53 protein-coding genes and 4 pseudogenes (2 of these 57 running past the window's edge) are annotated in these 57,671 nt (G+C 56.2%); 32 read left to right on the top strand and 25 right to left on the bottom strand.

What is annotated here, in order from left to right:
• From BLM14_RS17780 to BLM14_RS17735, 10 genes are all read left to right on the top strand, one after another.
• Positions 1-305: the 3' portion of an NAD-dependent epimerase/dehydratase family protein gene (locus BLM14_RS17780; protein WP_100000606.1), read on the top strand. It extends 592 nt beyond the left edge of the window; 305 of the gene's 897 nt are visible here — the last part of the coding sequence; the start codon falls outside the window, past its left edge; its stop codon occupies positions 303-305.
• A 213-nt stretch (positions 306-518) separates the two neighbouring features.
• The gene (locus BLM14_RS17775) at positions 519-1,400 is read left to right on the top strand and encodes a glycine betaine ABC transporter substrate-binding protein (protein ID WP_100000605.1); all 882 of its coding nucleotides are present in this window, start codon (positions 519-521) and stop codon (positions 1,398-1,400) included.
• Between the two features lie 115 nt (positions 1,401-1,515).
• Positions 1,516-2,133, top strand: a complete 618-nt coding sequence (locus BLM14_RS17770) for an ABC transporter permease (protein ID WP_100000604.1) — start codon at positions 1,516-1,518, stop codon at positions 2,131-2,133.
• Positions 2,134-2,137: 4 nt separating this feature from the next.
• Positions 2,138-2,779: an ABC transporter permease gene (locus BLM14_RS17765; RefSeq protein WP_100000603.1), complete on the top strand. Its 642-nt coding sequence runs from the start codon at positions 2,138-2,140 to the stop codon at positions 2,777-2,779.
• Entirely contained in the window at positions 2,776-3,708 is a 933-nt protein-coding gene (locus BLM14_RS17760; RefSeq protein WP_100000602.1) for an ABC transporter ATP-binding protein, read from the top strand. Before BLM14_RS17765 ends, BLM14_RS17760 begins: the two co-directional genes overlap by 4 nt.
• 25 nt (positions 3,709-3,733) lie before the next feature.
• On the top strand, positions 3,734-4,486 hold the full coding sequence (locus BLM14_RS17755) for a DUF427 domain-containing protein (protein WP_162293170.1): 753 nt from the start codon (positions 3,734-3,736) through the stop codon (positions 4,484-4,486).
• A gap of 17 nt (positions 4,487-4,503) precedes the next feature.
• Positions 4,504-5,568 (top strand): LLM class flavin-dependent oxidoreductase, encoded by a 1,065-nt coding sequence (locus BLM14_RS17750; protein WP_237143399.1) that lies wholly within the window; start codon positions 4,504-4,506, stop codon positions 5,566-5,568.
• Complete coding sequence (locus BLM14_RS17745) at positions 5,565-6,890, top strand: LLM class flavin-dependent oxidoreductase (RefSeq protein WP_100000599.1); 1,326 nt, start codon at positions 5,565-5,567, stop codon at positions 6,888-6,890. The genes BLM14_RS17750 and BLM14_RS17745 overlap by 4 nt, the downstream gene beginning before the upstream one ends.
• 14 nt (positions 6,891-6,904) lie before the next feature.
• Positions 6,905-7,906 carry an ornithine cyclodeaminase family protein gene (locus BLM14_RS17740; protein WP_100000598.1) on the top strand — a complete coding sequence of 334 codons (1,002 nt, stop codon included), beginning with the start codon at positions 6,905-6,907 and terminating at the stop codon, positions 7,904-7,906.
• Positions 7,903-9,375, top strand: coding sequence for an HAL/PAL/TAL family ammonia-lyase (locus BLM14_RS17735; protein WP_100000597.1), 1,473 nt, complete (start codon positions 7,903-7,905; stop codon positions 9,373-9,375). Before BLM14_RS17740 ends, BLM14_RS17735 begins: the two co-directional genes overlap by 4 nt.
• A gap of 89 nt (positions 9,376-9,464) precedes the next feature.
• Here the strand turns inward: BLM14_RS17735 and BLM14_RS17730 are convergent, their stop codons facing one another.
• The 7 genes from BLM14_RS17730 to BLM14_RS17700 form a co-directional block, all read right to left on the bottom strand.
• A complete protein-coding gene (locus tag BLM14_RS17730) occupies positions 9,465-10,559 on the bottom strand; it encodes a sensor domain-containing diguanylate cyclase (protein ID WP_100000596.1) in 1,095 nt (364 codons plus the stop codon).
• Positions 10,560-10,846: 287 nt separating this feature from the next.
• Positions 10,847-12,112, bottom strand: a complete 1,266-nt coding sequence (locus BLM14_RS17725; RefSeq protein ID WP_100000595.1) for an ABC transporter substrate-binding protein — start codon at positions 12,110-12,112, stop codon at positions 10,847-10,849.
• Between the two features lie 48 nt (positions 12,113-12,160).
• A complete protein-coding gene (locus BLM14_RS17720) occupies positions 12,161-12,997 on the bottom strand; it encodes a carbohydrate ABC transporter permease (protein ID WP_100000594.1) in 837 nt (278 codons plus the stop codon).
• A complete protein-coding gene (locus BLM14_RS17715) occupies positions 12,994-13,905 on the bottom strand; it encodes a carbohydrate ABC transporter permease (RefSeq protein ID WP_237143565.1) in 912 nt (303 codons plus the stop codon). Before BLM14_RS17715 ends, BLM14_RS17720 begins: the two co-directional genes overlap by 4 nt.
• Before the next feature lie 25 nt (positions 13,906-13,930).
• Positions 13,931-15,085, bottom strand: a complete 1,155-nt coding sequence (locus BLM14_RS17710) for an ABC transporter ATP-binding protein (RefSeq protein WP_100000593.1) — start codon at positions 15,083-15,085, stop codon at positions 13,931-13,933.
• Entirely contained in the window at positions 15,082-15,915 is an 834-nt protein-coding gene (locus BLM14_RS17705) for a metallophosphoesterase family protein (RefSeq protein WP_100000592.1), read from the bottom strand. Before BLM14_RS17705 ends, BLM14_RS17710 begins: the two co-directional genes overlap by 4 nt.
• Positions 15,916-16,164: 249 nt before the next feature.
• The gene (locus BLM14_RS17700; RefSeq protein ID WP_100000591.1) at positions 16,165-16,845 is read right to left on the bottom strand and encodes an alpha/beta hydrolase family protein; all 681 of its coding nucleotides are present in this window, start codon (positions 16,843-16,845) and stop codon (positions 16,165-16,167) included.
• Between the two features lie 227 nt (positions 16,846-17,072).
• On the opposite strand from BLM14_RS17700, the pseudogene BLM14_RS17695 reads away from it, so the two are divergent.
• A pseudogene (locus tag BLM14_RS17695) lies at positions 17,073-18,005 on the top strand (GGDEF domain-containing protein); the annotation flags it as partial.
• A gap of 83 nt (positions 18,006-18,088) precedes the next feature.
• Here BLM14_RS17695 and BLM14_RS17690 read toward each other — a convergent pair.
• The 6 genes from BLM14_RS17690 to BLM14_RS17665 all read right to left on the bottom strand — a co-directional run bounded on the left by BLM14_RS17690 (position 18,089) and on the right by BLM14_RS17665 (position 22,821).
• Complete coding sequence (locus BLM14_RS17690; protein WP_100000590.1) at positions 18,089-18,850, bottom strand: GGDEF domain-containing protein; 762 nt, start codon at positions 18,848-18,850, stop codon at positions 18,089-18,091.
• Between the two features lie 313 nt (positions 18,851-19,163).
• Positions 19,164-19,889, bottom strand: coding sequence for an amino acid ABC transporter ATP-binding protein (locus BLM14_RS17685; protein ID WP_100000589.1), 726 nt, complete (start codon positions 19,887-19,889; stop codon positions 19,164-19,166).
• On the bottom strand, positions 19,867-20,526 hold the full coding sequence (locus BLM14_RS17680; RefSeq protein WP_100000588.1) for an amino acid ABC transporter permease: 660 nt from the start codon (positions 20,524-20,526) through the stop codon (positions 19,867-19,869). Before BLM14_RS17680 ends, BLM14_RS17685 begins: the two co-directional genes overlap by 23 nt.
• Positions 20,523-21,194, bottom strand: a complete 672-nt coding sequence (locus BLM14_RS17675) for an amino acid ABC transporter permease (RefSeq protein ID WP_100000587.1) — start codon at positions 21,192-21,194, stop codon at positions 20,523-20,525. The genes BLM14_RS17680 and BLM14_RS17675 overlap by 4 nt, the downstream gene beginning before the upstream one ends.
• A gap of 84 nt (positions 21,195-21,278) precedes the next feature.
• Positions 21,279-22,064, bottom strand: coding sequence for a transporter substrate-binding domain-containing protein (locus BLM14_RS17670; RefSeq protein WP_100000586.1), 786 nt, complete (start codon positions 22,062-22,064; stop codon positions 21,279-21,281).
• 1 nt (position 22,065) lies between these two features.
• Entirely contained in the window at positions 22,066-22,821 is a 756-nt protein-coding gene (locus tag BLM14_RS17665; RefSeq protein WP_100000585.1) for a GntR family transcriptional regulator, read from the bottom strand.
• Between the two features lie 339 nt (positions 22,822-23,160).
• Here BLM14_RS17665 and BLM14_RS17660 point away from each other — a divergent pair, with 339 nt between their 5' ends.
• The 9 genes and pseudogenes from BLM14_RS17660 (at position 23,161) to BLM14_RS17620 (ending at position 34,580) form a co-directional block, all read left to right on the top strand.
• Positions 23,161-24,189, top strand: coding sequence for a substrate-binding domain-containing protein (locus BLM14_RS17660; protein WP_100000584.1), 1,029 nt, complete (start codon positions 23,161-23,163; stop codon positions 24,187-24,189).
• A gap of 69 nt (positions 24,190-24,258) precedes the next feature.
• Complete coding sequence (locus tag BLM14_RS17655; RefSeq protein ID WP_100000583.1) at positions 24,259-25,806, top strand: sugar ABC transporter ATP-binding protein; 1,548 nt, start codon at positions 24,259-24,261, stop codon at positions 25,804-25,806.
• Positions 25,807-25,828: 22 nt separating this feature from the next.
• Positions 25,829-26,818 (top strand): ABC transporter permease, encoded by a 990-nt coding sequence (locus BLM14_RS17650; RefSeq protein ID WP_100001461.1) that lies wholly within the window; start codon positions 25,829-25,831, stop codon positions 26,816-26,818.
• A 1-nt stretch (position 26,819) separates the two neighbouring features.
• Complete coding sequence (locus BLM14_RS17645; RefSeq protein ID WP_100000582.1) at positions 26,820-27,830, top strand: sugar-binding transcriptional regulator; 1,011 nt, start codon at positions 26,820-26,822, stop codon at positions 27,828-27,830.
• Positions 27,827-28,822 carry an aldo/keto reductase gene (locus BLM14_RS17640; RefSeq protein ID WP_100000581.1) on the top strand — a complete coding sequence of 332 codons (996 nt, stop codon included), beginning with the start codon at positions 27,827-27,829 and terminating at the stop codon, positions 28,820-28,822. Before BLM14_RS17645 ends, BLM14_RS17640 begins: the two co-directional genes overlap by 4 nt.
• Before the next feature lie 11 nt (positions 28,823-28,833).
• Positions 28,834-30,581 (top strand): annotated as a pseudogene (locus BLM14_RS17635) (glycerol-3-phosphate dehydrogenase/oxidase).
• Positions 30,554-31,396: a class I fructose-bisphosphate aldolase gene (locus BLM14_RS17630; protein WP_100000579.1), complete on the top strand. Its 843-nt coding sequence runs from the start codon at positions 30,554-30,556 to the stop codon at positions 31,394-31,396. Before BLM14_RS17635 ends, BLM14_RS17630 begins: the two are co-directional and overlap by 28 nt.
• A gap of 32 nt (positions 31,397-31,428) precedes the next feature.
• Positions 31,429-32,958 (top strand): FGGY-family carbohydrate kinase, encoded by a 1,530-nt coding sequence (locus tag BLM14_RS17625; protein ID WP_100000578.1) that lies wholly within the window; start codon positions 31,429-31,431, stop codon positions 32,956-32,958.
• A complete protein-coding gene (locus tag BLM14_RS17620) occupies positions 32,955-34,580 on the top strand; it encodes a GMC family oxidoreductase (protein WP_100000577.1) in 1,626 nt (541 codons plus the stop codon). Before BLM14_RS17625 ends, BLM14_RS17620 begins: the two co-directional genes overlap by 4 nt.
• An 83-nt stretch (positions 34,581-34,663) precedes the next feature.
• On the opposite strand, the gene BLM14_RS17615 is transcribed toward BLM14_RS17620, so the two are convergent.
• Positions 34,664-35,158: an acyl-CoA thioesterase gene (locus BLM14_RS17615; RefSeq protein WP_100001459.1), complete on the bottom strand. Its 495-nt coding sequence runs from the start codon at positions 35,156-35,158 to the stop codon at positions 34,664-34,666.
• Positions 35,159-35,587: 429 nt separating this feature from the next.
• Entirely contained in the window at positions 35,588-36,025 is a 438-nt protein-coding gene (locus tag BLM14_RS17610) for a MarR family winged helix-turn-helix transcriptional regulator (RefSeq protein WP_100000576.1), read from the bottom strand.
• Positions 36,026-36,178: 153 nt separating this feature from the next.
• Between BLM14_RS17610 and BLM14_RS17605 the strand changes: the two genes are divergently transcribed.
• The gene (locus tag BLM14_RS17605) at positions 36,179-36,940 is read left to right on the top strand and encodes an alpha/beta hydrolase (RefSeq protein WP_100000575.1); all 762 of its coding nucleotides are present in this window, start codon (positions 36,179-36,181) and stop codon (positions 36,938-36,940) included.
• Between the two features lie 280 nt (positions 36,941-37,220).
• On the opposite strand, the gene BLM14_RS17600 is transcribed toward BLM14_RS17605, so the two are convergent.
• The 5 genes and pseudogenes from BLM14_RS17600 to BLM14_RS17580 form a co-directional block, all read right to left on the bottom strand.
• On the bottom strand, positions 37,221-37,847 hold the full coding sequence (locus BLM14_RS17600) for an ATP-dependent Clp protease proteolytic subunit (protein ID WP_100000574.1): 627 nt from the start codon (positions 37,845-37,847) through the stop codon (positions 37,221-37,223).
• A gap of 37 nt (positions 37,848-37,884) precedes the next feature.
• A complete protein-coding gene (locus tag BLM14_RS17595) occupies positions 37,885-38,241 on the bottom strand; it encodes an SRPBCC family protein (protein ID WP_100000573.1) in 357 nt (118 codons plus the stop codon).
• Positions 38,238-38,552: an ArsR/SmtB family transcription factor gene (locus tag BLM14_RS17590; RefSeq protein WP_100000572.1), complete on the bottom strand. Its 315-nt coding sequence runs from the start codon at positions 38,550-38,552 to the stop codon at positions 38,238-38,240. Before BLM14_RS17590 ends, BLM14_RS17595 begins: the two co-directional genes overlap by 4 nt.
• 133 nt (positions 38,553-38,685) lie before the next feature.
• A pseudogene (locus tag BLM14_RS17585) lies at positions 38,686-38,973 on the bottom strand (Zn-dependent hydrolase); the annotation flags it as partial.
• A gap of 8 nt (positions 38,974-38,981) precedes the next feature.
• A pseudogene (locus BLM14_RS17580) lies at positions 38,982-39,613 on the bottom strand (diaminopropionate ammonia-lyase); the annotation flags it as partial.
• A 248-nt stretch (positions 39,614-39,861) separates the two neighbouring features.
• On the opposite strand from BLM14_RS17580, the gene BLM14_RS17575 reads away from it, so the two are divergent.
• Both BLM14_RS17575 and BLM14_RS17570 read left to right on the top strand, forming a co-directional pair.
• Positions 39,862-40,302 carry an SRPBCC family protein gene (locus tag BLM14_RS17575; RefSeq protein WP_100000571.1) on the top strand — a complete coding sequence of 147 codons (441 nt, stop codon included), beginning with the start codon at positions 39,862-39,864 and terminating at the stop codon, positions 40,300-40,302.
• A 756-nt stretch (positions 40,303-41,058) separates the two neighbouring features.
• Positions 41,059-41,532: a hypothetical protein gene (locus BLM14_RS17570; RefSeq protein ID WP_100000570.1), complete on the top strand. Its 474-nt coding sequence runs from the start codon at positions 41,059-41,061 to the stop codon at positions 41,530-41,532.
• Between the two features lie 141 nt (positions 41,533-41,673).
• Here the strand turns inward: BLM14_RS17570 and BLM14_RS17565 are convergent, their stop codons facing one another.
• On the bottom strand, positions 41,674-41,799 hold the full coding sequence (locus BLM14_RS17565; protein ID WP_157929552.1) for a helix-turn-helix domain-containing protein: 126 nt from the start codon (positions 41,797-41,799) through the stop codon (positions 41,674-41,676).
• Positions 41,800-42,592: 793 nt separating this feature from the next.
• Between BLM14_RS17565 and BLM14_RS17560 the strand changes: the two genes are divergently transcribed.
• Entirely contained in the window at positions 42,593-42,940 is a 348-nt protein-coding gene (locus tag BLM14_RS17560; RefSeq protein ID WP_335672068.1) for a DUF982 domain-containing protein, read from the top strand.
• Positions 42,941-43,379: 439 nt separating this feature from the next.
• The gene (locus BLM14_RS17555) at positions 43,380-44,429 is read left to right on the top strand and encodes a LacI family DNA-binding transcriptional regulator (protein WP_100000567.1); all 1,050 of its coding nucleotides are present in this window, start codon (positions 43,380-43,382) and stop codon (positions 44,427-44,429) included.
• Here the strand turns inward: BLM14_RS17555 and otsB are convergent.
• Positions 44,414-45,172, bottom strand: a complete 759-nt coding sequence (otsB, locus tag BLM14_RS17550) for a trehalose-phosphatase (protein ID WP_100000566.1) — start codon at positions 45,170-45,172, stop codon at positions 44,414-44,416. The two genes, BLM14_RS17555 and otsB, sit on opposite strands and share 16 nt — an antisense overlap.
• A gap of 122 nt (positions 45,173-45,294) precedes the next feature.
• Here otsB and BLM14_RS17545 point away from each other — a divergent pair, with 122 nt between their 5' ends.
• Both BLM14_RS17545 and treY read left to right on the top strand, forming a co-directional pair.
• The gene (locus tag BLM14_RS17545) at positions 45,295-46,773 is read left to right on the top strand and encodes an alpha,alpha-trehalose-phosphate synthase (UDP-forming) (RefSeq protein ID WP_237143398.1); all 1,479 of its coding nucleotides are present in this window, start codon (positions 45,295-45,297) and stop codon (positions 46,771-46,773) included.
• A gap of 38 nt (positions 46,774-46,811) precedes the next feature.
• Positions 46,812-49,499 carry a malto-oligosyltrehalose synthase gene (treY, locus tag BLM14_RS17540; protein ID WP_157929551.1) on the top strand — a complete coding sequence of 896 codons (2,688 nt, stop codon included), beginning with the start codon at positions 46,812-46,814 and terminating at the stop codon, positions 49,497-49,499.
• Positions 49,500-50,358: 859 nt separating this feature from the next.
• Here treY and BLM14_RS17525 read toward each other — a convergent pair.
• The gene (locus BLM14_RS17525; RefSeq protein ID WP_100000563.1) at positions 50,359-51,456 is read right to left on the bottom strand and encodes an extracellular catalytic domain type 1 short-chain-length polyhydroxyalkanoate depolymerase; all 1,098 of its coding nucleotides are present in this window, start codon (positions 51,454-51,456) and stop codon (positions 50,359-50,361) included.
• Positions 51,457-51,669: 213 nt separating this feature from the next.
• Between BLM14_RS17525 and BLM14_RS17520 the strand changes: the two genes are divergently transcribed.
• Both BLM14_RS17520 and BLM14_RS17515 read left to right on the top strand, forming a co-directional pair.
• Positions 51,670-52,116, top strand: coding sequence for an MgtC/SapB family protein (locus BLM14_RS17520; protein ID WP_100000562.1), 447 nt, complete (start codon positions 51,670-51,672; stop codon positions 52,114-52,116).
• 35 nt (positions 52,117-52,151) lie between these two features.
• Positions 52,152-52,496: a DUF982 domain-containing protein gene (locus BLM14_RS17515; RefSeq protein ID WP_100000561.1), complete on the top strand. Its 345-nt coding sequence runs from the start codon at positions 52,152-52,154 to the stop codon at positions 52,494-52,496.
• A 764-nt stretch (positions 52,497-53,260) separates the two neighbouring features.
• Here the strand turns inward: BLM14_RS17515 and BLM14_RS17505 are convergent.
• Positions 53,261-54,421, bottom strand: coding sequence for a DUF2971 domain-containing protein (locus BLM14_RS17505; RefSeq protein WP_162293169.1), 1,161 nt, complete (start codon positions 54,419-54,421; stop codon positions 53,261-53,263).
• A 281-nt stretch (positions 54,422-54,702) separates the two neighbouring features.
• On the opposite strand from BLM14_RS17505, the gene BLM14_RS17500 reads away from it, so the two are divergent.
• Entirely contained in the window at positions 54,703-55,383 is a 681-nt protein-coding gene (locus BLM14_RS17500; RefSeq protein ID WP_100000559.1) for a redoxin family protein, read from the top strand.
• Positions 55,384-55,566: 183 nt separating this feature from the next.
• On the top strand, positions 55,567-56,241 hold the full coding sequence (locus tag BLM14_RS17495; RefSeq protein WP_100000558.1) for a methyltransferase family protein: 675 nt from the start codon (positions 55,567-55,569) through the stop codon (positions 56,239-56,241).
• A 166-nt stretch (positions 56,242-56,407) separates the two neighbouring features.
• On the opposite strand, the gene BLM14_RS17490 is transcribed toward BLM14_RS17495, so the two are convergent.
• Positions 56,408-57,301: an NmrA/HSCARG family protein gene (locus tag BLM14_RS17490; RefSeq protein WP_100000557.1), complete on the bottom strand. Its 894-nt coding sequence runs from the start codon at positions 57,299-57,301 to the stop codon at positions 56,408-56,410.
• A 99-nt stretch (positions 57,302-57,400) separates the two neighbouring features.
• On the opposite strand from BLM14_RS17490, the gene BLM14_RS17485 reads away from it, so the two are divergent.
• On the top strand, positions 57,401-57,671 hold the beginning of the coding sequence (locus BLM14_RS17485; protein ID WP_100001455.1) for a LysR family transcriptional regulator. 659 nt of this gene lie beyond the right edge of the window; 271 of the gene's 930 nt are visible here — the first part of the coding sequence; its start codon is at positions 57,401-57,403; its stop codon lies off the right edge, out of view.

Genomic DNA, 57,671 nt, shown 5'->3' with positions numbered 1-57,671 from the left:
CGTTCCTTGCCGACCCGATGTCACGCAAGCGCAACGCCTGGAGCTATATCGACGCGCGCGATCTCGGCCAGATCGTGGATTTGGCAATCCGCAAGGACGGCCTTGGCTTTCAGGTCTTCAACGCAGTCAACGACACGATCACCGCGACGCTCCCCACGCGGGAGTTCCTGGCGAAGTATTGCCCCGGCGTGCCGATCCGGCGCGAGCTTGGAGAATATGAAGCACCGCTGTCTAACCGCAAGACGCGCGAGATTCTCGGTTTCCGGGAAGAGCACAATTGGCGGAAATACGTGCGATTGAACTGAGTGCGAGGGTTGCCGTAGCTGACTAGCTGTGGAGTGTGGTGTCAGCAGGAACGCTGATCGCCCGTTGCAATCGTGTAGTAAATAATTTCTACTTCTACGGGAAACATTGGCAAATTGTTCTGCGACTTGCCGCCCACGATTGCTAGCATGCGAATTGGACAACGAAACCAGTAGGATACGCACGCGCTCCTACATCAGCTTGCAGGGAAAATCATGATCTTGAAAAGTGTCGCCTCGATTGGGCTGGGCGTATTAGTGGCTTTGACGGCGGCGACGTCCGGCTTCGCGCAGACGGTGAAAATTGGCAGCAAGAATTTCACCGAACAGTTTGTGGTCGCCGAGATCTACGCGCAGGCGCTGGAAAAGGCTGGAATCACCGTCGAACGTAGGCTTAACCTCGGTGCAACGCTGATCGCCCATTCGGCTCTGACCAATGGCGAAATCGATCTTTATCCGGAATATACGGGCACTGCATTGGCCGCGGTGGTCAAGGGCGATCTGTCCGGTTCCGCCGACAAGATCTACAAGGACGTCAAGGATTATTACGAGAAGAACCTGCAGCTGACACTGCTGGAGCCAACGCAGATCAACAATGGCTATGCCATCATCACGCTTCCGGAAACAGCCGAGAAATACAAACTGAAGACGCTGACGGATCTTGGTCCGGCGTCGAAGGAACTTTCCTTCGGTGCGGAAGGCGGGTTCGGCGAGCGTAAGGACGGCCTGCCGGGCCTGAAGCAAGTCTATGGTATCGAGTTCAAGGATTTCCGCATTTTCGCCAAGCTCGGCATCCGTTACAGCGCGTTGACCAGCAAGAACATCGATGTGTCCTACGGGTTCAGCACGGATTGGCAGATCGCCGACAGCAATCTCGTCGTGCTCGACGACGACAAGCACCTGTTCCCGCCCTATTACCTCGTTCCGGTCGTTCGTCAGGATACGCTGGCCAAAAATCCCAAGATCGCGGAAGTGCTCAACAAGGTCAGCCCGCTTCTTACCAATGAGATCATGCGCGGCCTCAACGCTGCGGTTGAACGGGACAAGAAGGAGCCCAAGGAAGTTGCCGAAGAGTTCCTGAAAGAAAAGGGCATTTGATCATGATTGGCGGAACCGCAAGGTTTCGCCTTTATTTGAATGTGATGCGGCGGAGATGATCTCATCTCCGCTGTTTCATTGCTGAGTTGACGACGCACCACGCAGGACGGCACTCTTGAACTGGGCTCCCAAAAACATTCCGGAAATTCTAACCGCGACCTGGCAGCACCTGGTCCTGTCGGTCTCGTCGGTGCTGATCGGACTGGTGATTGCGTTAATCCTCGGGATCATCTGCGCGCGTCGGCCGAAACTCTATGCGGTCGTTCTGACGATTACCGGCATCATCTTTGTCATTCCGAGCCTTGCGCTGTTCGCGCTTCTCATTCCGTGGCTTGGCCTTGGGACAAAACCGGCGCTGGTTGGCCTATCCTCCTATTGCCTGCTCATTCTGCTGCGCAATGTTGTGACCGGTCTGCGCGGTGTTCCGGCGGATGTGCTCGATGCAGCCGATGGCATGGGCTACAATGGCTGGCAGCGTCTTGTCCGCATTGAACTGCCGCTCGCGCTGCCGCTCATCGTCTCGGGCATCCGGATCGCACTCGTCACAGTCATCGGTATCGCCACGGTGGCGGCCTTCATCGATGGCGGTGGGCTTGGGACAATCATTCTGATGGGGATCGATCAGAGCTATACGGAGAAGATACTTGTCGGGGGCATCCTGACGGCGCTGATGGCAACGTTCTTCGATGTCTTGCTGAGTCAGACCGAAAAACTCCTGGTTCGAGGGCGGTGACGAGATGCTGAGTACTGCCTTCTATTGGATCATCAACCATCAGGCGGAATTTTATCAGGCACTCGCGCGGCACTTGGTCATGTCGGGGGTCTCGCTGGCCTTTGCGCTGGCAATCGGCTTGCCATTGGCAGTCCTGATTATCAATCGCGGTGGTCTTGCCTTCGCTGTCATCAACACGATCAATGCCTTGCGCACCATACCGAGCCTCGCGATCCTCGCCATCATGATGCCGCTGCTGGGCATTGGGCTGTGGCCATCCATCGTTGCTTTGACCGTTCTCGCCCTGCCGCCAATCCTGCTCAATGCCTTCATCGGCCTGCGCGATGTCGATCCAGACGCGGTGGAAGCTGCGACCGGCATGGGCATGAGCCGGGGGCAGGTCCTGCGCAAAATCCGCATCCCGCTCGCGGCTCCGGCCATGTTTGCAGGCGCGCGCACCGCCGCCGTCCAGGTGCTGGCCGGAGCGACACTGGCGCCGTTCATCGGCGGTGGCGGGCTTGGTGATTTCATCGCCGTTGGTATCAGCATGATGGACATGTCACGCCTGCTCGTTGGCGCCATTCCGATCGCGCTGCTGGCGCTTGGAACGGAATTCATTCTCGGGCTTGCCGAAAAATTCTTCTTTGCAGAAAGACCTACCGCATGATCAACATGGAACATGTCACCAAACGTTACGCGGAAGGCGGCGTTGCCTCGGTTGACGATCTCTCGCTCGTTGTGCCGGAGGGCACGACAACGGCGCTGATCGGTCCGTCCGGCTGCGGCAAGACCACGACCATGCGGATGATCAACCGGCTGATCGACCCGACGGAAGGCAAGATCGTCGTCAATGGTGAAGATGTCACGAAGGTTGATCCCGTGAACCTGCGTCGCCATATCGGCTATGTGATCCAGCAGGTAGGGTTGTTTCCGCACATGACGATCGCTCAAAACATTGCGGCCGTGCCGAAGCTGTTGGGCTGGGCGGAGGCGAAAATCAAAAGCCGTACTGAAGAGCTGCTGCATCTCGTCGGGCTCGACCCGAGGGAAATGCTCAAGCGCTATCCACGCCAGCTCTCGGGCGGCCAGCGCCAGCGTATCGGCGTGGCGCGCGCGCTGGCAGCCGATCCGCCGGTACTGCTGATGGATGAGCCTTTCGGCGCGATCGATCCGATTGCGCGGACACGGCTGCAGGACGAGTTTCGCCAGATATTGCAGCGTGTGCGCAAGACCGTTGTGCTCGTCACCCACGACCTCGACGAAGCCATTCGGCTTGGTGATCGCATTGCCATCATGAAAAGTGGCAAGATTGTCCAGTATGATACGCCTGACACGGTGTTGTCGCATCCTGCCGACGCGTTTGTCGAGAATTTCGTCGGTATCGACCGGGCCATCAAACGGCTCAGCCTGTTCACTGTGAATGACGCGATGAACACCGGAGCACCGCGCGAAGGTGCCAGCAAGGTCGCTCCGACCAGCAATTTGCGCGATGCGCTGGCCTTGATGGTTGCCGCCAACAGTGACGCTCTCGCCGTGGTGGATGGGAGCGGCGCCATAATGGGTCAACTGACGCGGGATGCCATCTTCTCAGTTTGATTTGTGCTCACTTGGGACAGTCAAAATGTCCATTGCCTATCGTTCCTCGGAAGTCCCCGCCGTCCTGATCGAACCGACCAGCCGGCGTATTCGCCTGAAGCTCGGTGATCAATTCATAGCCGACTCCACTGAGGCTGTAGTCATCTACGAAAATGGTGTGCGCCCAACCTATTACTTGCCGAAGAGTGATTTTGTTGGCGGCACACTGGCCGCCACCGCAAAAAGTGAACCTGCGCCACTGTTTGGTGCGAAGACATTCTGGTCGCTGCAGTCGGAGGGCGTATCGTTGCCCGACAAGGTGTGGAGCTATGATGGAGCAAAGCTCGGCATTCCGGAACTCGGCGATTATGTGACAGTCGATTGGCGCTCTGTGCGCTGGTTCGAGGAGGATCAGGAAATCTTCGGTCACCCGCGCAATGTCTATCACCGCGTCGATACTTTACCGAGTTCACGCCTTGTCGAGGTCATCGTTGACGGAAAGCCGGTAGCGCGTACCAGACGGGCGATCTTCCTGTTCGAAACCGGAATGATTGCCCGTTATTATTTTCCGGTCGATGATCTGGTTGCGGGGACGCTCGTTCCAAGCGATTACACGACATACTGTCCCTATAAGGGTGCGGCGTCCTATTATCATTTCGATCTTGGTGGAAAGCGCCACGAGAACATCGTCTGGTACTATTCCGAGCCCTTTCCGGAAAGCAGCAAGATCAAGGGCCTGATCTCGTTTTATAACGAGAAGATCGATGAAATCCGCGTCAGCAATGGCGGTGCAGCATAATGCATTTGGGACTGTCGATGACGCCATTCGGTCATCATCCCGCCGCATGGCGTGAGAAGGGCTCGTCGGATGCGATTGATTTCATTCATCTGGCAGCACAGGTGAAGAAAGCGCAGGACGGCGGCCTCGATTTCGTTTTCTTCGATGATCGGCTGGGAAAGCGTCCTGTCAACGACTTGTCGCCGCAGGCAGTACCTTTCGAACCGACGACCCTGGTTGCCGCGCTCGCAACTGTCGCGCGCAGGATTGGCCTCATCGCAACCGCGGCAACGAGCCAGCACGAACCGTACAATCTCGCACGGCGCTTTGCCTCGCTTGATACGATCAGCAAAGGCAGGGCGGGCTGGAACCTGGTGATCTCGCCCGTCGATGCGGCTCGGGACCAGGAATATGTAGAACTCGTCAACGGCTTGTGGGACAGCTGGGAAGACGACGCCTTTCTCTACGATAAGCCAGCTGGGCGCTTCTTCGCGCCGGAAAAGATGCATGTGCTCAATCATCAGGGCGTGCATTTCACGGTGCGCGGCCCGCTCAATGTCAATCGTTCGCCGCAGGGCAAGCCGGTTATTTCACATGTGTTGACGGCGAGCACACTGGATATCGCCGCACGGTCGGCAGACCTGATTTTCCTCGCGTCCGCATCGCCGGACGAGGCGAGGGTGCTGGTGTCAGATCTGCAGGAGCGACTTGAAAGCCATGGCCGAACACGATCCGACATCAGGCTGCTCGCGAACGTGGTTCCCTATATCGCAGCGTCCACGGGCGAGGCACGGGGAATCCGTGACAGGCTCGATGCATTGCCTCCCGATGGGGAAAAGCCCGGCGGGCTCGAAGTCCTCGGCACGCCCATTGGAACTGCGGATCAACTGCAGCACTGGTCTGAGACGATCGGTATTGACGGGTTCACGGTCCTGCCACCGCTTGTGCCCGAAAGTACCGATGCGTTTATTGACGGCGTCATTCCAGAGCTCAGGAAACGTGGTTTGTTTCGCAATGCTTATGAGGGAAGCACTTTGCGCGAGCATCTTGGTCTTCGGAGGCTGCCGCATCCGGTGAGCCACACAGCGGGAACCTCACGATGAGCAAAGCGAAATCTCCGCAGATGAAACTCGGTGCGTTTCTCATGGCCGGCGGGCACCATATCGGAGCCTGGCGTCATCCGGAGGCCATTGCCGAAGCGGGCGTCGATATCGATCATTTTATCGCCCTTGCGCAGATGGCGGAGGCAGCAAAATTCGACATGATTTTCGTCGAGGACGCCGCAGCAATCCGCGAGCGAAATGTCAATATTGCCAGCCAGGCCGCGCGATCGACCGGTTTCGAACCACTCAGCCTTCTGGCGGCACTGGCCGTCAATACCTCGCATATCGGGCTGGTCGCCACGGCCTCGACAACCTACAACGAGCCCTATGGGCTGGCGCGGGCATTTGCGTCCATTGATCAGCTCAGCGGCGGACGGGTGGGGTGGAACCTAGTCACTTCCGCCAGCGAACTCGAGGCGGAGAATTTTGTATCGAGTGGCTTGAGACCGCATGCGCAACGCTACGAACGTGCGGAGGAATTCGCGCAGGTCGCAACCGCTGTTTGGGACAGCGTCGACGCGGGCGCTTATGTGGTGGATGGTCAAGTCTATGCTGATCCAGCTAGGCTCCATCCGGTCGATCATCACGGCACCCGTTTCACAGTCACGGGCCTGCTCGATAGTCCGCGCTCGCCGCAAGGACGCCCTGTGATGGTGCAGGCCGGGGCCTCGGACGCTGGCAAGAATCTCGCCGCGCGCACTGCCGATGTGGTGTTCACCGCAGCACAGACGCTGCAGGAGGCGCAGTCCTATTACGCCGACCTCAAGTCGCGCATGCCCGCATTCGGCCGCCAACCCGGCGATCTCAAGATCCTGCCCGGTATATCGCCGATTGTCGGACGCACCGAAAGCGAGGCGCGGCAGAAATATGATGCCTTGCAGGAACTCATTCCTGATGAGGTCGGCGTTGCATTGCTCGCCAGTTATCTCAGTATCAAGGACCTTTCACAATATCCGCTGGAAGGACCGTTGCCGGAGATGCCTCAGACCGATGGTATCCAGAGCCGCCAACAATTGATCATCGATCTTGGTCGCCGCGAGAACCTGTCGATCCGGCAGTTGGCCCGCCACTTTGCCGGCGCGCGCGGTCACTGGCAGTTGATCGGCACGCCGGCGCAGATTGTGGATGAACTGGAAGAGCGCTTTCACGCCAAGGCGGCCGATGGCTTCAATGTCATGGGTGCGTATTTCCCAGGTGGGCTCGAGGACTTCATCACGCTGGTTATTCCTGAACTGCGCCGCCGTGGTCTCTTTCGCGAAGAATATGAAGGGCGCACACTGCGCGAGAACCTCGGAATCAGAATACCCGCGCGCAGCGCATAGCCAAAGAGAACAGTATGCAACCCATTTACATTGATTATCTGAATGCTCTTGATATCGAAGCGCTTGCGCTGACCGATGCAGAAATCCTGGCTGCGATCGAAACCTCGCTTGCGGCGCAGGGCAATGGCGAGACCGTGATCGAGCCGCGGGTTCATCTTGAGCCTGATGCGTCGTTTCATGGCCATTTCAATGTGCTGCGTGGATATGTTGCGCCTTTGAATCTGGCTGGCGTGAAGATCGTTGGTGACTTCGTCGACAACTACAAGCTGAATTATCCGTCGGAATTCGGCGTGCTCAATCTGTTCGACCCGCGCACCGGTGCACCCCGTGCCATTCTGGATGCGACCGTGATCACCGACATGCGCACCGGCGCGATTACGGCACTGGGGGCTAAGTATCTGGCGCGCAAGAGTTCGAAAGTTCTCGGCCATATTGGGGCTCGCGGCACGGCTTACTGGAACGTGCGGCTGCTTGATCATCTTTATGACTTCGATGAGATTCGCGTGCATTCGCGCCGTCCTGAAAGCCGCGACGCCTTCGCCGACAAACTCTCGAAGGACCTGGGCAAGGAGATCGTGGTCACCGACAATTGGCGCTCCTGTGTCGAAGATGCTGATATCGTCGTCGAGGCCTCGCGCCTGCCAGAACCGCAGCCGATGCTGAAGACAGAATGGGTCAAGCCCGGAGCGTTCGTTGTGCCTTACGGAACGATGAGCGCGGTGGAATTGTCGCTGACCGACATCATGGACAAGCTGGTGGTCGATGATTGGGGACAGTGCAAGGGCGGCAAGTTTGGCTCGCTGCGCGCGCATGTCGAGGCGGGAAAGCTTTCCGAACAGACGCTGCATGCCGAACTCGGCCAGATCGTTGCTGGTCACAAGACCGGGCGCGAGAATGATGGCGAAACCATCCTGTTCTGGCATCGCGGCTTGTCGCTAAGCGATATCGCGCTTGGCTATGCCATGCTGGAAAAAGCCAAGGCTGCGAATATTGGCCAAAGGTTGCGTTTTGCATGAGCACGGTTGTTCTCAATGGGGCGGGCACGACTGTCGCTGATATAACGGCGATCGCCCGCAAAGATGCAGCAGTTGAGATCGGGCCAGATGTCTATGATCGATTGGCACGAGCGCGTGCAATCCTTGATCAGGCTGCCGCCTCCGGCCAACAGATTTACGGGTTGAATACCGGCCTTGGCGCCAATCTGAAAACCCCGGTATCCGAGCATATCACTGCATTCCAGCAACAACTGGTGCGCGGGCGCGGTATGGGCGTCGGGCCAACATTACCGCGCGCTGAAACGCGTGCTGTCATGGCTGCGCGCCTTGCTATGCTTTCTGTGGGTGGCTCCGGAATTTCTCCACCTGTTTTTGATGATTTGCTGGCTCTTCTAAACAAGCAGATTCATCCAATTTTGCCTTCGATTGGCTCGATCGGTGCTGGCGATCTCGTACTTCTGTCGGCGATCGCGAGAAGCCTGATCGGAGAGGGTGAGGCGGAGTATCAAGGAGAAGTCCAGCCGTCGGGGCAAGCGCTGAAAAAGGCCGGTCTCGCACCCGCCCAGCTTGGTCCGAAAGACGGATTGTCATTGCTGAATGCATCGGCGGTCTCCGTTGGCCAGGGGGCGCTGGTTGTCGTGGATGGCGCAACGCTGCTTGACTTCCAGCGTCAGGCAGCGGCTTTGAGCTTCGAAGCCCTTGGTGGCAACCCGCTCATTTTAACGCCGGCTATCCAACTCGCGCGACCGGGTGCCGGTCAGGTCGAAGAAGCGGAAAAGCTGTTGGGTTTGCTTGAGGATTCATCGCTGTTCGAGATGAAGGCGGCTATCCAGGATCCGCTTAGCCTACGCTGCGTTGCACCCATTCATGGCGCGCTGGCCCATGCATTGAAAGTCGCAACAGAGGCAATTGAAATCGAGCTCAATGCCGCGGCGGACAATCCGTTAGTCATACTTGACGAAGGGCGGGTGTTGTCGACAGGTAACTTCCATACGCCGTCTTTGGCGCTGGCTTTCGAAATGCTCGGCCTTGCGATTGCGCAGGTGGCGCTGGCGAGTGCGGCACGTTTCATCCAGCTTACGGGCTCCGGGAGGAATGGTTTGCCGCGATATCTCACGCCCGTTGGCGGAGCCTCTGCCGGCTTTGTTCCCCTGCAGAAAACCATAACTGCGCTCGTCGGCGCGATCCGTCACAAGGCTAATCCAGTCCTTCTGGACTTCCTGCCTGTATCGGAAGGGGTTGAAGATCACGCCACGCAGACGCCTCTTGCTGTTGCTAAGTGCGCCGGGATAATCGATCTTTGGCGCCACGTCGTGGCCTGCGAGATGTTGGCTGCAGCACAGGCAATCGATCTCAAGCCCGGTCATCGTTGCGGCAAGGGAACCCTACAGATCTATGGTTTCGTCCGTGAGACTGCGACGAAGCTGGAGGAGGACAGGCCGCTTGGTGATAATGTGTCAGCCTTGACCGCCCGTCTCAGCGATGAATGACTTCGGATGCCGAACCTTTGGCGGCAACTGCTGCCCGCCCCAATCTTCGCAATGTCGATTGACAGCAGCACCCACTGAATGATGCCGCTCTATATGAGCGGCGACAGCGCGTTCTTTCCTGCTGCGCCGGCATGGCTGGACTCGAATATCTGAAACGTGTTTCGCCCGGCGGCCTTGGCGGCATAGAGCGCGATGTCGGCTTTCTTGAAAAGCTCGGACGGGGTGCAGGCGTCAACGAGCGCGACCCCAACTGAGGCACCAAGCTTGAGTGATTGGCCGCAATGATCGATGGGCTTGCTTAGTGCTTCGACGATCTCCCGGGCAAAGTTAGCAGTCGCGCCCCGATCAAAATGCGATCCCAGGAAAACAGCAAATTCGTCGCCACCAATCCGTGCAACGACTTCGGCATCTCGACACACCTCCTTAAGGCGGTTGGCGATCTCCTTCAGGCACTCGTCGCCTACCGCGTGCCCCAAGGTGTCGTTGACCTTCTTAAACCCGTCGAGATCGACCAGCAACAGCGCTCCGGACCGGTTTCGTTCTGCGTGGGACTCGCACAGCATTGAAAGCTTGGACTGGAACTGGCTTCGATTGGCCAGCCCAGTCATGAGATCGAAATCCGCCATATACCGCGTCCGGTCTAGCAGGATTTTTTGCTCGGTGATGTCTTGCTTCATCCCAAAGATACGGACAGGGACATCCTCTTCACACTCGACTGTGGCGGTCAATCGCATCCATCGGCGAATACCCTTCGCCGTAATAATCTCGGCATCCATGCTGAACCCACTGCGCTCTTCAATAGCCTTGCTTCGCCGCATGTGAAGTTCTTTGACAGAATCCTCCGAATAATATCTCACGATTTGGGATCGATCGAGAGGCGACCCGCGTGGAAGATCGAAGATATCGTAGACCACGTCGGTCCACTGCAGTGTCTCGTCGGGCAGGCTGCATTCCCATACACCGATCCTGGCTGCCGCCGAGGAGCGATCGAAAATCTTCCGGCTGTGCGCGAGTGCAGCAGTCTGCTCGCGGATCACTGACTCCTTCGCTTCCAGTTCCGCCCGCATGCGCGCGACGGTAGCACCATCGCGCCGCCGCTTGATTAATGACATCACATCGGCTGCCAGATCGGAGAGGCGACGCGTCTTCGCGGCAGGCAGACTGTGCGGACGAATGTCGGACATATTGGAGTTCTGCAGCCTTTCCCTGGTGCGGTACCTCTACACTCGCGCAGAAGCCATTAACACTTTCTGTACACGGACTTTCTGAACAGCGAAAGGTTAGCGCGTTGAGTGATTAATTCCTCTCCCATCCCGGCTCCTTTGCCTCAGTCTGTGATGGCATTTGGGTTGAAAAAAGCGGCCTTGAGTTCCTTTGATATGGAAACGTTCGCAAATGGCCCCTGACACAGCCAGATCAGCCACTTTGCCTTGAATGGTGGCTGATCTCTATTCAGGCGATTATTGGCCAATCAGTGGCGCGGAAGCAGCTTCTGCACTTCATCGGCTGCGTCGTTCAGGGCCTCTTCCGGTGCCGCCGACTGCTCAACAATGCGAGACAGATTGTCGACGATGGTCTGTGTCACCTTTACGCCGTTCGAACCCGGAAATGCGTACCACGGGATCATACGGTTCATCTGGTTGAGACCTGCCTGAAAGAGCGGGTTCTGCTGGTAGAATTCAGCAAGGTATTCCGAGGACTTGGCAGCAAGTTCATTGTTCGGCACATAACCCGTGCCCGGTACGACAACGGAAGCACCGTACGGGCCGGAAGCAAATTTCGCGAACTTCCATGCAGCGTCCTGCTTTGCGGTATCCCTGGTGAGGATTACGACCGCATTGCCGCCCGTCGGAAGTTTACCCTTTTCAGGGTTCAGCAGCGGCAGCGGGCCGGTCCGCAGGTCGAACTTGCCGCCGACATTCTTGATGGTGTTGCGCAACGCGCCTGTCGTTTGGAATGCGAAACCGACCTTGCCGGCGACAAAGGCCTGTTCGCCGGCCTGTTTGGTGAGGACCGGCATGCCGCCTTCCTTGACCAGACGGCTGAGGAGATTGACGGCCGCGATACCTTCCGGACCGTCGAAGGCAACCTTCTTCTCGTCAGGGGAAAGCATTGTCCCGCCCGCGCCAAAGAGCAGCGCCGAGAACATCCAGTCATCGCCCTGCCAGCGGAAATCGATACCCTCATTGCCATCGCCGAGCGCCTTGATCTTGGCGCCCAGCGCAATGACTTCATCCCATGTCTTCGGCGGCTGGTCGGGATTGCCGCCCGCCGCGCGGACGAGGTCTGCATTGTAGTACATGATGGGGTTCGAAGTTGCGAAGGCAAGCCCCACCTGCTGACCGCCAACCTGCGCTAGCCGCAGGATGCTGTCGCTGAAGCCTTGCGCTGCCATATCGCCATCCTTGGCGATGAACGGCTTGAGATCAACGTTGACGCCACGCTCGGCGATCATACGCAGGCGATTAAGACCGATGAAAGTGATATCCGGCATTTCCGCCGTCCCAGCCTGGCGCAGGATCGTCTGGATGCCTTCTTCATAAGTCGCTGAAGGACTGACGAAATTGACATGAATGTCCGGGTTCTCCTCCATGAATTTCTTGGAAATGACATCCATCACGTCCTTGAAGAAGCCGGGCATTGGATAATGCACATTGAGGGTTGTATCGGCAAAGGCCGGTGTGCAGAGCCCTGTGGCGATCGCCGCTGCAGCAATCGTCTGCTTGAAGAAGTTCATGGTTCTCTCCTGGGTTGATTTGCGAAGTCGTGTTTGGGAGGTGAATGGTCAGCCTTTCAGGCCGGTCAGGGTGATGCCTTCGATAAAGCGCCGCTGCGCCGCCAGAAACGCCACGACTAAGGGCAGGGTGATCACCAGGGTCGCTGCCATGAGCGCCCCGTAGTCATCGCCCGCCTCGGCAGCGCGGAAGAAGAGCAGACCGAGCGGCGGCGTCGCCCTTTCGGTGCTGGTGATAACGATCAGCGGCCAGAACAGGTCGTTCCAGTGCGCAACAACGGAAAAGATCGCGAACGCGGTCACTGCGGGCCAGGCGTTGGGGACGATGACCCGGTTGACGATCGCCATTTCCGACATGCCATCGAGACGGGCGGCGGCGATCAGGTCATCCGGCATTGCGCGGAAGAATTGCAGGAACAGGAAGATGCCGAAGACGGAGATGAAGAATGGTGCCGACAACGCGAAATAGCTGTTCAGCATGCCGACCTTGTTCAGCACGACATAGATCGGCAATGCAGTCGCATGAATGGGGATGAGCAGACCGAGCATGACCAGTGTCATCATTGTCTGCGCGGCCCGGAACTTCAGCTTGGCCATGGCGTAGGCGCAGGGAATGGCGATGACCACCTGTATGAAAAAGATCAGGGCGCAGACGATGAGACCGTTGAACAACAATTGTGTCATCGGCACGCGCGAAAATGCCTTGGCAAGATTTTCCCACAATGCCCAGCGCTCCGGCCAGAGCGACAGCGAGGAGGAAAAAATCTCCTCGCGCGATTTTGCCGCTGTCGAAATCATCCAGATATACGGCGTAAGGAACAAGATAGCGCCGGCGGATAGAACAGCCAGGCGCAGATTGCGCATCGAAAAAAGGGCGATCGGTCTCATGTGTAGTGCACCCGGCGGTCAAGAACCCGATATTGCAGGATCATCAGGACGATGAGCACAGCGAGGAAGATGACAGTCATCGCCGAGGCATAGCCGACGCGCAGATAAACGAAGCCCTCCTGGTAGATCGTCCAGAGCAGTACTTCCGAACTCTTGTTCGGCCCGCCCTCGGTCAGCGTCTTAACGGTCTCGAACACCTTCACCGCGTTGATAACGCTGATCGTCGTGACAAAGAGTGTTGTCGGTCCAAGCATCGGCCAGGTGACCAGGCGAAAGCGCTCCCAACTGCTCCTGGCACCGTCCACTTCGGCGGCTGCATAAAGTTCGCGCGGGATCGCGGTGAGCCCCGCGAGGAACAACACCATATTGAAGCCGACCGACTGCCAGATGCCGATGATCGTCAGGCTGATGAGCACGGTGTGGCTGCTGCCGAGCCAGTTCGGCCCAGAAATGCCGACAGCGGACAAGATCGCATTGACGGGCCCGATTGTCGGATGCAGCAGGTATTGGAAGACGGTCGCCATGGCGACGAGAAGCGACGCGACCGGGAGGAAATAGACAGTGCGGAAAAGAGCGCGTCCACGTGGCTCGCCTTCGATGAGCAGTGCCACACCGAGTCCAAGTAACACTGAGAAAGGGGTGACGATTGCAGTATAGACAGCAGTGTTTTTCAGCGAGATCAGGAAGGTCCGGTCGCCAAGCAGTTCGGCATAATTGTCGAAGCCTACGAATTGGAAATCGTCATAACCCAATTCGTAGTTGGTCATGCTGAAAACAACGACTGCCAGGGTCGGCAGCAGAACCAGCGTCACAATGAGGAAAATGGCAGGCGCAGCCAGTTGCCATGCAACACGCTCTTCCCGCTTGGCGGCGCGGTTGGCGGCTTGCCTTGCAGGTGACGGTCCCATGGTTTTTTGTGCGACAGCAGTCATTTCACGCATGCACCGCCATCTTCAGGGGTGCACGCAGCAGAACGCGCAACCCGTCGCTGCCAAAGACGAGACATGCACCGGCATCGATTTCGAGGCAAACACGGGCTCCCGATGCGATATGCGTAACATCCGCCGGCGCTGCCTTTACGGTGATGCCGTTGTCGGTGCCGACAAGGCGGGTAAATACGAGCACTTCCGAACCGAGAAATTCGAGGCGCAATACGATTGCGGGGATGCCATGGCCGGTTGCATCGCGCAGCTTGATCCGCTCTGGCCGTACGGCAATCTGGACCGGCGTTCCGACAGGACCGGTGATCCCCTCGGCCAGGACTTTTCCCCCGAAAACCACCGTGCCATTTTCGGAGGTCAAGGCGTCGAGTACGTTGATACGCGGGCTTCCGACGAATTGTGCAACCTCGATATGGCGCGGATCGTCATAGATCCGTGCCGGCTCATCGAATTGCAGCAGCCTGCCGCCCATCATCACCGCCACCCGGTCAGCCATGCTGAGCGCTTCGGCCTGATCATGGGTTACATAAAGCGTCGGCACACCGGCCCGGCGGTGAAGGTCCACGATCTCCGCGCGGGTATGAACGCGCAGATTTGCATCGAGGTTGGAAAGCGGCTCGTCCATGAGAAAGACGCCGGGCTGGCGCACCAATGCCCGCGCCAGTGCCACACGCTGACGCTGGCCTCCCGACATTTGCCCGGGCTTTCGGTCGAGCAAGTGATCAATCTTCAGGCTGGCGGCGGTCGTCACCACCTGCTGGCGGATAGCCGCCTGATGTGCGGCGCGACCGGCCACGAAACGGCCAATGAGCGGCATACGCTCCAGCTTCGACATGGTGCGCATGGCCAGAGGCACGGCAATGTTCTGGGCAGTTGTGAGATGCGGATAGAGCGCATAGGACTGGAACACCATCGCGACATTCCGGTCGGCAGGGTGTTCAGCAGTTATATCGCGGTCGCCCATCGAGACACTCCCGCTGTCACCATGATCGAGACCGGCTGCAATGCGCAAAAGTGTGGTCTTTCCGCAACCGGATGGCCCTACCAGCGCGATGAACTCACCCTCCTCTGCCTCGATCGTGACATCGTCCAGGACGTGTGAGGAACCATAGGATTTGGAGATGTTTCTAAGGGCAAACGCACTCATGCTGCGGGTGCTTCCACAACTGGCTTGGCACGCGGGTAGACTTCGTCGATCACGTCATCCAGCAGGAATGGCGACATTCCGGCAATCTCGACGATCTCGCTCGTGATGTCATCGCCGAGTGTATGGATAACGGCACCGACGATCCGCTCTCCCGGCATGTCGCGTTCCATCGGACCAACAATGAAGGACGCCGCAGGACCCCATATGAGCTTCGTTGTGTTCAAGGTTCCGGACCAGGCGCGATGCAGATGACCGCTGGCATGCAACGCCACATCATGTTCGGCAAAAAGGTCGCACATCCGTTGCCGTGCTGCCGGGCGTACGCTCCAGTAACCCGTGTCGCCTTCGCCCGGTTCGTCAACGAACAGCGGCTTGTGCGCGAAGATGGCGATACGGCGCCCCGCAGCATTCGCCAGCGCATCCTCGAGCCATGCGAACTGCGCTTCTTCGTCCCTGTTATTATCGCCGAGGATGAGACTGTTGAATCCAATCAGGCGCCAGTTGCCGATGTCGTGGATCCATTCTTCGGGACCCACCAGTCTGCGCCAGCGTTCAAGCCGCTCCGCATTCACCGGCTGATCGCCGTCGAGCATGTGACCAATGTCGTGATTGCCCGGTACGCTGAGAACAGAGACCTGTAGCTCACCCAAAAGCTTCATCGAAAATATGAGATCGTCTTCTGTGCCGCCGCCATCGAGAGCGAGATCGCCGGTGTGGACCACCAGATCCGGTTTTTCCCGCGCGATCCAGCCCGCCAGCGGCTGCCAGTTGCTGTTAAAATGCGTCTTGGACGGGCTGAGATGAGTGTCCGTAATCTGGATGATCCGCACGGGATATCTCTCTTTTACAATGTCGAATCGGGGTGCGTATGGATCCGCGAAGAGGCCGGCCCATCGTCAAAACGATCCTGCGCGGTGCCTTAATAGGCTCGCTCTATGACGGCTACGTCTCAGGCCTATGACACTTCAGTGACCATATCTGACGACCGGCCTGTTGTTTTGTGAAGCATTTCGGAGGGCAGAACCCCAACGGGCACGTCGAGCCTGATCGAGAAGCCGAGCAGATTTTCAATCGCTGGTTCACAGCGTTGATGTTGAAGGACGCGGTCTTTGGCTGGGCTGCATAGTCAGCCGGTCGACCCACGCCGTGACCGTCTCGGCCACTGTCCTTAGGTGATCAGCCGCCGTCAAGCCAGATATACGCTTGCGGGGCCTGAGATCATGGTCGCCGTCGTCAAGCCAGAGAAGTTCGATCTTGTCAGAGAGCTTGTAGCCCAGAACGTCCTCTCGGGTGCCGAACTCGTCACGGGTTCCCTGGCAAATCAATGTCGGCGTTTTCAGCCCGGCGAGATGCTTTGTACGGAGCTGCTCCGGCTTGCCGGGCGGATGAAACGGATAGCCGAGGCAAAGCAGCCCGGCGACTTTCCCGGCAGAGTGGAGATCATCGGCGATCATGCTTGCGACCCGTCCGCCCATCGACTTCCCGCCAATAAGCAACGGGCCTGTTGCTCCAAGTTCAGCAACTGCCGTCATATACTCGGGGTTGAGCATCTCGGCACGGGGTGGGGGTTTGCGACCCTCAGATGTGCGACGCGCTGCCATATAGCCGAACTCGAAACGTACGACGCGAAACCCGGCTGCAGCGAGCGCCTTAGCGGTCAGGTCCATCGACACAGAATCCATTGGCGCGCCTGCGCCATGAGCAAGAAGGATGGTCACGGGGGCATTGTCCGCACCGTTGAACAGAAATCTTTCGTGCATTTCAGCCTGCCATTGTTGATAGAGCTGGGGTCGACGAACGGCGTCGCGTGCGGCCCATTGACCCGCAAGCGCTGGTAGACAAAGAAGGACCACAGTCGCTTCACTGATGCGGTCGCCACTAATGCTTAAAATCTGTGATCGCGGAAAGGAAGGGTCAAAAAACTTGTTCGGGCCTTTTGTGGTATCTTGATCGCGCTCGTCGGCATTGTGCGGATAAGCGCAGCCCCCCTGTATCTCTCTGGGTAGAAGACTTCAGCCGCATCAAGCGGCTGCTCGACGAAGTGCGCGAGCGGGGCATCACCGACTTTCGCGTTTTCACCGACGTGCATCCTGAATTCGTGCGCCAATGTGCCAGTGAAATCCGGGTTATCGACGTCAATCGCGAAACGCTGAAGCTGTTTCTCGCACCGGACAAGCTCACCCTTTTGCGCCGCCTCCCTGACATTTTCAGGGACGAGATGAACGCACATTTTAGAGAGCAGTTGATCGACCTATGGAATGGCAATCTGTTTCACCAGAGAGAGACCGTGAATTATGTGCTCGACGGCACAGAACGCCATGTGCTGTTGCAGTTCTCTGTTCTGCCAGGTCACGAGAATGACTGGTCCTTAGTCCAGATATCTTTGACCGATATAACAGCACGCAAAAAAGCCGAAGCCTATCTCGAATATCTGGGCAAACACGATGTGCTCACGAAGCTATACAATCGCACCTTTTATGTGGATGAATTGAACAGGCTCGAGCGGCGCGAATTCCACCCGGTCTCAATCATCATACTGGATCTGAACGGACTGAAAGTAACCAATGATCAATGGGGTCATAGTGTCGGCGATGGTTTGCTGCGGCGGGTAGGGGAAGTTCTTGGCGAAGCGGTTAGAGCACCGTGTTATGCGGCACGGATCGGTGGAGATGAATTCGCTGTTCTCTTACCTGCGATCGATGAATTGGGGGCGGCGAGCCTGGTCGAGGAAATTCGAAGCTTGGTTGAAATCAACAATCAGTATTATTCGAACATACCGCTCAATATTTCTGTCGGACGGGCTACCAGCAGCATTGGGGAAAAAATGGAATCCGTTGCCAAGCGCGCCGATTTGCTGATGTATGAGGACAAGCGTTCGCACTATTCGGCGATTAAAGCCGCAAGCGGAAAGGGCGAGTAGAAAAGCGAACTTTATTCGTCATGGCTTTCATTAGACCCGTTGGATTAAAGCCAGTTAAAGGCGGCGTGTTGGACCAAGCTGATTCATGCGTGCGATGTGATTTGCGCGAAGACCACACGGTCACGTCCTTGATCTTTGGCCTGCAAGAGACACTCGTCAGCTGCGGCCAAGAGATGTTCCAGCGTCTGGCCGGGCTCGTGGAACGAAACGCCAATACTTACTGTCACGAATAACTCTTGGCCGTTTACTTTTCGGGAAATTCCCCGCGCGCCCATCAACAATTTCTCGGCCATCCATGCGGCTTTACCGTAGTCAGCGTCGGTGAGGAATATGGCGAACTCTTTTCCTCCAAAACGAGCTCCGACGTCGCGTCTGCCCATGGTCTCACGGATCATCGTGCCGAGCTCAAGAAGTATGCCATCGCCGATTACATGACCAAATCTGTCATTAATGGCCTTGAAATGATCTGCGTCTATGTAAAGAACGGCTCCAGCACTTAACGCGAGGCTGCTATTTCTGATTAAACGCTCGGTCCGGATATGAAACTCATGACGCGTCGAAAGTCCCGTCATGCCGTCCTTGCGAAACGCTGTTTCCAATTCCTCCGCCATTAGCTTGAGCTTGTAATTCTGGCCAACGAGAAATGCACCCAACGGACCGCCGACAATGAGCACAATGACGGTCGTCAGAAAGACGGTCTTATCCACGCGGTCGTACCCGCCTAGACGGAAGAAGAGCACGGCAAGAACGTTTGCCAAAATGCTCCCCAACACAAGCAGGAGAACAATCTGTTTGAGTGGGGTCAGCTCTTCAAACTTCAGCACCAAATAATTGTAGTATTTCATTGGAGCCTTCCATCTCGATGGTGGAATTATAGGTGTGGAAGAACGAAAGTACACACTTACATAGTAGGAAGTAATCTCAATTCTGTTTTCATTATGAATATTGGCAACAGCGGACTCGGCTCTGTTGCCGCGAGGCACCAGGCAGTTGGTTTAGGATTAGATCCGCTACCAATGGCAGACCATGCGGCACCAAACATCGATCAGGAATATTGTGGCGCGCGGCTGATCGCAATCCGTGATCGCTGATGTCTGAGCCTTGTGAGCTGATGCCCTGCGTACCACCCACCACCACGCCACCAAATATCCGGACTGGTTAGTGCACGCCGAGAAACTGCCTCAGCTCCGGTGTCTTGGGATTGGCGAAGACCTCTTCCGGCGGACCGATTTCGTGCACGCGGCCCTGATGCATGAAGACGACGCGCGAGCAGACGTCCCGGGCGAACTTCATCTCGTGGGTCACCATCAGCAACGTCATGCCTTCGGTGGCAAGCTCGCGCACGACCGCGAGCACCTCTGAAACCAGTTCCGGATCGAGTGCCGAGGTAATTTCGTCGCAAAGCAGCGCGATCGGCTGCATGGCCAGCGCCCGGGCGATTGCCACGCGCTGCTGCTGACCGCCGGAGAGCTCGTCGGGATAGGCATTGAATTTGTGTCCGAGGCCAACTCGCTCGAGCATTTTGCGCGCCATGGTTTCCGCTTCGGCCTTGGGGGTCCTCTTGACGACAGTCTGTGACAGGATGACATTGCCGCCGGCGGTCAGGTGCGGAAAGAGGTTGAATTGCTGAAAGATCATGCCGACCTTCAGTCTCAGTGCCTTCAGATGCAATTCATCATCGATGAACTGAGCGCCCGCCACGGAAATCGAGCCGTCGTTGATCTTTTCAAGCCCGTTGATGCAGCGAAGCAGCGTCGATTTTCCGGATCCGCTCTTGCCGATAATGGCAATCACTTCTCCTGGTTCGACATCGAGATTGATGCCTTTCAGGACCTCGGTTGAACCAAAGCTCTTCCTGACTTCAGTGATTTCGATGAGCGACATTGAGCTTCCTTTCCAGAATCTGGCTGCTCTTGGACAATGGCCAGCAGAGCGCGAAATAGATGAGAGCAACAAGCCCGTAGACGACGAAGGGCTGAAAGGTTGCATTGGTGACGACTGTTCCGGCCTTCGACAATTCGACGAAGCCAATGATCGAGGTAAGAGCAGTGCCCTTGACGACCTGAACGGAGAAGCCGACGGTCGGTGGCAGGGCGACTTTCAATGCCTGGGGGAGGATGACGTAGCGCATCTGCTGGAACCGGCCCATGCCAAGACTGGCGGAAGCTTCCCATTGTCCCTTGGCAACCGCCTCAACGCAGCCGCGCCAGATTTCGGCAAGAAACGATGCGGTCCAGAGGATGAGCGCCAGTCCAGCAGCCAGCCATGCCGGCACGTCGATGCCGAAAAGTCCAAGGCCGAAGAAGGCAATGAACAGCTGCATCAAAAGCGGTGTGCCCTGGAAGAGCTCAATGTAGTATTTGGCGAAGCTGCGCAGTGTTTTGCGTTTGCTAATGCGCAAGAACAGGAGAAGCAGTCCGACCGTGCCGCCGCCTATAAAGGAGACAAGCGACAGGAGAACCGTCCAGCGCGTTGCGAGCAGCAGGTTACGGATGATATCCCATGTCGTAAATTCGATCATCGGGCCAGCCTCCTTGGAAAAATGAAGCCCCCGAGGATCACGAGCACCTGTCTGAGCAGGATCGCCAGCGCGAGATAGATCGCCGTCGAGACGGTGTAGGCCTCGAATGCCCGGAACGTGCGAGACTGGATGAAGTTGGCGGCGAAAGTCAGGTCTTCGGCAGCGATCTGCGACACCACGGACGAACCGAGCATGACGATGACGACCTGCGAGGACAATGCTGGCCAGATACGTTGTAGTGACGGCACGAGAACGACATGCCTGAAGGTCTCGAAACGTGTCATGGCGAGACTGGCACCAGCCTCGAACTGACCCTTCGGCGTTGCCTGGATGCCTGCCCGAATGATCTCGCAGCTATAGGCTCCGAGATTGACGACCATGGCGATATTGGCGGCGGTCAGTTCATTGAGTTGCAATCCGAGCGATGGAAGGCCGAAGAAGATGAAGAAGAGCTGGATCAGAAAGGGCGTGTTTCGGATAAGTTCGACATAGGCCGCAACAACAGGTTTCAGCCATGCTGGGCCGAGAGCCCGGGTCCAGGCGCAGATGATGCCGAGTGAAATGCCCAGCACTCCGCCGATCGCGATAAGCTCGATAGTTATCAGGATACCCTTGAGGATTTGCGGGTAATACTGAAGCAACCAGCTGAATTCAAAATGATAGCTCAAGATAATGTCCTCTCTCTTGCGCCGATGGTGGTTTGTCATCCCACGATGAATTGTGGGATGACGTGGCCATAGAGGGTCCTTTGATCAGAGGTCGGCCGGAAGATCGGCGCCGAGCCACTTTTGCGAGACGATGTTGAGCTTCCCGTCAGACTTGGCGGTGGCGATGATGGCGTTCAGTTTTTCAAGCAGTGCCGTTTCATTCTTGTTGAGGCCGATATAGCAGGGCGAGTTCTTGATAAGGAATTTCAGCTCCGGGCGTTTCGGCGGGTTCTGGGCAAGGATCGCTGCTGCAACGACGTTGCCGGTTGCAACAGCTTCAACCTGACCGGAAAGGAAGGCCGAGATGGTGCCGTTATTGTCTTCATAGCGTTTGATCACGGTGTCAGCCGGCGCGATCTTGGTGAGCTCGAGGTCTTCAACGGCACCGCGTGTGACACCGACAATCTTGCCCGCAAGGTCTTCAGCCTTCGCCGCAGAAAACTCGGCAGGCGCAAACACACCATTGAAGAAGGGCGCATACGCGGTCGTGAAATCGATGACCTTTTCACGGTCCGGATTCTTGCCGAGGCTGGAAATAACCAGATCAACCTTGTTGGTCTGCAGATAGGGAATGCGGTTTGCACTGGTGACCGGCACGAGTTCGGCCTTCACGCCGAGTTGTTCTGCGATCAGATTGGCCATGTCGATGTCATAACCCATCGGTGCCATGTCCGTGCCCACGCTGCCGAATGGCGGAAAATCCTGTGGAACGGCGACGCGGATCGTGCCGCGCGACGTGATGTCGGCCAAGGCGTCAGCGTGGGACAGCGAAGTGAATCCGAGGGTTGCGGCAAATGTCGCAAAGGCGACGAGGATGTTTCGTGCGAGCATTCTATTCATTCTCCTTTGAGGTGGTGGACTTGTCATTTGTGCCGCCGGAAGAAGTGGCGGGACGTTCTTTGGGAGGAAGCGAAAGTGAGTTTCGCAGTTCGGCCAGGGGATCTGGACGCTTCGTCAGATCCAGCCCTGCCTCAACTTCATCAAGATGCTGAATGGACAGCGTCGCGGCCTCGGAAAAGTCACCCTCCTCCAAGGCTTCGACAATCCGGCAATGCCCAAGATGGGACTGCATGGCGTGGAAATCCGACTGATAGAGCATTGAGATGAGAATTGTCCGCGCGGTGAGATCACGGAGAATTTCAGTGAGAACAGCGTTGCCTGCCAACTCGGCAATACGGATATGGAAATCGCCCATCAGACAGGTCAGGCGTTGACGGTCACCGGCCGCCATCGCAGCTTTTTCCTCTGCCAGATGGCCGTGAAGGGAGGCTAGGCCCTTGTCCGTAAGCGTTCTCATGCTGCGCAACAGCCCTGCCTCGATAATGCGGCGAGCCTCGTATACGGCCATCGCTTCTTCGGCAGACGGTTCCACAACGAACCAGCCGCGCCGCGGGCTAACCTGCACAATGCACCTTGTCTCAAGGCGCATCATCGCTTCCCTGACACGTGTGCGAGACACCCCGAACAGAGTGGCAAGCTGATTTTCGCTCAGACGCGTACCAGGTTTGATACGCGCGGAAAGAATCCCCGAGACGATTGCCTCTTCGATGGCGTCTTTTGAGGTCGTTTGAACAGGTTCATCTTGCATACAAGCTGTGTAAGCAAGTCTCGTGCCAAATAGATGTGCCTAATCTTTTCAAAGGGTTGCTATCGAAACTGCCTCAAGTTTGCACATTTACGTGCATCTGGATCATTCTTTAGGCGCAGACTCTTCCAATGGCTGCCGGTCCCCCAGAATACCCATTAACATGATCTCAAGATTATACTGAATTATAATTCACAGTATGAATTATATTGACAACGGCTTTTCTTTGCGCTTGGCTAGTCGTGACAGCATTCGAGGAGGATTGCTGGTCTTCATAACGAACCGGTGGCCCGCTAAGGCGCCACAGACCAATGGGAGGGGCTTCGGCCTCGAGGAGGACACTTGCGCACTTTTTTAAGCACGACCGCAATGGCGGTCCTTGCAACGACACTTTTCGCTTCTTCTGCCAGTGCTGAGACGGAATCGCCGTTTCGCTGCGAGCCGGGCGAAAAATACGTCATGAATGTAATGGTTTCAGGCGTCGAATACTGGTTCCCCGTATATGAAATGTTCAAGCAGGCGGGCAAGCAGCTCGGCTGCGAAACAGCCTATACCGGGACACCAGAGTATGACGTTAATAAGCAGATCGCCAGCTTCGACCAGGCACTGGCGCAGAATCCTGCTGGCATCCTCGTTCACCCGATGAACTCTGATCCATTTGTAGAGCCAATCAACCGGGCGATCGATCAAGGTACGGCGATCGTAACATTTGCGGCCGATTCTCCGCTTTCCAAACGAATTTCGTTCATTACTTCCGACAATATTCGCGAGGGTACCTACGCTGCCGATGCCATCGCCACAAAGCTGGGTGGTAAGGGCGAATATGCCGTCCTCGAGAATCCGGGGCAGGACAATCATGACAAGCGCGTCACGGCTTTCATCGATCGCATGAAGGCAAAGTGGCCTGAAATGAAGCTTGTCGGCAGAGCGGCATCGAATCAGGACCCGACCAAGGCCTATCAGGGCTTGATGAGTATTGTTCAGGCCAATCCCAACCTCGGAGCCGTCTTCATGCCCGAGGCGAATTCGGCAATCGGTGCTGCTCAGGCCAACAAGGAAAGCGGCGGCAAGATTCTTGTCATGTGTGCGGACGTCAACGCCAACATCCTTGACATGATCAAGGCCGGTGAAGTCTTCGGCTCGATCAACCCCAATCAAGGCATGCAGGGCTATATGGGCTTTATGCTGCTCTGGCTGGCCAAGCATCCGGAACTGATCGACCCCATGAACGACGCCAAGCGTGCAGGGTTCAATCCGATGAGCATTCCCTTGGTGGACAATGGCCTTTCCATTGTCACCGCCGAGAATGCGGATGATTTCTTCTGGGACAAGTACCTCAAGCGTCGTGGCACCAAGGGTATCGAGGAGTAAGCTTTTCAGCTGGCTATCCAGACCGGAAGTCTGGATAGCCCTTTGCGAAGCTAGTTGGAAGAGTGCGTCATGATGCCGAAACCGGTCCTGGATATCCGCAACGTCACAAAACATTTCGGTGCAGTGAAGGCACTGACGAATGTGAATTTCAGCCTGGAACAGGGTGAGATTCATGCGCTTTGCGGCGAGAACGGCGCTGGAAAGTCGACGCTCATGAACATTATAGCCGGTGTGCTGCAACCGGATGAGGGAGAGATTTTCATCGAGGGTAATCCGGTGAAGATCGCGTCGCCTTCCGTCGCACAGTCGCTTGGTCTGGGACTGGTTCACCAGGAGATTGCACTTTGCCCGGATGCGAGCGCGGCGGAAAATATCTTCATGGCATCCACCAGCCGACAGCGCTCGCTGTTGATGAACTATCGCAAGCTGGAACGCGAGGCACAAGAAGTGATGAACCGGCTCGCACCTATCGACGTTCGACGCAAGGTCGGTGATCTACCTATCTCCAGCCAACAGCTGGTCGAGATCGCGAAAGCCTTGACGCTCGACTGCCGGGTGCTGATCTTCGATGAGCCGACCGCTGCGCTGACGGAATCCGAAACCAGGATACTTTTTGAGATCATCCGCGATTTGAAGGCCAATGGCATTTCCGTCATCTACATCAGCCACCGGATGGCCGAAATATTCTCCCTTTGTGACCGGGTGACTGTTCTGCGTGACGGCCGTTACGTGTCGACTGAGCGTGTCGCCGATTTGACACCTGACGACGTCGTTCGCCGGATGGTCGGTCGCGAGATCACACAACTTTATCCGCCTAAGCAATCGGCTGACGAACGGTCGTCCGAGGCAATCCTCTCGGTTCGCGGCCTTGGCGACAGAGATCGTTTCCGCGATGTAAGTATTGATCTGATGAGGGGGGAGATTCTTGGCATTGGCGGCTTGATCGGCTCCGGCCGCACGGAAATTGCTGAAGGGATCTGCGGACTGCGAGCCACCACAAGTGGCGAAATTCTGCTGCATGGCCAGCCGCAGGTGATTAAAACCTATGCGGACGCGGTGAAAGCCGGCCTCGTCTATCTGTCGGAAGACCGTAAGGGCTCGGGTGTCTTCCTGGACCTTTCGATTGCCCAGAATATTTCGGTCCTTAACCTGGGGGCGTTGACCGGACACCTTGGATTGATCGACGCCAAGAGAGAGGCAGAGCTCGCCGGCGATTTTTCGCGAAAACTGAACATTCGAATGGGCAGTATCGACGCGCCCGTGTCCTCGCTCAGCGGCGGCAATCAGCAGAAAGTGGCAATTGCCAAACAGCTCGCCGTTCAGCCCAAGGTGATAGTGATGGATGAACCGACGCGTGGCATCGACGTTGGCGCAAAATCGGAAATCCACTTGCTTTTGCGCGAACTCGCCATGTCCGGAATTGGCATCATCGTCATCTCTTCCGAACTCCCCGAATTGCTCGGGCTGTGTGACCGGGTGATCGTCATCCGCGAAGGTACAGTGGCTGGTCAACTGGATGCGGACGCGATGACGGAAGAAGCGGTTATCCGGCTCGCGTCAGGTGCCAATCATGCGCAGAATGCACGAAACCGGCTGGCATCAGAACATGCCGCCTGAAGAAAGTATGGGAGACGAGCAAATGTTGGCTGATACGATGGGGACAAAGGCAGTGCGGTCTCCGTCCTGGAAAAGAATAGGCTCCATGCGGGAGGCAGGCCTGATCGCAATTATTCTCGCGCTATGCGTTGCCATGAGCTTTGCTTCGCCGCATTTTCTCACGCTCGGCAATTTCCGCGCGATGCTGATGAGTTTTTCCGTGGAGGGTATTGTCGTTGTCGGAATGACGATCCTGCTTATCGTCGGTGGCATTGACCTTGCCGTAGGTTCGGTCGTCTGCTTTGCAATGGTGCTTTCGGGCTCACTGTTCCTTGCCGGGCTCGATCCATGGAGCGCCTCCCTCATCGGTATTCTCGCCAGCGCGCTGATCGGTTGCGTCATGGGTTTCTTTGTCACTGTGGTGGGACTCAATCATTTCATCACGTCGCTCGCAGGCATGGTCATAGTCCGTGGCCTGTGCCTGATTATCACCAAGGGAACCCCGCTTTCGCTCTTTACACTACCCCCGGCATTCAAGGCCGTCGGGCAGGGCAGTTTTCACGGCATTCCCTATGTCATCATCATCTTTTTCGCTGTCGTCATGCTCTTCGATTTCCTTCTCAGACGTGCAACTGCCCTGCGCAAGGTTTTCTATACGGGCAGTAACGAGAAAGCCGCACTCTATTCCGGAATCAGGACTAACCATGTGAAATTTTGGGTGACGGTGCTCTGCTCGACACTCGCGGGTTTTGCAGGCGTCATCTACATGTCGCGTTTCGGCGCCGCTACGCCCACGTTCGGTGTCGGCATGGAACTCAACATCATCGCCGCTGCGGTCATCGGCGGTGCATCGCTCAATGGTGGGTCGGGGACGATACTTGGTGCCATTCTTGGGATAGCATTGCTCTCGGTTGTGACCAGTTCGCTGGTTCTGCTCAATGTGTCGGTTTACTGGCAGGACATGATAAAGGGGTGCATCCTGCTTGGGGCCGTCTCCATCGATCATTTTCTGCACAAGCGGAAGGCTTCCTGACATGACGATCGTCAGACTCAACACGAAACCATCCCCCGTTCCTCGCGAGGAGATCGTTATCGCGCGGCAAATGCATCAGGCATTGGTCCTGCATTTCCTGGAAGGCCTGACGCAGGCCCAGATTGCCGACCAGCTAGGTGTCTCACAACCGACCGTGAACCGCCTTATCAAGCGGGGCCGAGAGCTAGGCCTCGTGGAGATCAAGATCAAATCTCCAGTCGAGCCGCTGGTCGATCTGGAGGAGCGGTTGCTGGCTCTCGGCGGGATCAAACGCGCTATCGTCGTGCCAACGGTTTCCGACAATCCGCAAACCGCCCTGCAGGCCGTTGGCGAGGCGGCAGCGCGCCTGCTTATCGATGAAATCGCTGATGGTGACACAATTTGCATCACTGGCGGCAAGGGCGTCAGTGCTGTCGTTGCAGGGTTGCACGTACCGCGTTCATTCGATGTCGAAGTTGTTCCGGCTACGGGCTGTGTTCAGGGCAAGCATTACACCGACGTGAACCATGTCTCGACTTTGATGGCGGACAAGCTCGGCGGCCACGCCTATCAAATTCACGCGCCGCTCTTTGCCGACAACGCCATGGAACGTTCGATGCTGATCAACATGCGCTCGGTGGCCGATGTTTTCAAACGGGCGCGGGAGGCGAAAGTTGCCCTTGTCGGTATAGGTTCAATCCTGACCGATGATTCCAGCTATTATGATCTGCACCCATCTTCGAGTACCGACAGGGAGGCGATCGAGCAATCAGGCGCAAGTTGTGAACTTCTGGCCCATCTGCTCGATGACCGAGGTCAGGTTTGCGGCTACAGCCTGAATGATTCTCTTGTCTCGCTGACGTTGCGGGAATTCGCCTCGATCCCGAGTAAGATCGGTGTTGCGAGCGGACCGAACAAGGCGCGACCAATCCTCAGCATCATGCGTGGCAATCATCTGGACACGCTCGTCACAGATGAAGCGACCGGACTGCGTATTCTGGATATTGCGGCGGCCGAAGGAGCCTTGGCATGAACGGCGAACAATTGGTGCGTTCAATAGGCAAGTCAGGCGTGCAAGCCTCAGCGGTTGGGCTCGGGACGTGGGCCATCGGTGGCTGGATGTGGGGCGGTACCGACGAAAAACAGTCGATCGCTGCAATTCAAGCTTCGCTGGATGCGGGTGTTACTCTGATCGATACTGCCCCCGCTTACGGGCTTGGACGGTCTGAAGAGATCGTGGGCAAAGCCCTTGCGGGCCGGCGCGACAAAGCGGTGATTGCCACCAAATGCGGTCTCGTCTGGCATACGAAGAAAGGCCGGCACTTTTTTGACCAGGGTGGAACCCCTGTCCACCGCTACCTTGGCCGCGATGCGATCGTCCATGAGGTCGAAGCAAGCCTGACCAGACTCGGCACGGACTATATCGATCTTTATATCACTCATTGGCAGGATCCCACGACGCCGATCGAGGAAACTGTGCAGGCACTGGAGGATCTGCGCAGTTCAGGCAAGATCCGGGCAAGCGGTGCAAGCAATCTCAGCCCGGCTGAATTGAGTGCCTACGTCGCAACCGGTTCCCTTGATGCCATCCAGGAGAGGTTCAGCATGATAGATCGGGAGATCGAGACAGACTTGTTGCCTTTGACCCGGCAGAACGGCGTCTCGACGTTGAGCTATTCCTCACTGGCACTGGGCCTCCTCTCGGGGACAGTTGATCCAGATCGTGTATTTTCCGGCGATGACCAGCGGAGAGACAATCCGCGTTTCTCGGTCGACAACAGGTTGAAGGCACGCAATTTTGCCGAATCGATCCAGCCCGTCGCCGACAAGCATGGCGCGAGCATTGCCCAGACGGTCATAGCCTGGACGCTGGTGCAAGACGGCGTGACGTTCGCGCTGTGCGGCGCGCGAAATCCGGAGCAGGCGCTGGAGAATGCAAAGGCCGGGACGATCCGGCTCGACAAGGAAGACCTCTCGGCCATCGACGCGGCCATCGCAGTGAAACTTGCAGATATGGACAGGTAACGGGCTGCATCATGAAGCGTGAAGAGATATTTTACGGGCTTCGCCGGAGTCCGAAGGTGGACGTGTGCGTCATGGGCGGCGGTATCAACGGCATCAGTGTGTTCCGTGAACTTGCGCTTCAAGGGCTCAATGTGCTGCTTGTCGAGAAGAACGACTATTGTTCCGGTGCCAGTTCCGCTTTGTCGCGGATGGTGCATGGCGGTCTGCGTTATCTTGAAAACGGCGAGTTCAATCTGGTGAATGAATCGCTTGTGGAGCGCGATCGACTCTTGAGAAACGCGCCGCACCTTGTCGCGCCATTGCCGACAATGGTTCCTGTGTTCAATGTTTTTTCCGGTCTTGCCAATGGCATTGTTCGCTTCCTTGGCCTGAGCCGCAAACCCAGTCGTCGTGGCGCCATCGCCATCAAGGCAGGACTCAGCATTTATGATTTTCTGACGCGAAAGCGCGCCCTGATGCCGCGTCATCGATTTCGCGGGCGGCGGACGACGCTGGCCAAATGGCCGGCGCTCAATCCTGCAATCAAGAGTTCAGCGACGTATCACGATGCCTGGGTCAGACAACCCGAACGTATCGGAATTGAATTGCTGCAGGACGCTTTGTCCGTCGGCCCGGATGCATGTGCGCTCAACTATGCTGAGCTCCGGCGCGATGCGACGGGCGGCTTTGCAGTGCAGGACCATGTAGGGGGCACGACCACGGTTGTAGAGCCGACACTTATCATCAATGCAACAGGCGGCTGGATCGACATCGTCAATACCGGCCTGTTCCCGCTGGAAAGCCGGCCTGAGCCGTTGATAGGCGGTACCAAGGGATCGCACTTGATTATCGACAATGCCGAACTCACCAGGGCTCTCGACGGCCATATGATCTATTACGAGAATGAGGATGGCCGTGTCTGCATTCTGTTTCCCTATCTTGGCAAGGTGCTGGTAGGCTCCACCGATATTCGGATTGATGATCCAGAAAACGTATACTGCGCTCCGGATGAGCGGGATTATATCCTGCAATCACTCGCCTTTGTTTTGCCCGGCATTCGAATCCGCCCCGAGGAAATCGTATTTCAGTTTTCGGGCGTACGGCCGCTTCCGGCGAGCAAAGACAAGTTTACCGGACGTATCCCGCGCGACCATTTTTGCAACGTCATTGAATCGGCCGATGGGGGTCCAGCAGTGCTGTGCATGATCGGCGGCAAATGGACGACGTTTCGCTCCTTCGGAGAACTGGCCGCCGATATGGCTTTGGACCGTCTGCATCGAACACGCCGCGTAACGACAACAGACCGTTCGATCGGGGGCGGGCGCGGATTCCCGGAGGATCCTGGTGCCTGGGCTGTGCGCACGTCTTCCGCAACCGGCCTTGCGTCTGCGCGGGTAACGGAACTCTTCGCACGATACGGCACCGACGCTGAGGCAGTTGCCCTGTTCATTGCCAGCGGGCCGGATGAAGCGATGCCGCATGCGGGCTATTCAACCCGTGAGATATTGTACCTGATCCGCAACGAAGCCGTCGAACATCTCGGCGATCTCCTGTTGAGACGCACAACGCTGGCTATCAGCGGACAATTGTCGCTCGCCATGACGGATGCGACCCTCGAGCTGATTGCAGGTGAAAAGCACTGGGCACCGGAGCGTAGGGCGGCTGAGCGGTCACGGTTTCTGAATCTTCTCGCCGCCCGCCATGGCGTCAGCGCCGACATGCTTACCGCACGAATTGAACAAGGAGTACGACATGCGAAACAACCGCAAGGTTCGGATGAACCGCCTTTTCGGCAAGGGGCGCTGCCTCGACGTGGCGATCGATCACGGCGTGTGCAATGAACCATCTTTCCTGAATGGACTTGAGGACATGGAGGGTGTGGTGCAGGCATTGGTGGCCGCAGCACCGGATGCGATCCAGATGAACTATGGTCAGGTTGACCTTTTGCAGAACCTGGCAGGCAAGGAAAAGCCGGCGCTCGTCATGCGCATCGACATGGGCAATCCCTATAATCCCCTCCGCCATCGCAACATGTGGGCTGTTCTGCAAAATCAAGCCGAGCCGCTGATCGGTGCCATCGAGATGGATGCAGCCTGCGTGGTGGTCAATCTGTTTATGCTGCCGGACGAGCCTGACCTTTTCCGCCAGTGTGTCGAGAACATTTCGCGGGTGCGTGCCGACTGCGAGAAATACGGCATGCCGCTGATGATCGAGCCCCTTGTCATGCAGCCCGTCACCGAGCGTGGGGGATATATGGTGGATGGCGACGCGGGCAAAATCGTCACGCTTACCCGGCTTGCCCGGGAGATGGGTGCGGATATCATCAAGGCAGACCCTACAACCATTGCGGAGGATTTCCATCGGGTCGTCGAGGCAGCGCGCTGCCCCGTGCTTGTGCGGGGCGGCGGGAAGGAAGATCTGCGCGCCGTCTTCGACAAATCGGCGGCATTGATGCGGCAGGGGGCAGTGGGCATGGTTTACGGCCGCAACATCTATCAGCACGCCAATCCAAGCGCCGTGGTGCGGGGACTCATGGCAATCATCCATGACGATGCCAGCGGTGAGGACGCCTACGCGCGCTATCAGCAAGGCTGAGAACGAAATAAGGAGCTGAGGAGGGGTTCGGAATGGGAAAATATCTTTTAGGGCTTGATGCCGGCAACACAATCATCAAGGCGGTGATTTTTGACCGGCAGGGCAAGGAAATCGCTTCCTTTGCCGAGGAGGGGCATAGCAGCATGCCGCTTCCGGGCCATGTCGAGCGTGGTCTTGGTGAACTCTGGACAAATGCGAGGCTGGTAATCCGGTCGTGCCTCGACCGGGCGGGAATTCAGCCGGCAGAACTCGCGGCTATCGGATGCGCGGGACATGGTAATGGTCTCTATGCGTTGGATCGCGAAGGGGAGCCCCTGCTTGCCATCCAGTCACTCGATACGCGGGCAGCCGGTCTTGTCGAGGAATGGCAGGCCGAGGGCGTCGGCGATCGTACCTATCCGATCGGGCTGCAGCGTCCCTGGCCTTCCCAGACACCAACTTTGCTCGCCTGGATCAAACGGCATCGGCCGGAAACATTCAAGAAGATCGGCACCGTCTTCCTCTGCAAGGACTTTATCGTCAATCGACTGACTGACCGACGTGTCAGCGAAGTATCCGACATGGCCGGGTGCGGGCTGCTGAACGTTTCGCAACGCCGGTATGATCGTGATCTGATGGCGGCGTACGGGTTGGGCGACTGCATGGACCTGTTGCCACCCTTGATCGAGAGCGCCGATATTGCCGGAACGGTGACCGAAGCGGCTGCGGCAGAGACAGGTCTCGCCGCGGGCACACCGGTCATAGGCGGATTATTTGACGTGATCGCTTCGGCTATCGGCTCGGGAGTTACGCGCACGGGTGCGGCTTCCATCATTGCCGGCACCTGGAGCATCAACCAGATAGTTATTGACCAGCCCCGGCTCGAGAGCCCCGTTTTCATGTCATCTACCTTTGATCGCAAACGCTACATGGCGATCGAGTCGAGCGCTACGTCTGCCGCAAATCTCGAATGGTTCGTGCGCGAGTTCTTTCCAGGCAAGCAGCCGGATGGACGCTCTCCATTTGATGTCTGGTGCGAGCTTGCCTCAATGGTAGAACCGGCGGCCAACGATCCGATCTATCATCCGTTTCTCTACGGTTCGCAGCAGGACAGCAATGCGCGAGCCGGATTCTATGGAATCGCGGGCTGGCACACCAAGGGTCACTTGATCCATGCTCTGCTGGAAGGTGTTGCCTTCGGTCATCGCCAGCATATCGAGACGCTGCGCGCCGCCAGCGCTGGCTTTGACGAAGCGGTGCTATCCGGAGGTGGTTCGCGCAGCATGTTCTGGCCACAAATCTTCGCCGACGTGCTGGGTGTACCCGTCACAGTCGCTCGATCGAGCCAGACAGGCGCACTTGGCGCGGCGATCGCCGCAGGAACCGCTGTCGGCATGTTTGCCGATTTCGAGGCTGGCGCCACGGCAATGGTAGCGACCGAACGCCATTATAGGCCAGATGCAGCGCGCGCTGCCCACTATGATTACCGCTACCGGCTTTATCTGGATATTGCCGATGCGATGGCGCCGATCTGGCGGCGCATGGCAGGAAGCGGAGTGTCTGCGACGGGGGTAGCAGCGTGACCCAGCATGCCCATGAAGCTGCGACTGATGAAGGTGCTTACGACTTCATCATCATAGGGGCGGGATCGGCAGGCTGCGTGCTGGCCAATCGGCTATCGGCAGATCCCAGGAACCGCGTTCTTCTGCTTGAGGCTGGAGGCAGCGATAGATATCACTGGATTCATGTACCGATCGGCTATCTTTTCTGCATGGGTAACCCCCGAACCGACTGGATGATGAAGACGGCGGCGGAGCCAGGTCTCAATGGTCGCTCGCTGCCCTATCCGCGCGGGAAGGTGCTCGGAGGATGTTCTTCGATCAACGGCATGATCTACATGCGTGGGCAAGCTGCCGATTATGACAACTGGCGGCAGGCGGGAAATATCGGTTGGGGGTGGAATGACGTCCTGCCCTATTTCCTGAAGTCCGAGGACAATTATCGCGGACGGTCTTCCATGCATGGTACAGGCGGGGAGTGGCGGGTGGAGCGACAACGGCTTTCGTGGCCCATTCTCGACGCTTTCCGCGATGCCGCGGAAGAACTCGGCATTCCCAAGACAGATGATTTCAATGCGGGCGACAATGAGGGTTCCGGCTATTTCGAGGTGAATCAACGCGGAGGATTCCGCTGGAATACAACCAAGGCATTTCTTCGTCCGGTTCTGAAGAGGCGCAACCTTCGGGTGGTAACGGGAGCGGAGGTCGAGCGGCTGGAGTTCGATGGGAAACGCGCGGCGCGTGTTCGCTACCGCTGGGAGGGCAGGGTCTGCATTGCGACATCCGATGGAGAAATTATCCTTTCGGCAGGAGCAATCAACTCGCCAAAAATCCTCGAACTTTCGGGCGTTGGAAATCCCACAAATCTGGCACGGGCAGGGGTCGAGCCCAGCCACGAACTCCGCGGCGTTGGTGGAAATCTGCAGGATCATTTGCAGATTCGCACCGTGTTCCGTATCGAAGGTGCGAAGACGCTGAATCAGCTCTATCACAACCTTTTTTCAAGAGCCGCGATGGGCCTGGAATACGTGCTCCGACGGTCTGGTCCGCTGTCAATGGCACCGAGCCAGCTCGGTATCTTTGCAAGAAGCGATCCGGCGCTTGCGACTGCAGACCTCGAGTATCATATCCAACCGCTCAGCACAGACCGCCTTGGAGAACCCTTGCATCGCTATCCGGCCGTAACTGTTTCGGTCTGCAATCTCCGGCCAGAAAGCCGCGGGACCGTGCACATTTCCCGACCGGAGGCCCATCTTGCGCCGGATATCCAGCCAAATTATCTCTCGACTGCAGGTGATAGGTTGTTGGCTGTTAGGTCCATCCGTCACGCCCGCAATCTCATGGCTACAAAGGCTGTACTGAAATACCAACCGAAGGAGATACTGCCCGGGCTTGAGTACCAGGGCGACGAGGAGCTAATCCATCGCGCGGGCGACATTGCAACGACGATCTTCCATCCGGTCGGAACGTGCAGGATGGGCAGTGACGATCTGGCTGTTGTAGACAGCACCTTGCAGGTTCGCGGACTCGAAAAGCTGCGTGTGGTAGATGCTTCCATCATGCCTACCATCGTCTCGGGTAATACAAATTCCCCGGTCATCATGATTGCGGAAAAAGCTGCCGATTTCATTCTTCAGGGGCGGTGACAACGGTTGGGTTGTCGGTGCATCTGGATACCGGCCGCCCGGACACCGAGTAACGGGTTCAGGCTGGGTATTGCGCCTCCAACTCACCCTGTCGTCGTAGAGCCGGCAGCCCGGAACCGCGTCTCAAACTCGCGTCGCAGGCTGCGTCTCACTTCCGCGGCGCGCAATCGCTGTTGTGCGGTTTCGGATTTTGGATGATAGGGCGGCACTGCCGTCGGCTTACCATCCACATCGACGGCGACCATGGTGAAATAGCATGAATTCGTGTGCCGGCGCACGCCGGTGCGGATGTCTTCGGCCTCAACCCGGATACCGACCTCCATGGAGGTTCGACCGGCGTAGTTGATCGAGGCGCGAAAGGTCACCAATTCACCGACAATGATTGGTTGACGGAACACGACCTGATCGACTGACAACGTGACCGCGTATTCCTTTGAGTAGCGAGATGCACAGGAGAAAGCGACGCGGTCCAGGAGATTGAGCAGGGCACCACCGTGGACTTTGCCGCTGAAGTTGGCCATGTCGGGCGTCATCAGGACAACCATCTCAATTCGACTTGTATCAGTGCCGTCGTCCATTCCTGCCCCCGTTGTTTCAGCATAAGCAATATAGTCCCGTTGCCTGACGCCGACCTGCTTGAGGCCACCGCGTGAGTAGCGCATTGGGAGTGCGATGGTCGGCAGCGTAACCGAGTTTGTATCGCCCGTCACCAATTGCTCGGGGGCAAACCGGCTATGGACCAAGTGAGTTTCTGCGAATGGCGAAAAGAAGGCGGCCACCGCGACCGACCGGGGCCGCCAGTGTGATATGACGGCAAGGTCCTAAGGTTGTTTCTTGGCCTTCGGTACGTGCGGCAGCCCGAACAGAAGTGCGTCGAAGGGTGGATTTCTCTTAAGCAAAAAACAATGTGACAGGTCCTTGCACCAGATTGCTTCGAAAGGACAACGGCCACACGTGGCATTGGTTTGACGTTTCTGATGGAGGTCAAATCCCTGTATGTCTCACCCTTATGGATTGATCATCCCAGCACGCAGCGACTGCACCTTGTGGTTAAGATCGATCATCTCCGGCACTGTGAATCCGGAACGGCGCAATAGCGTATCCGTGAGGCAAGCCGTCTTAAAGTGAAGGGCGCTACCCTTGGTGGTCGTATAAACTCTCACCTGACGCTCATCCGATGTGTTGCGCTTGCGTGTCACAAACCCTGCACTTTCCAATCGCTTAACGGCCGGAGTAATGGTGCTCGGCTCAAGCCCCAATCTATCGGCTATGGCCGTAATGGTCTGCCCGTCGGTTTCCCAAAGAGTGCTAAGCACAAGATATTGCGTATATGTAACGCCTAGCTCATCCAGCATCGGCTTGTAGACACGATGAATGGCAATCGACGCGGAATAGATAGAAAAACAGAGCTGGCTGTCGAGCGGAAGTGGGGTGGCGTCTGTCATCGTTATCTCCGTGATTTTATCGTACTGCGATAACAATTATCACACAAAATAATATCGCGATAATGAAATCGCTTTACAAAATGTGCGGCTTATTGTATTTAATGTTTATCGCAATAATGATTATCGCAATAAACATTAAAAGGAGATATGCAAATGACCAAGACCCTGATCACCGCCGCTGCTTCGCTCGCCATGGCTGCAAGCGCCCTGACCCCTGTTCACGCTGCCCCAGTCGGTGCAAAGAACATCGTCCTTGTCCATGGCGGCTTCGTCGATGGCTCGGGCTGGCAAGGTGTCTACAACATTTTGAAAAAGGACGGCTACAATGTCAGCATCGTGCAGAACCCGACCACGTCGCTGGCCGGTGACGTTGCCGTCACCAACCGCACGATTGCCCAGCAGGATGGTCCTGTCGTGCTTGTCGGCCATTCCTATGGCGGCGTTGTTGTCAGCGAAGCCGGTACAGACGAGAAGGTGAAGGCCGTCGTCTACATCGCCGCGTTCGCACCCGACAAAGGCGAGTCCGTTTCGTCGTTGATCGCCAATCCTCCGGCCGGGGTTCCCGTGCCCCCGATCCTGCCGCCAGTCGATGGCTTCCTGTTCCTCGACAAGGCAAAGTTTGCAGAGTCCTTTGCAGCCGATGTCGATGCTGAGACCGCGTCGTTTATGGCCGACTCGCAGGTTCCGTGGGGCCTTGAGGCTCTGACGGGTGCGGTGACCGATCCGGCATGGAAGAAAAAGCCGAGCTACTATCTGGTTGCAACGGATGACCGCATGATCCCGCCTCCCGCACAGCGCATGATGGCAGAACGCGCCGGATCGACCGTCGTTGAAGCGGCTGGAAGCCATGCCGTCTATGTTTCCAAGCCGCAAGCCGTTACCGATCTCATCAAGCGGGCCGCAACCGCCAAGTGAATGTTTGGCCTTCTGAATGCCGGGGCGTCCCATAACACGCTCCGGTTTTTCATCTAGGGTGCCGACAGGAATACACGATATCATAGCCCATAACGGACCTTAGGCGTAGGTGATGACCTGTCCAAGCTTACGGGCAAGACGCCGACCAGCAAGCACGACTTCGTGAAACTCCATGCCGCTGAATTCACGCGGAGTGGAACCACGGCTTGAGCGGCAGACCGGCTGCAGCACGGAACTCCCGACCAGGCCGCCCCGTATTGCCACATTCAGCGGAGATCAATCAAAGGTCTGCCGGCAGGGAGGAGCTCGATGCCGCCCGCTTTGACAGGACCGTGTCAACAAGGCCCCATTCCCTGGCTTCCTCAGCGGTCATGAAGTGATCGCGATCCAATGTCTTTTCCACATCCTCGAACGAGCGTCCGCAATGCTGCGCGTAAAGGCTGATCATTCGGTGCTTGGTTTGGCGCATTTCTTCCGCATGGATGAAAATATCGGAGGCCTGTCCCTGAAATCCGCCGAGCGGTTGATGCACATGAATACTTGAATTCGCCAGCGCAGTCCGCTGACCGGGTTCACCCGCCATCAGGAGGAAAGAACCCATAGACCGCGCCGTCCCCATGCATAAGGTTGCGACCGGACATGTGATGAACTGCATCGTGTCGTAGATCGCCAGACCGCTGGTGATAACACCGCCCGGCGAGTTTATGTACATTGAAACCGGCTTCGTGGGGCTCTCCGATTCCAGAAACAGCAATTGCGCGCAGATGAGTGCTGCCATTCCGTCTTCGACCTGGCCGTTCAGGAACACGATACGTTCGCGTAGCAAGCGCGAGTATATATCGAATGATCGTTCGCCGCGGCTGGATTGTTCCACTACCATAGGGACGAGTTGCATCATGTCGCGCATAGGCGAGCTCCTTTCCGTGGTATTCAAGAAATAGTCTTTAGGCTGCTGTACGCAGGGGTTGCTGCCAGTTACTGTTGGCTGCGCTCATCGCAAGTTCATGCACAATGCTGAAGGTAGTGCCACCACTGCCATTTGCCCCGATCTGGAATGTCACGACACTAACGGCATCATTGTCCTTGAGACTATAGCGCACGCAGGTATCAGGATCGGCGGAGATCAGGCGTAATTCGAAGGATGACTCCAGCGCTTTTTCCTCCGGAACCTCGTTCTTGCCGGTAGGTCGCTTCAGCCATCGCGACACATATTCCGGTACGGTCAGAGCCCGCCACACTTTAGATGGAGCAGCGTCCAGTTCATAGGTGAGGTTTATGCTCGCGTCGGTCTTGCGTGTCATTGATCCATCTCCTTGAGAAGCTGTTTAAGGTCGTCCACGCGGCTTGGCCAGAACGAGTTGTAGCGGCTAAGCCATTGATGGATTCGCGCCACACCATCGGGATTGATCCGATAGAGGACATTCCTGCCGTGCTTCTGTTCCGCGATCAGTCCAGCCGTGCGCAGAACAGCCAGATGCTGCGACATGGCTGGCTGAGACAAGTCAAACCCTTGCCGCAAGTCCGTGGCGTTCATCTCGCCATCGGCCAGCCGTTCGAAGACGGCGCGTCTTGTCGGATCGGCCAGCGCCTTGAAAAATTCTGTTTCGCTCATGCGAATACATAAGCACAGACTTATATGATTCGCAACAGGAACAAATATCAAAAGACTGCACTACGGGTAGCGTTTGTTTCTACCAAAGGGTTGATTCAGGTCGTCCCGGTTTCGCGACAGGCTCATAGGCTCAGCCGTCGTAAATCCCGGCGTTGATGACGGTGTCGATATGCGAGCCAAGCATAAGGGGCGGATGATCACCCGTACCGTCAGGTCTCCAGATGCCGAATACGTTTCCGATCCGGTCGACGGCAACGTCGAGACCCGCATCCTTCACCCAGGCCACGAACCGGTCACGGCCAAGCTTTTCCGAGCCCGAGGCCGCGAGACGAACCAGCCTGCCATCACTGTCGCGGGCAATTGCGCCAAGTTCTCGGATGCGCCCGAGTAGACGATTGGCATCGATCGACTGATTGCTCATGCGCTCGCTCATCTCTTGATGTCTGCTTCGACCTGTGCCGGCGTCGCGCCGACGAATTCCGCATATCTCGCGGGGTCGGTGGCGCCCTCGGTGTTGATCAGGAAGACACGGGAGTTCTCATCCAACGCGAGCGCGGCCTTTATCTCAGGATTGGAGGCTGCCTTGATCGGCGCCGCAAGACCAACGCCGCTTTCTCCAGCTACGATCGCAGGATCGTTGTCCAAGGGGTTCGCAAGCGCCTTCATCACCGCTATCGCATCCGCTTCGTCCACGGTCATAAACCGATCGGCAACGCGGGACAGGATGCGCCAGGCGACTAGCGACGGTTCATAGCATTCCAGCATGGCCATGACGGTCGGTTCACCGTGGGCAATCCTTACTGCATGGCCAGCCTTGGCGCTTTCGAAAAGGCACGCCGCACGTGCGGGATCGACGACTACGGATGTCGGCCGTCTGTCGCCGAACTCGATTGCCATGTAACCCGCCACAGCGGCCGCGATACCGCCTACACCGGACTGAATGAAAACGTGGGTCGGAGGCTCTGTCATCTGCCGTAACGCCTCGCGAACCAATGCGGTGTAGCCCTGCATGACGGAGCTGGAATGCGTTCATATCCCGGCCACGACGTGTCCGACACGCCCACGAGTTGCGCCCCTTGACTGTTCCGGTTGGCTAGTGCTGCATCGAACGTCCGGTCATGGCCCATTCCAGACCAATGACCGTGGCTGCATTTGCCCCCGAAGCGATCCTTCACTTGATCTCGGTCAAAACTCTGCAGCATGAGGTCTGAGTAATTTTACTTCAATAACAGGTCAATCCCGTGTCGGATTGGCAAGGCCTCGTACGTCCTAGGGTCGCCTATTCCGTCAATTCAGAAGGATCACGACTATGAACACCATACGCTTGCACCGCGTTCTGGCAACCAGCCCAGAAAAGGTTTATCGCGCCTTCCTCGAGGCGGACGCGCTCGCCAAGTGGCTTCCCCCCAACGGGTTTACCTGCACTGTGCATCACTTGGAACCGACGGTCGGCGGCAAGTTCAAAATGTCCTTCCGCAACTTTACAACAGGCAAAAGCCACGCCTTTGGCGGCGAATATCTCGAGCTCGTTCCAGGCGAACGCCTACGCTACACGGACAAATTCGACGACCCCAACCTGCCTGGTGAAATGGAGGTAGCTGTGACGTTGAACAAAGTTTCGGTCGGGACCGAGCTGGATATAACGCAGTCAGGTGTGCCAGACGTCATTCCACCTGAGGCTTGTTATCTGGGTTGGCAGGAGTCGCTGCGAAACTTGGCAAGGCTCGTCGAGCCGACGATTAACGAATAGCACATCAGGATCTGGCAAAGGCTTGTCGGGATCGGCTCACGTTGACGATTTTCGCAATCCGGTGTGAGAGCATCCAACCTCGCTTAAGTTGGTATTGCCAAGGCCGGGATACCCCTCCACGCAGGGACGCCTGCGTGTCAAGCCGCCCAAAGGCGAGCCATACGAAATATCGAGAGAAGCCCGTCATGCCCGGCCAGGCAGGCTATCGCTCCACCCCGCTAGCAGACGGCCTGACCCAAGGTGGTCATGCTCTTGCGCCAATAATAGTGCCCGTTCGTCATCAGCCAACTAACTCGGTGAGATTAGCCCACGTTGGTATGCATCCAACCGTGCCGCGATTTGTTAGACTGGTGAAAAACAAGAAAAAGGAGGGCGAAATGTTCGAATTGACGGATGGGGCAATGATGATCGTTATCGCGATCACTACGGCCATCGGTGCCTATATCTTCTACGGAACATCGATCGTGCAACTTTCAACCTTTTAAGGCGACAGGCTGCTCCGGTTGGAATTTGACGGGCGCCATTCGACCGCATAGTTCGATCAACGCATTGCCTTGCGCTCGTTATTGTTGGACGATGCGGCCAAACATTGCGCAAGGGGTCTTGCTATCGCAATGGCTGCCCGGACTGTTTCAAATTTAAATTGTCATACGATGAGTTAAAATGATTTAGTATGATCGTAAATATAATAAATTTTACTTATCTCTAGGCAGCTGGTTTCATGCTTCCATAGGCGAGGAGCCAGGGAGAGAAACCATGACACCGGCACCATCAGAGGCATCAAATCCTGTGCGCAATGTGGCAATGTTCATCGCGCTGCAGTTCAGATCATCGTGGTTTCAGGGGATTTTCACTTCGCTTATGGGGCGCGGTCTCGCAGAGGTAGAGCAGGCCATTCTTACCTTCATGCGCTCCGATGCGTTCTTAGGGTCTAAGTGGACTCCCGGAGAACTGCATTTCTTTCTGTACGAGACGCTATTTGGCAGGTGCGAAGACGCGGACCACGCTTGGAAGAGCCGCGCTCTTGAGGCGTCCATTCGTCGGGGGCTAGCCTCGTTACAGCACAAGGGATTTGTGAAAAAGCATACTGTGTCGCGTCAGGGATGGTTAGGCTTGCCGCCTGAAATCAAGTGGAGCTTGGGTGACGCGGAGATGAACAACGCCGAAATCAAAGCCCGCAAACACGTGCGGAAACAGCAGCCCGCGGCACCATCAGCAAGCTTGCGCTAGAGTACTTTGCTGCGCTTTGGCCCGGTATGGTTCACCTTGGCCGGCCGCATCAGGATTGGATAGCACACCGGTCGTTGAGCTGAGCGTTAGAGGCTCCCTTGCCTCGAAGTAATGGGCCTAGGAAATCCATGGGACTTAAATTCAGCGCTTTGCAGATACGAGCGTGGCAATGGCTATGCGATTTACGCCATTCTCGTATTTTTGGATTTGCACGTACGACATGCCGATGGCGGCTCCGAGTTGCACCTGGGTGAAACCTGCTGCCATGCCAAATTCCCGCAACCGGACACCGATTTGCTTGTCCATGGCCTCAACGCGCGATCTTGGGGTCAGCTCGAGGTCTCTCGCCTGGGCTTGCTCTTATGGCTTGTAATTCTCGATGCGTCCATGGAAGCACAGGAGCGCCGATGGCACCACTCACTGTTCATTATGGGAAACTACGCTTTCCGGATGATCTGTTCGTCGTCCATCTCGGGTGTGCTGTCCAAGCCGCCTTGCGCCACAAACGACGTTTCAAGCTGGCACCACATTCCGAGTGGGGTATTGCATGAACTGCAGACGATGACGGTGGAATTGGTCACACCCGTGGGAATATGAAGGTAGGTAACTCCGCACGTTGGGCAATCGGATTTGAAGTTGAGTCTTTGTGGCATGGCATCCCTCCACGTAATGCGAACTCAATAGCCGTCCAAAGCAATCAGGTTGCCTTTGGCTCCTCCGGCGGGTGCCATTTTATGCAAATTGCATAGAGAGTCGAGAATTAATTCTGCCAGCCCTGGGCGACGAAAATCGGATCAAGCGTACCCCACGTGCCCAAGGTACGTGCCGCACGACGGCAGTGGATTAGCGTGTTCAGTTCCACATTTTGGGTGAGAGTAAGATATGGCAGTCGGGGCATTCCAGCTTGATCGCCAAACGCTTACTCTATGCCCATGCCCAAGAACTGCAAAATCCAGCATTTCCGATTACGAGGGTCAGTGGAACAACCATCCGATTCCGATGGCGACGGCCACACCAAAAAGACGGCGCCATAAACCAGCGGTGACCAATCGGTTGATGGATGCTTTCTGTTGTCATCAAACCCCATCCCACAATGCCCCTCGAACTACTTATGAATAGACAAAGGAACTGCAATTGCAGTGCGGCGTTTCTGAGCATGCGAAGATTGCGGTTTGAATCCGTCACCGTTGAGACCAGGCACGTTGGCCGGTATCGAGTTATCGCGTCAGTTGACGCGGCTGCTGATTTTTTGGCCCACGACTGGCCTACCGAAAAAGGGCCGATCCACCTTAGGGCCCGTATCGCTTGCCTGGATGCTCTGGAGAATGCGCTGTCGGCCGATGAGGCGAGAGAGGCCTTCATCGAAGCGGCCAAAGAATCTGGCATCCTTATTCGGGACGATCGATAAATCATCAAGGGCCAAGTCGATCAGTTGGTCTCCAGCATAAGCGATAGCGGCGATAAAGTGGATCATGATCAGTTTGGGATGCCCACTCATCCCAAAAATTTCTCGCATGTCCGTTAACTTTACGGTGCCTCGCCATGCGTTCCAGCTCCATAACAGCGCATCCGGCGGCACGGTCCCCGAGGCGGCGAGATTCTCCCGCAGATGACCGACAGGTGCCGGGGATCAGGGGATGTTCGGCGCGCGCGACGCAGCAGCCAAGCTTGTCGCGTTCTATGCCGTCAGGAACAATGGCAAGCATCGCGCGTTCCACTCATGACAATCAAAGCGCCGCATTCCGGTCAAATGTTGAAATGTGGCGTCATACAGGAGGCTCCTGAGCTGCTTTCTCGGCCGAAGAATGGGAGCCACAAGCTAACGGGTGCACGGAAAGCCTGCCTGTATGGGCGGCGATGAAAACTGGATGAAGTTACAAGATCTGGCAAATGAACTTGGCCTATCACTGACCACCGTGAGTCGCGCTCTGAATGATTACCCAGAGGTCAGCAATCGAACGCGCGCGCGCGTCAAAGGAGCAGCTGCGCGCATGGGGTACCGACCGAACGTAACAGCCCGAGGATTGGCAATCGGTGAAATTGGCATAATAGCCATCGTGGTCCCAAAAGAGCCAACGTCTTATCTTGACCCCGATATCACCGAATTCCTCGCCGGCCTCGCTGAGGTATTTGCTTCGGTCGGGCAAGATATTTTGATCATTCAAACCGCTCAGGATGATCGCTTGCAAGCATGCAAGAATATCATTGAAAGCCGGCGGGCCGATGCAATCGTGATTTGTTATCCTGCACCCGTCGACGACAGCGTCCGCTTTTTGGCTGGGGCTAATTTCCCCTTTGTTGTTTACGGCAAATCACGCACGCCTGTGGCGCACACCTGGGTTGATGTAGATCACAGGGAAGCCGCATTCCTATCCGCTGTGTTTCTGTTCGAACGCGGGCACGAAAAAATTGCGGCTATCGAAGGACCAGCACACTTTGCTTTTGTAGAAGAACGTATGGCGGGAATAACCTGTGCGTTTGAACAGCACGGAACGCAAATAGATGCCAGCCACATGATAAAAGACATGTTCTGTGACAGTGCAGGATATCAGCATACGCTACGCCTGCTCAGGCAGACATCTCCACCGACAGGCTTTGTCTATGGCTCGTTGCTCAGCGCGATTGGGGGCAAGCGTGCAATCAGGGAATTGGATTTGAACGATAGAATTGCTGTCGTCACGCACGACAATGCCGTTCCTTATCTCAATCCGCGAAGCATTTTTCCTCGGATAACAATTACCTCATTCTCGATATACAAAGCGGCGAGAAGAGTTGCCCAACATGTTATCCGGATGATGGCAGACAATGCCGTTGTAGAAACCGAATTATGGGCACCGCGGCTGATATCCGTTGGCCAAACTCGAACAAACCCTTCCGCTCGTCAGTTGCCAAGGTGAGCAAGTTCGGAAATCCAATCTCGTATTGTATTTGCAGAATCCACACTGAACCTTGCCACGCTTGCATGTGCTGATGTGCCTACCTTGATCGATCGTCCGGATGTTGAATTCACAAATTCAAACATCTTTTCGTCGGTAAGGTCGTCGCCCACAGCAATAGGGCTGCGCCCCTTGAATGGCGAGGCGCTCATCAGCTTTGCTATGGCGGTGCCCTTGCTGGATGCGCTCGGATGAATCTCGACAACCATCTTGCCATCCTGGCGTGCCCATCCAAGGCCGAGCTGCACCAGGAGTGTGTCGACGAGGTGATCGACCTGCGAAAACGCTTCCGGAACCTGCCGGTAGTGCACCGCGATGGCAATCCCTTTGTCTTCAACGATTATATCGGGCACTTTTTTTGCAAGGTCTTCGAGTTTTTGTCGCGCGACGTCCAGTTGGTTCTCCTCAAGAATTTTTCGATCGATTTCCCCGTTTTCTTCGCGTCGTATTTCCGTTCCGTGCAATCCGGCAGCGGGAAACCGATAAGGAGCGAACAGTTCATCGATTGAATTTATCGAACGGCCGCTGACAAGCGCCAAGGCGCCGTCGAGGCGCAACGAAAGTTCAGCGAGTTGGCCCGGCAATGCGTGCGGAACAATCACGGCTCCTGGCGTTTCGGCGATATCTATCAACGTGCCATCAATGTCCAGGAAGATTGCCCAGGACTCGAGATCGGTTGGAAGTGGCTCACTGGTTGCATTCACTGTTTCACATCACTCCATTCTCTCATTTTCAGAACGAATTGTTGCGCTTTGCACCAGGCCAATCAATCCCTTGTGAACATTTTCGCGGAACAAAACTGGGATCGGGCAGTTAGACCTACTCGATGAAAATCAAGGAAATTGAAATGGGACGCCTGGTTGTAGTCTCAAATCGTACTGGCGATTTGGGAAAGAAGACACAAACCGGGGGCCTCGCAGTTGGCATCGGTGACGCCCTCAAAAGCAGCGGGGGAATGTGGATGGGTTGGAACGGCGATGTCGTCGACAGCCCCGATTCATCCAACACGCAATTAGAAACCTACGAGAATGTGACATCCCTGACGATATCGCTGTCGGTGGAGGAGCATGAAAATTACTATCTTGGCTTTGCGAACAAAGTCCTTTGGCCGTCGTTTCATTATCGCCTGGACCTGATGGATTACCGCACCAAGTTCGCCAAATGCTATGCAGCGGTTAATAGGAAATTTGCGAACACTCTTCATCCCCATTTGCGCGACAGCGATCTTATCTGGGTGCATGACTATCATCTCATTCCATTGGCTTCGGAATTACGGCGCAAAGGCAGCGCGCACAGAATTGGCTTCTTTTTGCACGTGCCGTTTCCTTCCGTTGATGTCTTTTCAGCGGTGCCGCGTCACGGATGGCTGCGAGAATGCCTCCTGCAATACGACTTGATCGGCTTCCAGACAAAAAACGATGTTCAGAATTTTTGCAGCTACTTGAAGGAACACTCTGAAGTCAAATTTCTTGCGCCAAATCTCATAAAGTGGCGGGGCCGCACAATCAGCATTGGGGACTTTCCGATCGGCATTGACGTGGGCCAATTCTCTGCCATGTCGCACGTGAGTGACAAGGGGATCGAACTCGAGCGTGTGCGGCGCAGCCTTCTCAAGCGCTTCCAGATCATCTCGGCCGACCGCCTCGACTATTCCAAGGGGCTTCCGGAGCGCATGAAGGCGTTCAGAAAATTCCTGGATTCGTATCCTGAGTATTTGGGCCGCGCGGAATATCTGCAGATCGCATCACCGTCGCGGGAAGATGTTTCCGCCTATGCGGATATTCGGTCGGAACTGGAGCAAATGACAGGGGCAGTCAACGGCAAGTATGCTGATTTCAACTGGGCCCCAATTCAGTACATCAACCAAAGCATACCCCGAGAGAAGCTGGCATTGCTGTTTCGGTGCAGTCTCATTGGCCTTATCACGCCCCTGCGGGATGGAATGAATCTGGTGGCAAAGGAATACATTGCCGCCCAGGACCCTGAAGATCCGGGAATTCTCATATTGTCAAAATTTGCCGGCGCTGCGGAAGAGCTTGGCGATGCGCTTATCGTCAACCCCTACGACACAAATGAAGTTGCACAGGCCATAAGAAAAGCCGCCACAATGCCGATGGAAGAGCGCAAGGCGAGACATCGAACCCTTCTTAGCCAAATTTCTGATCAAGATGCGCAGCAGTGGCAGAACGAATATCTTGCTGCGCTTCGATCGGTCCAAGCGACTGTTCCGCGATCGGCGCCGCCGTCTCTTCCAAACTGGAACGAAGGTCAGGGCGGTGTGGCCATGCCCGGGTCCCGGCACTAGAGACCTGCGAAGTACTGAAACAAATAATGAGTGAGAGCATGTACATTCCCAATTCAGCCTATCGAATCCAGCTGCGCAACGGCACCACATTCAAACAAGCGGCGAGTGCCATTTCATATCTGAAAGAGCTTGGGATCGACGCTGTCAGTGTGTCCTCTCCGTTTCAGTCGTTGCAGATTGGCGACGGCATCCTGACGGCCACAGATCCGACGGAACTAGACTTCGAATTGGGGTCCGAAAGTGGCTTCGCCCATTTGAATTCCGAGCTCGCAAGCGCGGGCATGCATCTGATTGTCGATCTCAACCCGAACCAGATGTCGGCATCGTATGAGAATGCGTGGTGGTTCGACGTGCTGGAATGGGGCCCCAGCGCGAGGCATGCAAATCATTTTGACGTCGATTGGACAAGGGCAATCACTCTTCCAGTGCTCGAACGACCAATCAACGAGGAGATTCAGGCTGATAAATTTCAGCTGACGTTCGATCGAGAAAAAACAAGTTTGGGCGTTTCTTATGCAGGCCGGTTTTTTCCCTTGGCTCCATCGAGTTATCGCGAAGCACTCAAGGGCATCAACAACAAGATTGCCGTGACTTTGATCGAAACGGCAAGCCGGGCCACTTCGACAACGACCGCCGATTTTCACACGGACCTTTTGAAAGCCTTTGACCATGCCAACATTACGGATCGGCTCGAAATGGCTTCGGGGCTGAACGACATCGCGAAGGATGCGGGCCGGATGATCGGGCTGATGTCCTTGCAGAATTGGACTTTGGTGCAAAGTAAGGGAGCATCCGAACCCATAAACTACAGGCATTCGGCTGATTCAAAACTTACCGTTGGGTTGCGCGTAGAAGATCCCGCCGTTTTCATGGATTTCCACAAGATGCCTCTTTCGCTGCTGGAAAAGACCCAGATCAAGGGTTTCAGGGTCAATGAGATCGATGAACTTGCAGATCCAGCGGAATACACCAGGCGGCTGCGTTCACACGCAGGCGAAGACATTTTCGTGGTCACTGACAAGATATTGCTGGGCGAAGAAACGTATAATGATGATTGGCACGTAAACGGCACCGCTGGTTATGAGTTTATCTCCACCGTGGCGGATCTTTTCGTCGACCATGCCGGGCTGTCCAGGCTGCAGCGCATGTATGAATATGAACTCGAACCCAGATCTGAATTTCCTTCTGAATTTCCGGGCGACTATCGGCACGCGAAAGCCAGCATTCTGCACGCGACTTTCACAGATGAACTCGAAAGATTAGTACAGCTATTGGCCGAGCTGGGCCCTCCTTATGCAGAAGAACTCCTGCTGCGCCGCGCCATAGCAGAACTCATCGCAGAGTTGCCCGTTTATCGCACGTATTCGAAGGATGGCGCACTTCCCCCGTTCGATGTCGATATGCTTCAATCCATTGCTGCGCAAATATCCCGCCGAGAGGGACAAACCGCCGATGTGGTGGAGATATTGGCGTTCATTCTTCGCATTATGAACTCGGAAGACACATCCTCCAGCCCGGACGTTGCCAGCTCGTTTATCATTCGCTTTCAGCAGTTGACGGCCGCTGTAATGGCGCAAGCAATTCAGAAATCATACAGATACGCCCGCGGCCCGATTGCGCTGGACGAATTGATGTTGAGTGCGAGCCCGACGTCTGATCCGATCGGTGCCTTTCATCGAAAGATGGTCGACAGGGCTGCAGCTATGCCATCCGGCATGTTGGCCACGTCTTTTTCCTATACAACCAAATTCGGAGAAGACGCGCGAATGCGTCTGCTGGCGTTCTCAGAGGCGTCAGGTGTATGGGCGAGGGCTGTTGACGCGTGGCGGCAGTGTCACGCTGCCAATTTGGCGACCATCGAAGCGGTGGTTGCTCCAGATCCGAAGACGGAATGGCTGATCTACCAAACACTGGCGGCAATCTGGCCGGTTTCCTTGCGCATCGACGACGACGCTGGCCTTGCTTCGGTTCGGGAAGAACTGGTTGGATTCATGGAGCGAGCCATCCGCGAATCCGAGAAACAGTCATTCTGGACCGGCGTCAATAAGCCTTACGAACAGGCCGTCATGAACTATGTGGACGGCTTGTTTGCGGACAAAGAGTTCCTTTCAGAATTTGTGGAAACGATGAGGCCATTTTGGCTGACCGGAGCGCTCAACAGTTTTTCCCAGACGGTCTTGAAGCTTACTGCTCCAGGAATCCCTGTCATCCATAATGGTGCCGAAACCTGGGATCTGTCCGTGTCGTCCGCACCGACGCGGGGCTCATTCGATTTTGACGCCTTGAAAGATCAGCTCGCTTATGCCGATCAATCGCCGTTGAATTTACTTCTGGAGGATTGGTATTCCGGCGGCGTAAAACAACGGATCCTGAAATCCCATCTTAAGATGCGCCAGGAGATGCCCCGACTGTTTTCTGAGGGGAAGTACATTCCTCTCAAAGCGGTTGGCAAACAGGCCAACCATATTGTGGCGTTCTATCGTGAATTCGAGGAACAATATGCGGTGATTGCTGTCCCCCGGCTGTGTTTCGATATGTTGAAACCGTTCACCACGCCTTTTTTGCCGCTTCCCGAATGGGAGGGGACATTTCTGCAGGTACCGGATGCACTCGTGGGTAAGCAGTTCCGGCATGTCATGACGGATAAGGGGTTCACGCTCGCGAGCAAGGTCTCCCTGGTGGAAGTCTTGCGAGAATTTCCCGTAATGACGCTGGTTTCGGAATAACGAAGGCCAATGCAAGCGCCGCCCCCTCAACACTGACGATTTCCTGAGCTCGCTCGATTGCCCATACGGCAAAGTCGCTTGGCGATTTCCACCGTCGCCGTGTCACACTCCTTTTCATGCACTTTAGTGTCGTGAACTGACTGGCGGCTTTAGTCGTTGCATATGAGCGTTCAATGAGCGTCGATTTTGGGGGAGCCGTATTCTGGCCGACCTCCAGGCCCTGCTGGTGCAAGGTAAATTGCTGCGATATCGCGTCGCCAAAGGTTTTGAAAAGGGCTTCCCGAATGCACGTGGGTTCCCGGCTCTTTGAAATGGTTCCATCCTGGCGAAAAAATAAACTCGCCCTAATGACCTAGCAAGTCGGGGTTTCGACCAGGGCGACCCCGACTTTACCGAAGAAGAACTCGCCCGTGTGCGGGAACGGGCCCGTGATTACCGACCATTATAAGCATTCCTAGTGCCGAGCGTCCGAGCACAGCCATGACAAAGGCGGTGCTCGGACTTCGGAATTTTGATCAAGGAACAGTTGGAGAAAATCATGTTCAGGAAATTCATTGTTGCATGAGCAGCTACGCTTCTTACCCTCACCGCAGTGCCGCAAGCCTATGCTCAGTCGATTGAGATCGGCCCGGGTGGAGTTCGGTTGAGTGAGCCCGCTCGCGAGCGAATAGACCGTCGTTCGATGGAGATCGATGAGCGGCAAGCCGTGCGCATCGCCAAAGGCGAAGGATTGAGAAGCGTGGACGATGTGAGAAGAACCCAATCCCGGTATCTATCTGCCCCACCCAGTGAGAACAGAAAGCTGGTCGCAGCCACCAAACATTAATAACGGATCGATGGTGTGGCGAGCAATAGCTCGTCATTTCATCAATCCTGCCGCTCGCAATGCATCTTCAATCACCCCACCAACCGGACGCCTGACTGGCCTGGATTCTTCGGTCGTCAGCGAAGGAGCAGACGATTTCGCGTTTCTTTCCGCTGAAACTGCTTCTTGCTCACCAATCAGACCCCAGGTCTTGGCAATGTGCCACGTCGATGAAATACCGACGTCAAGCATGAAGGGCCGGGCTGTGCCGTAGCCATCCAAGCCAGAGCTCTTGATCGGGATACCATGCCCCATGCCGCTTATGGCGTGAGCCTCGACCTGTATGACGCCCTCATTATCGCTCCACGCACGAGACTCATGATGCTGTACCAGTCCGGTAACGATTGGTTTTTCGCTGAGTTCATGCAAGTGCCACCACTGACCGATGATCGCTTCCATATTGATCGGATCCACCGTCTTATCCGCAGTGCCGTGCCAGACAGAAATTGAGGGCCAGGGGCCCTGGTGATCGGATGCTTGACGCACCTGGTTCGCGAGAATGCGGCTTTCCTGTAATCCGTGGCCACGCATGCGGTCGAAAGCCTGGGGTATACTGGAAGCGCTGCCGTAGGGCAGCCCTGCAATGATCGCGCCGGCCCTGAACAACTCGGGATAGGTGGCAAGAACGGCCGCGGTCATCGCACCGCCAGCCGATAAACCCGTCACATAGATATTCGCTCGATCGATGGAATGCCTGTCAGCTAGCGTTGTCACCATCTGGCTGATCGAATGCACCTCTCCCTGGCCTCGTGTGGTGTCTCCCGTAGCAAACCAGTTGAAGCAAAGATTTGCATTGTTGCTACGCTGCTGTTCGGGAAAGAGCAAGGCAAAGCCGTATTTCTCGGCGAGGTCGGACCACCCGGAGCCACTATCGTAGTCGGCCGCGGTCTGCGTGCATCCATGCAGGGCGACGACGAGCGGTACAGCAGGGCGGGTTGTGGATGGAATGTAGGTCCATGCGTGCAATTCGCCGGGATTTGATCCGAATTCCGACATGGGTCGCAAACGCGTATTTAAATTCGGCGCGAACGCGGAAAACTTGGCGCTGCGCTGGATATTCAGGCGTCTGATCGTATCGGCGATATTTCTCATGGCGGTGCCCTTTCAACCAGCGACCGGAAGGTTGCCGAGTCACTCTAACGCAGTTGCGAGATAATAGTTGCTGCATTGCACAAATATTTTCAGGAGACATCAGCAAGCGCGGACAAAGCGCCCGGTGCGGCACGACATAGCGGATCGGTGCCGGGAACCGGTAGCCCTTGTGACGCGTTACCTCGCATATTCACAACCATTGGGGGGATTTAATTGCTTGAGACCTTTCATTACCTCAATTCGCTGCCCATTGTCCCGCATGTGATCGCGCTGGCTATCGCCTATATCCTGGCGTTTCCAATTGGCCTTGAGCGTGAGACTCAAGAGCGCAGTGCTGGCGTACGGACATTCCCGATCGTAGCGCTGGCAAGCTGCGGCTTCATTCAGGGTGCCGAGAGCCTGGTGTCAGATAGTCCTGAAGCCATGGCGCGTATCGTCGAAGGGTTGATCACCGGCGTTGGCTTCATTGGTGGCGGGGCCATCCTCCAATTGAAGGATTCCGTGCGGGGTACGGCGACAGCGGCAAGCATCTGGTCGACAGGCGCCATCGGCGTCGCCGTCGGTCTTGAGAGCTACGACGTTGCATTCATCATTTCGCTGTTCACCTTTCTGACGTTGCGGCTGATGCTGCCACTAAAGAAAGAGCCGAAAGAGGATTAGTGCGGAACCAAGTGCACTGTTCTGCATTTCTGGGTATGCGCGATCTCTCTTTTGAACATGTGATGATCCAATCTCCGGGCTCCGGCACGGTACTGAACGTCTCATCCGTAAAACAGGCATCCGAACTGCTGGCCCACTGCTGGACAAAACAGTGCGGGCCAAAACATGAGGCGGCCATGGAAATATGCGCAAATGCCTTGAAAGAGAAAGCATCGGCGGAAGAGGCACGGCTTGCTTTTGTGGAAGCCGCCAAGGAAATCGACGTTTACGTGGCGGAAAAAACGCAAACGACAGCTCCGCCAAGATCGGTCAGAAACAAGGTCAACGATGCAGCGTTCTCGGAAAATGAAGAACGTCCATTTCCCCGTGGTGAAAATTGAGACCGGAAAGCCCGGCGGGCCCCGGAACATCACGTCGGTAATGGAGGGCCGCAGAACGTAGCCGGTGGCATGGTCTTGCCCGCCAGGCGTGTCTTGAGGCGATGGAGGTGGGGTTCTCTGTTTCGTAATCGTACTCACCCAAAACGGTGAGAAAACCATTCAATGGCGGTATGAGATCATCTGGCGTGATGAAACCCAATTCACACTCTTCGCAATGGGCGTAGATGTCTTGATTAGAGAGATTGCGTTGCAGAATTAGCGATCCTTGGCGGCAACTTGGGCATTGTCCGACGTGGTAAAGCTCAGTCATTAATTGGGCCGCTGATCGTCATGCGCGATTCCCCCTGCAATCAAAGTGGGACCAGGAAATGTTCTGCTTTGCAATACCCCCAACCCTTCAAGGGACGTTAACCTTGAAGTGCAATGGTAGCGCATCGGGATTCACTCATCGAACGACAGGAGACCAACTTCAGCCCAAAGAGCAGCAACTGAATCGTGCCACTTGCTAGCGATTACGGCAACTTGGATGGTGTTTACATCAGGGAGGGTCTTAGGGCACGTCTATTGCTTCGCCCTTCAGAAAACGCATTTCCGTTGTCGCCTTTTTCGATCCCGCCTCTCATTCGATTGTAGATTTTCAGGCGCCAATCAAAATTGGCTATTGTCGGCATTTTCAACTGAACAATTGCATTCATCTACCCAACCAGAATTCAGACCCCGGTTGTCGGCGCGCTGCCAAGCCGCTCGAACCGCAGGTGGCGGCCTCAACCCATCCCTTTTGCGCGAACCGGTATCCCCGATGCGACAACTTTTGAGCCAGGATCAGGTACGTTTTTTTCTGCCAGTTTTGCGACGATCGCGTCGCGGATCGGACCGGCATGAATCGACGGTCCGATTATCACGCGGTCGATCAATTCGGGCAGTTCTATTCCGGTCAGATTATCGTCGGGGCTGTTTTTCAACGGCAGTTTGTAAACTGTCTGCGGAACGCTGTCGATGACAGCCTGGTGTTCGATAAACCGGGTCGAAGGCCAGAGCAGCGGATTGGTCAAGACGCGCCATTCGCGCTCGTGGTGGAGTCCGGGGTGTTTTGAACATGTCGCCGCAAACAACAGCATCAGAAATACCATCTCGGTCAACGCGAACTTGTTCACTTGCGACAGGAAATCCTTGTTGGCCAAGATGCGGTGAGTTACCACGTTAAACTCGTCCTCAAACTGCTGCCGCGTCCAGTATGTCACTGGACTGGGATAGGCCATCAAAGCATCCGTCATCTGCATGAATGGAGCTACATTCACAACGACGGCAACGCCGACGACACCTTTTTCAAAGGCGCGCCACAGGGACAGCCTGCCGGTTTCATTCTCATCCGGATCCTGTTCGGCAACCGACAACACATAGGACTGAGTACGCAAGTTCGGAAGCCATTGGCGATATTTTTTGAGGCCTTCTTGCCACACCCCGGGGATGCACGATTCAAGTGCGCTAACCAGCGATGCTGTGCTCTCCGGAATGTTGCTCCATTGATGAAGCTGCATGATACCATTTTCGATATCGCGATGGTCATTCATGCATCGTGTGTTGCGAAACCAGACCTCTTCCTTGTCCAGAATATGAAACAAGTTTTCTGCCGTCGTATAGTGAACGAAGCGGGAATATCCTTTGATGGCCAATCGCCTCTCAAAAGTGGTCGGCATGAAAATGCTGAGCAACTTGACGACAGCTGGATCCCAGTCTTCCATAACGTATCCCCTTAAATCTTGCTGGCACGCACGTTGCCCGGTTTTGCACGGATCAGCAATGTAGGCGCTTATGCTTTGGCGGCGGATATTACCGAATACGACAGCACTTGTGTGGCTTGATCTCGAGCATGAACAATAAATTCTAATAGTGAGACCCTTGCCAAAATCACGTTTTGGCCCCAAGCGAAAGTTCGTGCCTCGGCTGAATTCATGCCAGCGGCAGTCGTCCCTTCTGCCACTGCGGCAAAGGTATTCTTGTCGCGGATTGCGGCGAGTGCTAGCATCGAACCTAGCGGGATGTCCGGATAGCCGGACGGCGAAGTTGGCGGCAACCGCCGCTGTCACGGTAGCAAGGGCGCGCTATGCCAGTCGCCGCGGTGTCAAGCCGAATGCGCGCCGCACAGCCGACCTCGAAGCACTTGTCGTGTTGTCTCTGACTGGTCCTTCGGGCGAGGAGGTTGTCCATGTCTGCGCATTATCTGGACCATCCGTTACAGCCGGGCGATCTGGCTCCGAACATCGTGCTGGATGCGATCTCACGCGAGGGGAAGGTCGCACTTGATGAATTTCGCGGCCGCAGCCCGTTGTTGATAGGTTTGTTTCGAGGCCTGCTTTGCCCGTTCTGCCGACGCCATGTCGCGGCTATGGCACAGCTCATCCCGGCCCTGCGCGAGAAAGGCGTGGACTCTCTAGCGGTGGTAAACACCCCGGTCGAACGAGCGCGACACTATTTCCGCTATCATCCGATATCCGGTCTTCTTGCTGCATCCGACCCGGAGCGAGCTTCACACCGCGCCTTCGGCTTACCCATCCTTGAGTTCACGCAGAATGAGACCAGATGGCCTTACAAAGTCGGAATGGATGTGGTCATGACAATGCGGGTTGATCGGCCGGGGGAGTTGCCTGAACCGATGGATCCGGCGGCCGCGGGCGATCTTCTCAGCGAGAAGGATGGGTACGAGATCACAGAAGCCGATCAGCAGATGAGGATACCCGGACATATGCAGCTTGTCGGCCATTTCCTGCTCGATCGAGAAGGTGTGGTGCGCTGGAGCTTCACAGAAGTTGAAGGGGAAGGCCGGAATGTGTGCCGGGCGCTGAATCCCGAAGAATTGATGTCGGCAGCTTCCCAAGTCGCACATTGACGGCGAGAAACTCGGTCGATGACCATCACCCGCGTGATTCTGTGGATAAACCATCGTCGCGATGCTCAAGCTGGCGAATCTTGAAAGCGAGCAGTCGAGCCGGAAAACAGTGGAGATCCCAGAACCGAAAGGTCGGCGCTCTCAATTCGTTCGAATAAGTTGATCACCAATGGAATGCCTGCAATGAATCTCGCCCTTCGAACTCTGAGAACTGCCATTGTCGGGCTTTTTGTCCTCGGCGGAATCATTTTCGGATCAGCCGGGACGCTGAACTACTGGCGGGGCTGGGCTTTCATAATTGTCTTCACGATCTCGACAAATCTCATTGGTGTCTATCTCGCAATCAAAGATCCAGCGCTGCTGGAACGCCGCCTGAAAGCCGGGCCGGCTGCTGAAACACGCCCGGCGCAAAAGACATTGATAACAATCGCCCTTGCTGGTGCCATTGCTTTGCCGGTTGTTTCTGCACTTGATTATCGATTCGGATGGTCGCACGTACCATCCTTTGTCTCGGTGTTGGGAAACGCATTGGTGGCTTTGGGGCTCATGATCAATCTTCTGGTCTTCCGTGAGAACAGCTACGGCGCTTCGACGATCGAAAAGATGGAGGGCCAAAAAGTCATCTCAACCGGCCCCTACGCGTGGGTCAGGCACCCAATGTATGTCGGGGTGCTGATTCTGGTTGTTGGTGTGCCACTCGCATTGGGTTCCTACTGGGGACTATTGCTCATGCTGCTTGACGTGCCCGTTCTGATATTGCGCATCCTTGACGAAGAAACGATGCTGCGACACGAGCTGGAAGGCTATTCGGACTACACTGGGAAAGTCAGATACCGGCTTGTGCCTGGTCTATGGTGAGCGAGCGACTTGGTTTTCTTGCGTCCATCGGTCGCCGGTGGTTTTGCTATACAGCCAGCTGCCGTTCGCCCGCGTCAGATCGAACGGCTGCAATGGGTGGGAAAGCGAACCCCAGCTGCCGGTTGCTGCTGATCCGCTTCCGCCCAGGTTTCATTGCCCGGGATGTCTATAGGAACTCAGTAGGAGATGTCCGTTCAAGAATACTCCAGTCAAACTTGTGCGCCCAGTCGGCGAAACTGTGCCAGCGGATTTCCTGAAAATCCCTGTGCAAAGCGGCGATATCGACGTCGTAGCCGACGCCGTCGAACCATTCGAACATGAGTGCCGCATCCTCACTTTGCTGGCGAGCCGCGGCGAGCGGGATTTCCTGATAGTTGATCAGGCGGCCGATGGCTTGCGAGAGGATTTTCGCCTGCTTCTCGCCGGATAACTGATCCCCGGCGAAATCGAAACGCTTGCCGAACACGTGCTCGCGCCGCTCAACCAAGGCGGCAACGAAAGCCCCGATATCCGCCAAGGCTACCAGTTGAAGGACGCGTTTGGGAGGCATCGCGAAAGCATGCGTGCCTTGGCGCAGCGTATCGATCGACCACGGCGCGACGATATTCTCCATGAAGGCGACCGGCGCGCTGATTGTGTAGGGGATGCCGAGCCCGGCGACATGTTTCTCGACGAGATACTTGCTATCGAAATGCGGAATGCCGGTCTTCCTATTTGCATCGGCGACGGACGAGTAGATCAAATGTCCGACGCCGGCAGCCTTCGCAGCGTCGGCGGCGAGGATCCCCTGGCGGATTTCCTCCTCTACACCGGCCTCGTAGCTGTTGCCCATCAAAAACATGGTGTCGACGTCGCCTGCGACTCTTAGAATGGATGTCGCATCACCGAGATCGCCGGCCACGACGTCGGCGCCTGCGGACGCCAGGCGCCGAGCGGCTTCGCCGTCCGGCTTGCGGGTTAGTGCTTTGACGCGATGTCCTCTCGATAGCAGTGCGTGCACAACCGCTCCACCTTGCTGACCAGTAGCGCCGGTAACCAGAACGCTTCGTTTGGTAGTCATATGTCTGCTCCATTCGTTTCCAATGGAGCAAAGTTAGGACCTGTCACATTAAACCATAATGGTCTATAATTGGGAAACATCGTCCCAATAATGGATACAATGCTCGATCTTAACGATATTGTGGTGTTCGCTCGCGTCATCGAGGCCGGTAGTTTTACAGCCGCCGCGCGCCTGCTGGGCATGCCGAAGACCACGGTTAGCCGCCGCATTGCCGCGCTTGAACGTGAGGTCGGAGTCCGCTTGCTTCAGCGGACGACACGCAGCCTCAATGTGACGGATGCAGGACGTCTCTACTACGAGGAGAGCAGCCAGGCGCTGCGGACAATCGAAGATGCGAATCTACGGCTCGCGGAAGCGAGAGCAGAACCTT

The sequence above is a fragment of the Phyllobacterium zundukense genome, from assembly GCF_002764115.1.
Taxonomy (GTDB): Bacteria; Pseudomonadota; Alphaproteobacteria; order Rhizobiales; family Rhizobiaceae; genus Phyllobacterium; species Phyllobacterium zundukense.
Note: the sequence above shows the minus strand (reverse complement) of the source record. Positions and strands in the feature narration are given on the sequence as shown.

Excerpts from the sequence above, each read along its gene's own strand:
- BLM14_RS17490 (WP_100000557.1), bottom strand. The coding sequence starts at position 57,301 with ATGACTACCAAACGAAGCGTTCTGGTTACCGGCGCTACTGGTCAGCAA.
- BLM14_RS17545 (WP_237143398.1), top strand. The coding sequence starts at position 45,295 with ATGAAAATCAAGGAAATTGAAATGGGACGCCTGGTTGTAGTCTCAAAT.
- BLM14_RS17720 (WP_100000594.1), bottom strand. The coding sequence starts at position 12,997 with ATGAGACCGATCGCCCTTTTTTCGATGCGCAATCTGCGCCTGGCTGTT.
- BLM14_RS17495 (WP_100000558.1), top strand. The coding sequence starts at position 55,567 with ATGAATCTCGCCCTTCGAACTCTGAGAACTGCCATTGTCGGGCTTTTT.
- BLM14_RS17645 (WP_100000582.1), top strand. The coding sequence starts at position 26,820 with ATGACGATCGTCAGACTCAACACGAAACCATCCCCCGTTCCTCGCGAG.
- BLM14_RS17640 (WP_100000581.1), top strand. The coding sequence starts at position 27,827 with ATGAACGGCGAACAATTGGTGCGTTCAATAGGCAAGTCAGGCGTGCAA.
- BLM14_RS17685 (WP_100000589.1), bottom strand. The coding sequence starts at position 19,889 with ATGTCGCTCATCGAAATCACTGAAGTCAGGAAGAGCTTTGGTTCAACC.
- BLM14_RS17750 (WP_237143399.1), top strand. The coding sequence starts at position 4,504 with ATGACGCCATTCGGTCATCATCCCGCCGCATGGCGTGAGAAGGGCTCG.
- BLM14_RS17560 (WP_335672068.1), top strand. The coding sequence starts at position 42,593 with ATGCTTTCTGTTGTCATCAAACCCCATCCCACAATGCCCCTCGAACTA.
- treY (WP_157929551.1), top strand. The coding sequence starts at position 46,812 with ATGTACATTCCCAATTCAGCCTATCGAATCCAGCTGCGCAACGGCACC.
- BLM14_RS17590 (WP_100000572.1), bottom strand. The coding sequence starts at position 38,552 with ATGAGCGAAACAGAATTTTTCAAGGCGCTGGCCGATCCGACAAGACGC.
- BLM14_RS17575 (WP_100000571.1), top strand. The coding sequence starts at position 39,862 with ATGAACACCATACGCTTGCACCGCGTTCTGGCAACCAGCCCAGAAAAG.
- BLM14_RS17715 (WP_237143565.1), bottom strand. The coding sequence starts at position 13,905 with ATGGGACCGTCACCTGCAAGGCAAGCCGCCAACCGCGCCGCCAAGCGG.
- BLM14_RS17740 (WP_100000598.1), top strand. The coding sequence starts at position 6,905 with ATGCAACCCATTTACATTGATTATCTGAATGCTCTTGATATCGAAGCG.
- BLM14_RS17680 (WP_100000588.1), bottom strand. The coding sequence starts at position 20,526 with ATGATCGAATTTACGACATGGGATATCATCCGTAACCTGCTGCTCGCA.
- BLM14_RS17630 (WP_100000579.1), top strand. The coding sequence starts at position 30,554 with ATGCGAAACAACCGCAAGGTTCGGATGAACCGCCTTTTCGGCAAGGGG.
- BLM14_RS17650 (WP_100001461.1), top strand. The coding sequence starts at position 25,829 with ATGTTGGCTGATACGATGGGGACAAAGGCAGTGCGGTCTCCGTCCTGG.
- BLM14_RS17690 (WP_100000590.1), bottom strand. The coding sequence starts at position 18,850 with ATGAAATACTACAATTATTTGGTGCTGAAGTTTGAAGAGCTGACCCCA.
- BLM14_RS17525 (WP_100000563.1), bottom strand. The coding sequence starts at position 51,456 with ATGAGAAATATCGCCGATACGATCAGACGCCTGAATATCCAGCGCAGC.
- BLM14_RS17600 (WP_100000574.1), bottom strand. The coding sequence starts at position 37,847 with ATGCGCGACATGATGCAACTCGTCCCTATGGTAGTGGAACAATCCAGC.
- BLM14_RS17775 (WP_100000605.1), top strand. The coding sequence starts at position 519 with ATGATCTTGAAAAGTGTCGCCTCGATTGGGCTGGGCGTATTAGTGGCT.
- BLM14_RS17765 (WP_100000603.1), top strand. The coding sequence starts at position 2,138 with ATGCTGAGTACTGCCTTCTATTGGATCATCAACCATCAGGCGGAATTT.
- BLM14_RS17665 (WP_100000585.1), bottom strand. The coding sequence starts at position 22,821 with ATGCAAGATGAACCTGTTCAAACGACCTCAAAAGACGCCATCGAAGAG.
- BLM14_RS17700 (WP_100000591.1), bottom strand. The coding sequence starts at position 16,845 with ATGCACGAAAGATTTCTGTTCAACGGTGCGGACAATGCCCCCGTGACC.
- BLM14_RS17595 (WP_100000573.1), bottom strand. The coding sequence starts at position 38,241 with ATGACACGCAAGACCGACGCGAGCATAAACCTCACCTATGAACTGGAC.
- BLM14_RS17610 (WP_100000576.1), bottom strand. The coding sequence starts at position 36,025 with ATGACAGACGCCACCCCACTTCCGCTCGACAGCCAGCTCTGTTTTTCT.
- BLM14_RS17565 (WP_157929552.1), bottom strand. The coding sequence starts at position 41,799 with ATGGCAGCAGGTTTCACCCAGGTGCAACTCGGAGCCGCCATCGGCATG.
- BLM14_RS17735 (WP_100000597.1), top strand. The coding sequence starts at position 7,903 with ATGAGCACGGTTGTTCTCAATGGGGCGGGCACGACTGTCGCTGATATA.
- BLM14_RS17710 (WP_100000593.1), bottom strand. The coding sequence starts at position 15,085 with ATGAGTGCGTTTGCCCTTAGAAACATCTCCAAATCCTATGGTTCCTCA.
- BLM14_RS17730 (WP_100000596.1), bottom strand. The coding sequence starts at position 10,559 with ATGTCCGACATTCGTCCGCACAGTCTGCCTGCCGCGAAGACGCGTCGC.
- BLM14_RS17745 (WP_100000599.1), top strand. The coding sequence starts at position 5,565 with ATGAGCAAAGCGAAATCTCCGCAGATGAAACTCGGTGCGTTTCTCATG.
- BLM14_RS17755 (WP_162293170.1), top strand. The coding sequence starts at position 3,734 with ATGTCCATTGCCTATCGTTCCTCGGAAGTCCCCGCCGTCCTGATCGAA.
- BLM14_RS17615 (WP_100001459.1), bottom strand. The coding sequence starts at position 35,158 with ATGGACGACGGCACTGATACAAGTCGAATTGAGATGGTTGTCCTGATG.
- BLM14_RS17605 (WP_100000575.1), top strand. The coding sequence starts at position 36,179 with ATGACCAAGACCCTGATCACCGCCGCTGCTTCGCTCGCCATGGCTGCA.
- BLM14_RS17515 (WP_100000561.1), top strand. The coding sequence starts at position 52,152 with ATGCGCGATCTCTCTTTTGAACATGTGATGATCCAATCTCCGGGCTCC.
- BLM14_RS17670 (WP_100000586.1), bottom strand. The coding sequence starts at position 22,064 with ATGCTCGCACGAAACATCCTCGTCGCCTTTGCGACATTTGCCGCAACC.
- BLM14_RS17725 (WP_100000595.1), bottom strand. The coding sequence starts at position 12,112 with ATGAACTTCTTCAAGCAGACGATTGCTGCAGCGGCGATCGCCACAGGG.
- BLM14_RS17625 (WP_100000578.1), top strand. The coding sequence starts at position 31,429 with ATGGGAAAATATCTTTTAGGGCTTGATGCCGGCAACACAATCATCAAG.
- BLM14_RS17500 (WP_100000559.1), top strand. The coding sequence starts at position 54,703 with ATGTCTGCGCATTATCTGGACCATCCGTTACAGCCGGGCGATCTGGCT.
- BLM14_RS17570 (WP_100000570.1), top strand. The coding sequence starts at position 41,059 with ATGACACCGGCACCATCAGAGGCATCAAATCCTGTGCGCAATGTGGCA.
- BLM14_RS17760 (WP_100000602.1), top strand. The coding sequence starts at position 2,776 with ATGATCAACATGGAACATGTCACCAAACGTTACGCGGAAGGCGGCGTT.
- BLM14_RS17555 (WP_100000567.1), top strand. The coding sequence starts at position 43,380 with ATGGGCGGCGATGAAAACTGGATGAAGTTACAAGATCTGGCAAATGAA.
- BLM14_RS17655 (WP_100000583.1), top strand. The coding sequence starts at position 24,259 with ATGATGCCGAAACCGGTCCTGGATATCCGCAACGTCACAAAACATTTC.